The sequence below is a fragment of the Mesorhizobium sp. M0659 genome (assembly GCF_040320605.1).
Lineage (GTDB): Bacteria > Pseudomonadota > Alphaproteobacteria > Rhizobiales > Rhizobiaceae > Mesorhizobium.
Genome location: NZ_JAMYPY010000028.1, coordinates 1 through 55142, shown reverse-complemented (window position 1 = coordinate 55142; position 55142 = coordinate 1). Strand labels below are relative to the sequence as shown.

Here is a 55142-nt window from a genome sequence, read left to right as displayed (position 1 = left end):
CCCCCCCCCCCCCCCCCCCCCCCCCCCCCCCCCCCCCCCCCCCCCCCCCCCCCCCCCCCCCCCCCCCCCCCCCCCCCCCCCCCCCCCCCCCCCCCGCGCCCCCCCCCCCCCCCCCCCCCCCCCCCCCGCCCCCGCCCCGCGCCCCCCGCCCCCCCCCCCCCTTCTCCCATGAAATTACCGGCTAAGATTGCTGTATCAGACGGCCTCCCAGCCTTCCTTGCCACCGGCGCGGAAGATGGCGTCGATGACATTCTGGTTGAGCACGGACTCCTCCAGCGTGAAGACACGCTCCTTGCCGCCCTGTGCCGCCCTGGCAAACGTCTCTACCTCGCGCCGGTATTGCTGGGTGCCGGGAAAGCGGAACACCTGCGCCTCCGTATGGTTCTGGTTGTGCAGTTCGATGCGGTGATGGTCGTAGAGCCCGGCATTGAACGGCGAGAACACCTCGATGAAACCCTTCTCGCCGTGGAACACCATCACCTGCCGCGCCGCCATCTGCGTCGACAGATAGAAGGACAGTTCGAAATCGCCGAAATCGGCGCGGATCGAGGAATAGATGTCGGTGCCGAATTTCTTGTCGCGCTCGATCGTCGCCTGCACGCGCAGCGGCTCCTTGCCGCTCGAAAACCGCGTCGACACCGTCGGATAGACGCCGATATCAGGCAGCGCGCCGCCGCCGAGATCGAGCTGGTTGCGCATGTTGGTGGGATCGACATTGTAGTAGGAGAAGGCGCCCTGCACATGGCGCAGCCGGCCGATGGCGCCATCGGCGATGAGATCGCGCACCTTGATCCATTGCGGGTGGTAGATGACCATGAAGGCCTCGCAGACCAGCACCTTCTTCTGGTCGCGCAGCTTGATCAGCGGCGCGATGTCCTTGGCGTCGAGCGCCAGCGGCTTCTCCACCAGCACATGTTTTCCCGCTTCGATGGCCTTGGCCGTCCATTCGACATGCTGCGAGGTCGGCAGCGGGATGTAGACGCCGTCGACGTCTTTCGAAGCGAGCAGCTCCTCATACGAACCAAAGGCATGCCTGGCGCCGAACCGCTCGCCCAGGGCCTCGGCCTTCGACAGGTCGCGGCTGGCGATCGCGGACAAAACGCCATTCTCGGCCTCGACGATTGCCGGCAACAATTGCTCGCGGCCGATCTTGGCCGTCGACAAAACACCCCATCGGAACATCAGGCTTCTCCTATCGATTTACAGGCGAGGAGGTTTGCCCGAAATTGCGGGAAAAGCCAATGCGGATCGCTGGTCCTGCTAGCCTCGCTTGCCCGTCAGCGTCATGTCGAAATTGACGATATTCGAATAGATCGGCGTGCCGACATCCATGCCGTACCGGGAGCGCAGCACCTTGCCGGTGACGTGGAATTTAATGACGCCACCCTTCAGCCCGCCGAGCTCGGCAGTGAACTTTTCCGCAAACGTCTTGCCGCGCGCCGTCAGCCGGCCGCTGACCAGCGCCGTGGTGTCGCTGGTTCGGGTTACGCTGGTCGAGCGGAACTGGATTTCGGGGCTGTTGGCCACGTCGAACACCGCATCGGAGCGCAGGAAGGCGTCGATGCGGCCCTGGCCGGTGCCGACGCTTTCGGGATAGATGGTGAAGTTGACCGCGGAACGGCCGACATCGCTGTTGTCGATGCGGATGGAGCCCTTGAAGCGGCCAAAGGCGCCGTCGAGGCCGCCGCCACCGACCTTGCCGATGGAGAAGCGAATGCTGGAGCTGGCCGGGTTGACCGTGTAGCTGCCGGCAGCGTCGCCGAGGTCCACAGCGGCGGAGACAGGCGTGGCAAGGCAAGCGGCAACAGCCGCCAATCCGAAGATGCGCGCATACATGGGTTTTGTCCTTCTGGGGCAGGCGAAGTGTTGCGCCCTCACTCCAATGAACGAATGCGCGGCGCGCGCTATTCCATGTCCTGATCTGACGAAGGCGTGATCATGCGCGTGAGCACGCTGTCGCGCAGCCAGAAATGATGCCGCAGCGCCGCCAGCGCATGCAGCGCAACCAAGGCAATGCCGGCATAGGCGAGATACCAGTGTGCTGCCGCCCAGAAGTTTTCCGCCGCATCGGACACGCCGAGCGGCAGGTTCGGCATCACGAAAAGGTTGAACGGCATGCTGGGGATCTCCAGCATCGACACCGAAACCAGTGCCCAGCCGGACAGCGGCACCGCGAGCTGGAAGCCATAAAGTGCCAGATGCGCCAGCGGCGCCGTCCGACGCTCCAGGCCTCCGACCGAGGCCGGCAAGGCCGGGGCCGCATTGCCGAGCCGCCAGGCAATGCGCAGGATGAGGAGGCCGAGCAGCAGGAAGCCGAAGGATTTGTGCAGCTGGATCAGCTCGAAGGCGGTGCGCTGGCTGGTCAACCGCACCATGATGAAGCCAAGCATGAACTGGCCGATGAACAGGATGCCGATCAGCCAGTGGAGGACGATCGCCGCCCAGCCGTAGCGGGTTGAGTTGTTGGTGATGGACTGCATGGGAGAAGAACGAATGCCGGATGGGCTTTCTTCCGGCGCGCCCTTACCCTCCCCCTTGTGGGGAGGGTCGATCCGCGTAGCGGATCGGGGTGGGGGTCCTCGTAGGGCGCAGCCCCCGTCGCTTCGCGCCACCCTCCCCACAAGGGGGAGGGTGGCTAAGCACCGGCCTTGAAGAAATCCACAAACGCCCGCAGCGCCGGGCGCATCTGGCGGCGGCTGGGGTAGTAGGCGAAGAAACCGTCGAAGGGCGGACACCAGTCTTCCAGCACGCGGATCAAGCGGCCGTCGGCGAGCGGTGCGCGCACATAATCGTCGAAGACGAAGGCGAGCCCTGCGCCGTCGACCGCCGCCTGGGCGATCAGATGGTCTTCGTCGAGGATCAGCGGCCCTTGCGCCGCGATCTCGATCTCTTCGCCATCCTTCTCTAATTCCCAGCGGTAAAGAATGCCGCTGGAAAAACGGAAGCGGATGCAGCGGTGGTCGGCAAGATCGCGCGGATGACGGGGTCTTGGCATGGTCGCGAAATAGGATGGCGCGCCGACCACGGCGCCGCGAAGGTCCGGTCCGATGCGCACCGCGATCATGTCGCGCTGCAGGCTCTCACCGAGCCGCACGCCGGCATCGAAGCCGCCTTCGACGACGTCGGTGAAGCGATCCTCGATGACGATTTCCAGCACGATGTCGGGATAGGCCGCGGCAAAGCCGCCGAGCCTGGGCGTCAATGCCAGGTGGGCCGCGGTGCGCGGCACGGTCAGCCGCAGGTTGCCGGCCGGCCGGTCGCGCGCCTCGATCGCCGTTTCCAGCGCCAGATCGATCTCGGACAGCGCTGGTCGCAGCCGTTCGAGCAACTGCGCGCCCTCCTCCGTTGGCGCTACGCTGCGGGTGCTGCGCGCCAAAAGCCGCACGCCGAGCCGCGCCTCCAGGCTGGACACGGCATGGCTCACTGCCGAGGGCGCTATGGCCAGTTCGCGCGCCGCGCCACGAAAACTGCCGCATTGGGCGACTGTTGCCAGTACAGCGAGTTGAGAAAGATGCCCTCGGTTCATTGCTCTATTTTATAGAACAGCCCGTGCGAATGACAGCCAATTATCGAACGTAAAGCCAAGCGCTATCTCTCTTTCATCGCAACAAGGAGACGCGCCATGAAAACCCGCAAACTTGGTACTGAACTCGAAGTCTTCCCCGTCGGCCTCGGCTGCATGGGCATGAGCTTCGCCTATGGCGGTCAGGCCGAGGCGGACGCAATCGCCACGCTGCGCCGCGCTGTCGAAATCGGCGTGACGTTTTTCGACACCGCCGAAGTCTATGGTCCCTTTGAGAACGAGATCCTTCTCGGCAAGGCGTTGAAGCCGGTGCGCGACAGGGTGACGATCGCCACCAAATTCGGCTTCAAGATTTCCGAGGAAGGCTCAGGCCTCGAACGTATGGTTGGCGTCGATAGCCGCCCGGAGCACGTCAAGGCAGTGGCGGAAGCCTCGCTGAAACGGCTCGATACCGATGTCATCGACCTCTACTACCAGCACCGCGTCGATCCCGGCGTGCCGATAGAGGACACGGTCGGCGCCATGGCGGAACTGGTGCGCGACGGCAAGGTGCGGGCGCTGGGCCTGTCGGAGGTCAGTGCCACCACCATCCGCCGGGCGCACGCCGTGCATCCGATCGCTGCCGTGCAGAGTGAATATTCGCTCTGGAGCCGCGACCCCGAAGACGAAGTGTTCGATGTCTGCCGCGAACTCGGCATCGGCTTCGTCCCCTACAGCCCGCTCGGTCGCGGCCTGCTCACCGGCACCATCGCCAAGCCCGAGGCCCTCAGCGACGACGACTGGCGCCGGACCTTGCCGCGTTTCCAGGCCGACGCCATGGCCGCTAATGCCAAGGTCGTTGCGACGCTGGAAAAGCTGGCGGTGGAAAAAGGCGTCACCTCGGCCCAGCTGGCGCTGGCCTGGGTGCTGCACCAGGGCGACTTCATCGTGCCGATCCCCGGCGCAAGAAAGATACGCCATCTCGAGCAGAACACGGCGGCGGTCGGGATCGAGCTGAGCGCGGCTGAGGTCGCGGCGATCGGCGATGCGCTGTCGCCGGACAAGGTGGTTGGCAAGCGCTATACGGAGGAGCTGTTGGCGCTGGTGAATGGGTGAGTGCCTTTACCCTCCCCCTTGTGGGGAGGGTCGATCCGCGAAGCGGATCGGGGTGGGGGTCCTCGTGAGGCGCGGGCGCCCCCCCCCGCGGCGGGGGGACCCCCCGGGCGCCCCCGCGCCCCCCCGCCCCCCCCCCCCCGCGGGGGGGGGTGCGTCCCCCCCCCGGGTGGGGGGGGGGGCCTCCTCGTGAGGCGCACCCCCACCCCGTCTCTCTGTCTCCGCCTCGCTGCGACAGCGAGCCGACCCTCCCCACAACGGGGAGGGTAAGTCTCACCACGGCACCACCGTAATCTCCGGCCAGCACGCCTTCGCCCTCGCCCCCTTGGCCTCATGCGTGCGCCTGTTATCCATCAGCCGGTTGGGCGTGATGCGAAACGCGAAGAGGTCATCCAGCCCGAACGGCGCCACGACCTCAAGCTGCCCATCGGCATCGTATCGCACCCCGACCGCATGCGTCTTCGAAGCAAAATAGCTCACCGACTCGCTGGAACTCGTATAGCGCGGGCAGGGCTGGCCGAATTTCTGCGGATACCACAGATGCACCCGTGCCTGGTTGCGCACCTCGGCCGGCAGAGCCAGCCCCTCGAAATGCTGCGCGGCTCGACGGATGACCGCGTCCTCGGCCTCGTAGGACAGGTCGCTGTCATCGAAGTAGAAGAGATCGACATCCTTGATGCCGTAGCCCGGCGCCTTGCCGGTCAGGTGGTTCCAGACGCTGTTGTAGAGCGCGCCGGACACCACCAGCCAGTCCGGCAACGCCAGCGTGCGGGCCCGCTCCAGCGCGTCGCTGACGAGCGCATCCGCCAACACCATGGCGAGAAACGCTTCGCGCTGGGCTTCGAACGGCAGACCGGAATAGCGCAGATGGTCCATCGCCCTTTGGAGAGCGATTCGCAACTGCCGGCAATCCTCAGAAGCAATTCCAGGAAAAGTGTGTAGCGGTTTTACTGGGAAAGCGCGCCGCGCTTTCCCTAAGACGCGCTTTCCCTAAGAATTGCGTGAAGTCGAAATACGTAGGGCGGCGTTAGCCGCTCTACGTTCTCAGCATGCCGCCCGTTTGCTTGCCGACATTGTCGACGATGCGCTTGGCCAGCGCCTCGAAATCCTCGTCGGTGAGCGTCTTTTCAACCGGCTGGATAGATACTTCGATGGCAATCGACTTCTTGGCGGTCCCGAGAGATGCCCCCTCGAACACATCGAACACCGAAACGCCGGTGACCAGCTTCTTGTCGGCGGCGAGCGCCGCGCGCACCAGCGCGCCGGCCTCCACCGTCTTGTCGACGACGAAAGCAAAGTCGCGCTTCACCGCCTGGAAGGCGGACAGCTCCAGCTTTGGCTTGGTTTTCGTCGGCTTGGCCTTCGGCTCGGGCACGGCGTCGATATAGACCTCGAAACCGCAGATCGGTCCGGAAACGTCCAACCCCTCCAGCGTCTTCGGGTGGAACTCGCCGAAGGTGCCGAGCACTGTCTTCGGGCCGAGCTTGATCGTGCCGGAGCGGCCGGGATGATACCAGGCCGGACCGCCTGGCTCGATCTGCAGCCTGTCGACCGGCGCGCCGCAGGCTTCCAGCGCTGCAATCGCGTCGGCTTTGGCGTCGAACACGCCGACCGGACCGGAATTGCCGGCCCAACTGCGGCCGGAACCGTCGAGCTTGGCGGTGCCGCGGCGCACACCGGCGGCAACGCGCCGCTGCTGGTCGGGGCCGTCGCCCTCATAGGTACCGGAGACCTCGAACAGCGCGACATCGCCGATGCCCTTGTCGGCATTGCGCTGCGCGGCGACGATCAGGCCGGGCAACAACGAGGGCCGCATATCGGACATGTCGGCTGCAATCGGATTAGCGAGCTTCAGCGCCGTCTGGCCGCCGCCGAACAGTTCGGCGTGTTTGGCCGGGATGAACGACCAGGTGAGAACCTCCAGCATGCCCCGCACGGCGAGCGAGCGCTTGGCAGTGCGGGTGCGAACCTGCAGCGTCGTCAGTATCTTGGAGTTGACCGCGTCATGCGCGCCGAGCGGCTGCGGCGCGATGTTGTCGACGCCGTGGATGCGCATCACTTCCTCGACCAGGTCGGCCTTGCCGTCGACGTCAGGACGCCAGGACGGCACAGCGACATCGACGACGTCGCCCGAGCCTGACGGCTTGAAGCCGAGGCGGGTCAGGATGTCGAGGCTTTCCGCCTTCGGCACCTCGATGCCGGTCAGCCGCTTCACTTCCGAGATCGGGAAGGAAACGATCTTCGGCTTGTAGCCGGCATAGCCGACCACCTCCGTCTCGGTCGGCTCTCCGCCGCAGAACTCCAGCACCAGCTTTGTCGCCAGCTCGACGCCGGGCACAATGAATTCCGGGTCGACGCCACGCTCGAAACGGTAACGGGCATCGGTGATGATGCCGAGCGTACGGCCGGTGCGGGCCGTGGTGATCGGATCCCAAAGAGCGGATTCGATCAGCACGTCCGTGGTGTTCTCGTCGCAGCCGGAATGCTCGCCGCCCATGACACCGGCGATCGATTCGACGCCATTGTCGTCGGCGATCACGCACATCTGCGGCGTCAGCGTGTATTCGCGCCCGTCAAGCGCCAGCACCTTCTCGCCGTCGCGTGCGCGGCGCACGACGAGATTGCCGGCGACCTTCTTGGCATCGAACACATGCAGCGGCCGGCCACGGTCGAAGGTGACGTAGTTGGTGATGTCGACCAGCGCGCTGATCGGGCGCAAGCCGATGGCGATCAGCCTTTGCTGCAGCCATTTCGGCGACGGCCCGTTCTTCACGCCTTTCACCAGGCGCAGCGCGAAACCGGGGCAGAGCTCCGGCGCCTCGATGGTCACCTTGACCGGCGTTTCACCTTTGCCAAGGACCGCTTCGACCGGCGCGGTCTTGAGCCGGCCAAGCCCGCTTGCCGCCAGGTCCCGGGCGACGCCGTAAATGCTGGTCGCATCCGGCCGGTTCGGCGTCAGATTGATCTCGATCACCGGATCGTCGAGATGCGCGTAAGCCGCGAAGCTGGTGCCGACAGGCGCATCGGCCGGCAGGTCGATAATGCCATTGTGCTCATCCGACAGCTCCAGCTCGCGCTCGGAACACATCATGCCATGGCTCTCGACGCCCCGGATCTTGCCGACGGTCAGCGTCACGTCGATACCGGGCACATAGGCGCCGGGCGCGGCGAAGGCGCCGATCAAGCCGGCGCGGGCATTCGGCGCACCGCACACCACCTGGACAGGGGCTGCGCCATTGCCGGTGTCGACGGTCAGCACCCGCAGCCGGTCGGCGTCGGGATGCTGCACCGCCGTCAGCACCTTGGCGATGACGAACGGCTTCAGGCCGGCCTTGTCGTCGACATGCTCGACTTCGAGGCCGATCGAGGTCAGCCTCTCGACGATCTCGTCGAGCGTGGCGTCGGTGTCGAGATGATCCTTGAGCCAGGAAAGGGTGAGTTTCATCACTATGTTCCGTTTTGTCTGTACCCGCCCGGACCTTGTCCATCGGGTCTGGGTACGCTTGTCTTCAAATGGCGCGGCAAGTCGTCGGGCATATGCACGAAGGGCAGCTGCTCGCGCACATAGGCATGGTGCGTCGGCCGGAAATAGGCCGGCATGTCCATGGCGCCCAGCATGAAATAGATGTGGTCTTCCAGCCGCTCGTCGACATAGGCGATAGGCGAGCCGCAAATGCCGCAGAACGAGCGTGTAACCGGGCCGTTCTCGTACATCTTCAGTGCCTTGCCGGTGAAAGCCACCTGCTCGGTCAGAAAGCCGACAAAGGCCGACACCGGCGCACCGCTGGCGCGCCGGCAATCGCCGCAATGGCAATAGCTGATATGGTGCGGTTCGACTGATGCCTCGAACCGTACCGCGCCGCAGCGGCAGCCACCGGCGTGCGGCGCCGTCATGCGGAAAGACCTCCGAACAGCGTCGGCATGTCGAGCGGCCTGAAACCGTAATGCGACAGCCAGCGCACATCGGCGTCGAAGAAGGCGCGCAGGTCCGGCATGCCGTATTTCAGCATGGCGATGCGGTCGATGCCCATGCCCCAGGCAAAGCCCTGATATTCGTCGGGATCGAGCCCGCCGGCGCGCAGCACATTGGGGTGGACCATGCCGCAGCCGAGGATCTCCATCCAGTCGGAGCCTTCGCCGAATCGCACTTCGCCGGGCCGCGAGCGGTCGCACTGGATGTCGACCTCGAGGCTCGGCTCGGTGAACGGGAAGAAGGACGGCCGGAAGCGCATCTTGACCTGCGGCACCTCGAAGAAAGCCTTGCAGAATTCTTCCAGCACCCACTTCATGTTGGCGACATTGGCCGATTTGTCGATCACCAGCCCCTCGACCTGATGGAACATCGGCGAGTGGGTAGCGTCGGAATCCTGCCGGTAGGTCTTGCCGGGAATGACGATGCGGATCGGCGGCTTCTGCTTCTCCATGGTGCGGATCTGTACCGGCGAGGTGTGCGTGCGCAACAGCTTGCGCTCGCCCTTTTCGTCCGGCTGGAAAAAGAAGGTATCGTGCATCTCGCGCGCCGGATGCCCTTCGGGGAAATTCAGCGCGGTGAAATTGTAATAGTCGCTCTCGACATCGGGACCTTCTGCGATGGCAAAGCCGAGATCGCCGAAGATCGCCGCGATCTCGTCGATGACCTGGCTGATCGGATGGATGCGGCCGCGCTCGGCCGGCGATTGCCGCACCGGCAGCGTCACGTCGACCGTCTCGGCGGCAAGGCGCGCCGTGACCGCCACATCCTTCAGCTCGGCCTTGCGTGTCGTCAGCGCTTCGGTGACGCGGTTCTTCAGGCCGTTGATCGCGGGGCCCTTGACCTGGCGCTCCTCGGCGCTCATCGCGCCCAGTGTCTTCAGCAATTCCGAGATCGACCCCTTCTTGCCGAGAGCCGCGACGCGCACGGCTTCGATAGCAGCCTCATCGGCGGCCGACGCGACGTCGGCAAGCAGGGCGTTTTCGAGAGTATCCAAGCCGGTAGCTATGTCGTTCACGGTCAAACTCGCTGTGTTGGGAGTCAACTTTGAGGTGAAAGTCACTTTCAAGTTGAAAGTTCAGCCATAAGAAAAACCCGCGCCAGCCGTGCCAGCGCGGGTTCCCCAATCAGAATTGCGAATGCTGGGAAGCGCTGGGCTCGGAGCCCGATCCCGAAAAGTTGCAGACTTTTCGGAAAGATCGCGCTCCTCGCTAAATTTCCCTGAGCATGATGTTGTCCAAAAAGTCAGCAACTTTTTGGCATCATGCTCTAGGCGACAGCGCTTTCAAAAGCATTCGGGGTGGTGTTCTTCAGATATTCGAGCGCGACCTTGGCCTTGGCCACGAGTGCGGCGAACGCCTGCGGTTCATGGATGGCCATGTCGGACAGGATCTTGCGATCGATCTCGATACCGGACTTGTTGAGGCCGTCGATGAAGCGGCCATAGGTCAGGCCATGCTCGTGCGTCGCGGCGTTGATGCGCTGGATCCACAGCGCGCGGAACGAGCGCTTGCGGTTCTTGCGGTCGCGATACGCATACTGCATCGACTTTTCGACCGCCTGCTTGGCGATGCGAATGGTGTTCTTGCGGCGGCCGTAGAAGCCTTTCGCGGCTTTCAGGACCTTCTTGTGCTTGGCGTGCGAGGTGACGCCTCTTTTTACGCGTGCCATGTCATGATCTCCTTAAACGCTGTTCCTGAAACCGAATGCTCAGAGGCCGTTCGGCAGAAAATTCTTGATGACCTTCTTGCCATCCGGTTCAGCCAGAACCATCGTGCCGCGGGCATTTCGAATGAACTTGTTGGAACGCTTGATCATGCCGTGACGCTTGCCGGCCGCAGCCGACAGGACTTTACCCGTACCTGTGATCTTGAACCGCTTCTTGGCGGCCGATTTGGTCTTCATCTTGGGCATTTTGCTACTCCGTATTGGTGGCGCACAATCGCGCTTCTTGTTCGCTTCGGGCGGACCAAAGCCCGAAAAGCAAATGAAACCGCCACGGCATGCCCTGCCGGGCGGTTTTCTTGGAACGGCGGTCCTATACGTCAAAGCGGGCTGGCGCGCAACACCCGAGCGGCTGCGACGCTCTCTCCGCGATCAGGGCAGCCTAAACAGCACCGGCAGAATGCCCGATTGCTGGGCGCCATCGATGGTCTCGAACACCGGCAACGCCACCAGAAACACCAGCCCGTCGAGCAAGGTGGTCAGCAAGAGGCGCGGCTTGAAGCTGCCGGTGTCGCCTTCCTGGTAGAGCGACAGCTGGGGGAAGAAACGCGGCACCCGCGCCAGATAGGCTGTATAGGGCGCGCCGAGAACCTCCTTGAGATACCGTTCCTCGCGCAGGATGACGATGTGGAAGGCGCCGGCGCACAAAAGCGCAAACAGGACGATGCCGGAGAACGAGCCGATCTGCGCCCCGACGCCGGCGGCGGCAACGGTCGAGAACACGTAGAGAGGATTGCGGGTGATCGAATAGGGGCCGCCGGTGACCACTTCGGAGGATTTGCGCCCGCCGATATAGAGTGTCGACCACAAGCGGCCGACGACGCCAAGGAAGATCAGCAGCACGCCGACCATCTCGATCGTTTCATGCACCGGGGTATCGGGCGGGAAGGTCGACTGGCCGAACAGCAGTGCCGCAAACAGCACCACCACCAGCACCGCAAGCACCATGCGGCGCATGTGCTGGTAGCCGCCCAGCTCCTTGATGGGCGCAGGGTTGATTTCATTGGCCATGTCGGGAATCCGATCGTCGAGAAGCTTTGCCGGCGATCGCGGCGTCTGGACAGGAGAATCGGCGTCCCGCCGATCGCCGGGACGCCATGAGACAGGATTCAGGCGGATTTAGAGCGCAAAGCCCGAACTGATCTAGCGCGGGGCCAGCACCATCATCATCTGGCGGCCTTCCAGCTTCGGCTCGGCTTCGACCTTGGCGATGGTAGCCGTCTCCTCGCGCACCTTGTTCAGGAGCTGCATGCCGAGTTCCATATGCGCCATCTCGCGGCCGCGGAAGCGCAGCGTCAGCTTGACCTTGTCACCTTCCTCGAAGAAGCGCCGCACGGCCTTCATCTTGGTTTCGTAGTCATGGCTGTCGATGTTCGGGCGCATCTTGATCTCCTTGATCTCGATGACCTTCTGGTTCTTGCGCGCCTCGGCCGCCTTCTTCTGGTTGGCGTATTTCAATTTGCCGAGATCGAGAATTTTGACGACAGGCGGCACCGCATTGGGCGAGATCTCGACCAGATCGAGGCCTGCCTCTTCGGCGAGCAGCAATGCGTCGTTGATGGAAATATCGCCGCGGTTCTGGCCATCGGCGTCGATCAGCTGGACCCGGGGAACCCGGATATCACGGTTGGAGCGCGGGCCATCCTTGGTGGGCGCCGCTGCTTTGAAAGGTCTGCGAATGGTCGTGGTCTCCTTGGCCGTTTCGTTCAGGGTTTCAATCTAGACGTTCAGGGTTTCAATCTAGAAATGTTCAGGACGCGCCAATGTGGTGAGCGCGCGGGCGGAGTCAATAGCACAGCGCTGACAGAAAATCACCCTGATCGCAGGCCTGCACCAAACAAAGGATGTCGCGAGCACTTTCCGCCTCGCCTGTGCCTGTGTCAAAAGACCGGCGAGTAAAATCAGGCTCCCACAATCAGGCCCCCAGAACCAGGATTGATCCACAGCCATGACCGCGACCACCCCAACCCTGCTGGATGTCGACGGCATTGATATCGCTGTGCGCCATGCGGCGGGCGCAACGCCCGGCGTCGTCTGGCTCGGCGGCTACAAATCCGACATGCTCGGCACGAAGGCGCAGACGCTGTCGGATTGGGCGGCAAGGGAAGGCCGCGCATATCTCCGCCACGACTATTCCGGCCATGGCGAATCCGGCGGCGCCTTTGCCGACGGCACCATCTCGAAATGGCTTGGCGAGAGCCTCGCCGTCTTCCGGCATTTCACCGAGGGCAAGCAAATCCTGGTCGGCTCGTCGATGGGCGCCTGGATCGCGCTGCGCATGGTGCAGGAGCTGCGCAAGGCGGGCGACAGCAATGTGGTTGGCCTGGTGCTGCTCGCGCCGGCGCCGGATTTCACCGCCGAGCTGGTCGAGCCGGCTCTGACGGAGGCACAGAGGCGCGAACTTCGGGAGAAAGGCTTTTTCGAAGAACCTTCGGACTATTCCGCCGAGCCTTACATCTACACAAGCGCGCTGATCGAGGACGGCAGGGCGAACCGGGTCATGACCGGGCCGATCGATACCCATTGCCCCGTCCACATCCTGCAGGGCCTGGCCGATGCCGATGTGCCGGCAAGCCATGCGCTGAAGCTGGTCTCGCTGCTGCCGGCCGACGACGTCACCTTGTCGCTCATTCCCGACGGCGACCACCGGCTGTCGCGGCCGCAGGATCTCGACCTGCTGCTGAGGGCGGTGGGCGACATGGTTCAGCGGGCGGGGTAGGCAAGAATGCGCATTTCCATCCCGATATCCGCCTTTGTCGCGGCAATCGTCGGCTTCGGCGGCACGCTGGCCGTCGTCATTGCCGCCGCCAAGGCGGTTGGCGCCACGCAAGCCGAAACCGCGAGCTGGGTGACGGCAGTGTGCGTGGCGATGGCGATCGAATGCTTGTGGCTGTCCTGGCGCACGAAAATGCCCATCATCACCGCCTGGTCGACACCAGGCCTGGCGCTGATGGCGGCATCGAGCGGCTTTACCATGGCCGATGCGGTCGGCGCCTTCATCGTCACCGGCCTAATGTTGATCGCCACCGGCCTGTTCAAGCCGCTGACCCAGCTTATATCAAGGATACCGACGTCGGTCGCGTCCGGCATGCTGGCCGGCATCGTCGTCACCTTCGCGCTCAATGCCGTCAAGACCATTCCGGTCGACCCCTGGTTGATCCTGCCGCTGATCGCGGCCTTCTTCGTCATTCGCCTGTTCAACCCGGCGCTGTCGGTGCTGGCGGTGCTGATCGGCGGCGGCATCGCCGCCTTCCTGACAGGCCGCGTCGGCGGACTGCCGGCGCCGGAACTGTCGACGCTGACGCTGATTGCCCCGCATTTCAGCGCCGCAGCTGTCATCGGCCTGGCGCTGCCGCTCTACCTCGTCACCATGGCGTCGCAGAACCTGTCGGGTCTCGCCGTCTTGCGCGCCGCCGGCTATCACCCCGAACCCGGCCCGCTGATCGGCGTCACCGGCCTGTTCTCGCTGCTGTCGGCGCCGTTTGGCGGCTCGACCACCAATCTGGCCGCGATCTCTGCGGCGATCTGCACCGGGCCGGACGTCCATCCCGACCCGGCCGAGCGCTGGAAGACCGGACCCTTCTATGCACTTGCCTATCTGATCTTCGCGGTTTTCGGCGCCTCGCTGGTGGCGATCTTCGCAGTGCTGCCGCAAAGCCTGATCGTGCTGGTGGCCGGCCTGGCGTTGATGGGGTCGCTGGCCAACGCGCTGGCGATCGCGCTCAAGGACGAGGACCAGCGCATGGCGGCTACTGTCACCTTCGTTGTCACCGCGTCGGGGCTGACTTTGTTCGGCGTTGGCGCCGCCTTCTGGGGCTTGGTCGCCGGCCTGGTCGTGCTTTTCCTCGAAGCGGTCAAAAAGCGATAATCAATTCAGGACCTTGTCCGGTTTTGGCGGACGTTGTCTTGAATCGCCGTTTTTCTCATCCCATTTCGAATCCACGCAGCCGCTCTTGGCTGTCTCCAACCGAAGGAATGGGAGAAAATGAACACATCCGCATTGATCCGCCCGGCCTGGACGCCGGCGACCATCGCGCTGATGGTGATCGGCTTCATGGTGTTCTGGCCGCTTGGCTTCGCCATGCTCGCCTACATCATCTGGGGCGACCGGCTTGACGGCTTCAAGCGCGACGTCAACCGGGCCACCGACGGCATCTTCGCCGGCTGCCGTCGCGGTTCCGACAAGGCCGCGCGCTGGGGCCACGGTTCGGCCCGCACCGGCAATGTCGCTTTCGACGACTGGCGCGAGAAGGAACTCGAACGCCTCGCCGAAGAGCGTCGCAAGCTCGATGAGATGCTGAGCGAGTTCGACGAGTACGCCCGCGAATTGCGCCGCGCCAAGGACCAGGACGAGTTCGACCGCTTCATGGCCAACCGCAACAAGTCGACAGCGCCTGCGAAGACAGGCTCGGCCGAAACGGCCAAGCCCGCGACGCCCAAGCGCAAGGGCCCGAACCTGCTTGACGACTGAGGCTGCGCGCATGACCCCGAAAATCGAAACCGATTTTCGGAAAGGTTCATGCGTTGAATTAGAGTGCTACAGCGTCCTTTGCGCGTCAGAGACGCGCGGCGCTCTAAGACAGGCCTTGGCATGATGGACGGCGTCGCGCGAGCGGCGCCGTTTCTTTTTTGTTCTGGTCGTTTTCCTCGAATCGCGTATCGTTCAGCCATGTCCTTCGGCTTTTTCCGCAACCTGACCAAACCAAAACCCTCGCCTGTCGAAGAGCGAGAGCACGTCGTTGCCGGCCGCACACTGCCGCTCAGGATCGTCGAGAGCGCCCGCGCACGGCGGCTGACGCTGCGCATCGATTCGGGCGGCCAGGGGCTGCGCATCACCGTGCCGCCGGGCCTGCGCCGCGGCGAGGTGGAGAAATTCCTTCACCGCCATCAGGGCTGGCTGGAGCAGCGTCTGGCCAAGGTACCGACACGGCCGCAAGTGCGCCCCGGCATCAAGATCCCGATACGCGGCGTCGCGCATCGCATCGTCCACGAACCGTCGAAACGCGGCACCGTCACCGTGTCGCGCGACGAGCGCGGTCCGCTGCTGATCGTCCATGGCGAGCGCATACATTTGCCGCGCCGCATCGCCGATTTCCTCAGGCGCGAGGCCAAGAAGGACATCGAGAAGCTGGTGGTCAAGCATACCGAGGCCATCGGCAAGCGCGCCAAGGCTATCCGCTTCAAGGACACGTCGAGCCGCTGGGGCTCCTGCACTTCCGACGGCAATTTGTCCTTCTCATGGCGCATCATGATGGCGCCGACGCCGGTGATAAACTACTTGGTCGCGCATGAAGTGGCGCATCTCAAGGAGATGAACCACGGCCCGAAATTCTGGAAACTGTGCGAGCAGCTCTGCCCCGACACCGACCGCTGCAAGGACTGGCTGAAGAGGAATGGTGGGGCGTTGCAGGCGATCGTGTTCGATTAGCCTTCGCCGGCGCCGCGCTTAGTCATCATTGGCCGCATTAAGCTCTTCAGGCCGCAGCCCTTCGTCGCCATGGCGCGGCCATGGCAGGAAATTCTGCTCGAACGCATCGCTGCCGAAATAATCCAGGACCCGGTGCGCTTCCGCCCCGTCGAAGGCGGCCTTTTGCATCAGATGGGCGATGACGTCGCGCGCTTGCGCGATCTTCTGCCTGAGTTCGGCTATGCTCTGGTCGGCCATTCGTCTGCTCCGCCTTGCTTCTCCCATCAATAGGTAGCGCCTTTGGCGTTGCCGGCAAACAGCATGCTTTTTCTCGACTCTTGGCCGGTTTCGTGCCAAGCCCCGCGCCATGGCGCTCGATATCAAGATCTGTGGATTGAAGACCGATGAGGCAATGGCCGCGGCCCTGGCCGGCGGCGCCAGCCATGTCGGCTTCATCTTCTTTGCTAAAAGCCCGCGCTATGTCGAGCCTGCGGCAGCCGGCCGCCTGCGCGAGGCGGCAATCGGCAAGGCCAGGGCGGTCGCCGTGACGGTCGATGCCGATGACGCGTTCCTGGATGAGATCGTCGCAAAGATGCGCCCCGACATGCTGCAGTTGCACGGCACGGAGACGCCCGAGCGGGTGGCCGAGGTGAAAGCTCGCTACGGCCTGCCTGTCATGAAGGTGTTCTCCGTCAGTGAGGTAGCCGATCTCGAGCGGCTAAAGCCGTTCATCGGCGTTGCCGATCGCTTCATGTTCGATGCCAAGCCACCAAAGGGCTCGCAACTTCCGGGCGGCAATGGCGTCGCCTTTGACTGGCGCATCCTGGCCGGCCTTGACGCCGGGCTCGATTACATGCTTTCCGGTGGGCTCAACGCCGCCAATATCGGCGACGCCCTGATATCAGCCAATCCGCCCGCGATAGACATTTCGTCGGGGGTGGAAAGCGGCCCGGGCGTCAAGGATCCGGCGCTGATCGAGCAGTTCTTCCGGGCCGTCAGGGCCGCGCGCGACGATCGCGCTGCCTGAGGCACTTCTTTCGAACCCGAGCATGTTCCGGAGAAGTGGGAACCGGTTTTCCGATAAGACATGCTCAGAACCAAGACCAGGAGATCGGCGATGAACAAGCCGGCGACACCCAATTCCTTCCGCACGGGACCCGACGAACAGGGCATGTTCGGCATCTTCGGGGGCCGCTTCGTGGCCGAGACGCTGATGCCGCTGATCCTCGACCTCGAACGGCACTGGAACGAGGTCAAGAACGATCCGGACTTCAAGGCCGAACTGACCGACCTGTCGACCCATTATGCCGGTCGGCCATCAAAGCTGTATTTCGCCGAAGGGCTCACAAAACACCTTCGTGAGGTTTCCTCGGCGAAGGGCCTCGGGGGCGGCGCCAAAGTCTACTTCAAGCGCGAGGATTTGAACCACACCGGTTCGCACAAGATCAACAACTGCCTCGGCCAGATCCTGCTGGCCAAGCGCATGGGCAAGAAGCGCATCATCGCCGAGACGGGCGCTGGTCAGCACGGCGTTGCCGCGGCCACGGTCGCGGCGCGCTTCGGCTTTCCCTGCGTCGTTTATATGGGCGCCACCGATGTCGCCCGCCAAAGCCCCAACGTCTTCCGCATGAAGCTGCTCGGCGCCGAAGTGCGGCCGGTGACCGCCGGTCACGGCACGCTGAAGGACGCCATGAACGAAGCGTTGCGCGACTGGGTCACCAATGTCGAGGACACTTATTACCTGATCGGCACTGCCGCCGGCCCGCATCCCTATCCGGAGCTGGTGCGCGACTTCCAGTCGGTGATCGGCATCGAGGCGCGCGCCCAGATCCTCGAACAGGAAGGCCGGCTACCCGACACCATCATCGCGGCTGTCGGCGGCGGCTCGAACGCCATCGGCCTGTTCCATCCGTTCCTGGATGACAAAGAAGTCCGCATCATCGGCATCGAAGCCGGCGGCCGCGGCCTTGACGGCATCGAGCATTGCGCCTCGATGAATGCCGGCGCGCCCGGCGTGCTGCACGGCAACCGCACCTATCTCTTGCAGAACGCCGACGGCCAGATCCTCGACGGCCATTCGATCTCAGCCGGCCTCGACTATCCCGGCGTCGGCCCCGAACATTCCTGGCTGCGCGATTCCGGCCGCGTCGAATATGTGCCGATCCTCGACGACGAGGCGCTGGAAGCCTTCAAGCTGACGACGCGCGTCGAAGGCATCATCCCGGCGCTGGAATCCGCCCACGCCATCGCGCATGCGGTGAAGATCGTGCCTGATATGGACAAGGACCAGATCGTCATCGTCAACCTGTCGGGACGCGGCGACAAGGATGTGCACACAGTGGCCTCGATGCTGGGCATGGAGATCTGATCATGGTGACCCGCATCGACCGCCGCATGGCAAAACTGAAAGCCGAGGGCCGCCCGGCGCTCGTCACCTATTTCATGAGCGGCGACCCCGACTATGACACCGCTTTGTCGATCATGAAGGCGCTGCCCAAGGCCGGCGCCGACATCATTGAAATGGGCATGCCGTTTTCCGATCCGATGGCCGATGGACCGGCGATCCAGGCCGCTGGCCTGCGGGCGCTGAAAGGTGGCCAGACCCTGGTCAAGACGCTGAAGACGGCGGCTGATTTCCGCGCCACCGACAATGAAACGCCGATCGTGCTGATGGGCTACTACAACCCGATCTACATCTACGGTGTCGATCGCTTCCTCAAGGACGCCATCGCCAGCGGCATTGACGGGCTGATCGTCGTCGACCTGCCACCGGAGATGGACGAAGAACTCTGCATTCCGGCGCTGAAGGCCGGCATCAACTTCATCCGCTTGGCAACGCCGACCACCGACGACAAGCGCCTGCCCAAGGTGCTGCAGAATACGTCGGGCTTCGTCTATTACGTGTCGATGACCGGCATCACCGGCTCGGCTTTGGCCGACACCGGCAAGGTTGCCGCCGCGGTCAAGCGCATCAAGGGCCACACCAATCTGCCGGTCTGCGTCGGCTTCGGCGTCAAGACCGCCGAGCAGGCGCGCATTATCGGCGCCAATGCCGATGGCGTCGTCGTCGGCACCGCGATCGTCAACGCGGTCGCCAATGTGTTGGGACCGAAGGGCGAGAAGACCGCCGACCCGGCCGAGGCGGTCGCCACCCTGGTCAGCGGACTGTCTCAGGGCGTGCGTTCGGCCCGCCTTGCTGCTGCCGAATAGTTTCCCTACTTAGGCCTTGTGCAAGTCGTTATCCCAAAACCGGTTCCCACTTTTGGGCGACATGCACGAGCCAACTCTTCGTCAGGACAGGAGCCGAAGCGATGAACTGGATCACCAATTACGTTCGCCCGAGGATCAATTCGATGCTCGGTCGGCGCACCGACATGCCCGAGAATCTCTGGATCAAGGATCCCGAGACCGGCGAGATGGTGTTTCACAAGGACCTGGAATCCAACCAGTTCGTCATCCCGTCATCGGGCCATCACATGAAGATTTCGGCCAAGGAACGGCTGAAATTCTTCCTCGACGACGGCAAATACGAGCAGCTTGAGAACCCCAAGGTCATGCAGGACCCGCTCAAGTTCCGCGACGAGAAGCGCTACACCGACCGCTTGAAGGACGCCAAGGCCAAGACCGGCCTGGAAGACGCCATCATCAATGCGCTGGGCACGGTCGAGGGCCTGCCGGTTGTAGTGACGGTGCAGGATTTCGCCTTCATGGGCGGCTCGCTCGGCATGGCCGCGGGTGACGCCATTGTGCACGGTTTCGAGGTCGCCTTGCAGCGCAAGCGGCCGCTGATCCTGTTTGCCGCCTCCGGCGGCGCGCGTATGCAGGAAGGCATCTTGTCGCTGATGCAGTTGCCGCGCACCACGATCGGCGTCGATCGGCTGAAGGAAGCCGGCCTGCCATACATCGTCGTCTTGACCAACCCGACCACCGGCGGCGTCACCGCCTCCTACGCCATGCTGGGCGACGTGCATATCGCCGAGCCCGGCGCGCTGATCGGCTTCGCCGGCCCGCGCGTCATCGAGCAGACTATCCGGGAGAAACTGCCGGACGGTTTCCAGCGCTCCGAATATCTGATGGAGCACGGCATGGTCGACATGGTGGTGTCGCGGCTGGAACTGCGCGAGACGATTTCACGGCTGTTGAAAATCCTGCTCAAACTGCCGCAGGAGCAAAAGCCGCTGGAGCCGGAAATCCTGCCGCCGTCGGTCATCCCGACGGAAGCCCGCCCGCAGGCCTGACGCGACATTTCTGGCCGCAAACCGCGATTGCGTGCACCTGCGCGCATGCGTAGGATTCGCTCATGACAACGCTTGCCGCAGATCGTGAAATCGAAGCCCTGATGGCGCTGCATCCGAAAGGCTTCGACCTTTCGCTCGACCGCATCACAAGGCTGCTCGAACGCCTCGGCAATCCGCAGGAGCGGCTGCCGCCGGTCATCCATATCGCCGGCACCAACGGTAAGGGCTCGTGCGCGGCCTTTTCGCGCGCGCTGCTCGAAGCCGGCGGCCACCTTGTCCATGTCCACACTTCGCCGCATCTGGTGAACTGGGCCGAGCGCTACCGACTGGCGGCCGAGGGCGGCGGCCGGCTGGTCGACGACGAGACCTTCGCCGAGGCTATTGCCCGCGTCGCCCGGGCCAATGCCGGCCAGAAGATCACCGTCTTCGAGATCCTCACCGCTGTCACCTTCGTGCTGTTTTCCGAGCATCCGGCCGCCGCTGCCATCATCGAGGTCGGCCTTGGCGGCCGCTTCGACGCCACCAATGTCGTTGCCCGGCCGGCGGTGTCGGTGATCATGCCGGTGTCGATGGATCACGAAGCCTATCTCGGCGACCGGGTCGAACTGATCGCCGCCGAAAAGGCCGGCATCATGAAGCGCGGCTGCCCGGTGGTCATCGGCGCGCAGGAGAGCGAGACGGCGCTGCAAGTGCTGATCGAAACCGCCGAGCGGCTGGATTGCCCGACCTTCGTCTACGGCCAGGATTTTCTCGCCTTCGAGGAGAACGGCCGCATGGTCTATCAGGACGAGGACGGCCTGATGGACCTGCCGCCGCCGCGCCTGCCCGGGCGCCACCAGTTCGCCAATGCGGCGGCGGCGATTGCCGCGGTCAAGGCCGCCGGCTTCGAGATCAGCTATCGCGCCGCTGAAAAGGCGATGGCAAAAGTCGCATGGCCGGGCCGCATGCAGAAATTGGCACAGGGCCGGCTGGCGGACCTCGCTCCCAAGGGCGCCGACATCTGGCTCGATGGCGGTCACAATCCGGGCGCCGGCGTGGTGGTGGCGGAAGCCTTGGCCGAGCAGGAGGAAAAGAACCCGCGGCCGCTGTTTTTGATTGCCGGCATGATCAACACCAAGGACCAGAGCGGCTACTTCCACGCCTTCAAGGGCCTGGCACGGCATGTCTACACCGTGCCGGTGAGCATGAGCGATGCCGGCGTGCCGAATGACGAGCTGGCGGTGCGGGCGACCGAAGCCGGCCTCACGGCCGAACCGGTCAGTTCCGTCGCCAGTGCGCTGATGCTGCTGCGCGACACCTGGGACGGGCCGGCGCCACGCATCCTGATCGGCGGGTCGTTATATCTCGCCGGCGCGGTGCTGGCCGAAAACGGCACGCCGCCAACCTGAAGCCATTTCACTGCGAGGAGCCCATCATGATCAAGGTCAAGCAACTCGCCCATGTCTGCATCTTCGCGCATAGGCGACGCGAAGCTTCTACCGCGACGTGCTTGGCCTCGACACGCAGTTCAATTTCCTGCGCGACGACAAGGTCTTCGGCTTCTACCTCAATTGCGGCGGCCGCAGCCATGTCGAGGTGTTCCAGAAGGACGGCACTGCATACAGCGAGCAGAACCAGATCAACCATTTCTGCCTGGAAGTCGAAGATCTCGACGCGGCGATCGCCCATATCAAATCGAAGAGCATCGATGTTACCGCCAAGAAGCATGCCTGCGAAGACACTTTTCAGGCCTGGATCCGAGATCCCAACGGCGTGAAGATCGAGCTGTTCGAATACACCGCCAAAAGCGCGCAATTCGCCGGCGGCGACCGCATCGCCGACTGGTGAGCTGTGTTGGTGTCGACGAGGATCAAAGCTCCGGCCCTGTATGGACCTTGCGGCTCTTCCGGATGATTTCTTCCAGATCGATATCCGCGCCACTGCTTGCCGTCAGGCGGGAGTAGAAGGTGGACGCGGTTCTCGCCCCGCCTCCCGAATCTCATAGGATTCAAGCGCGCGTTCGACGATATCCGCTATCGAGCGGTTTTCGCGATGAGCAAGACGATGCGCAAGATCTCGTGCTTTTGCGCGCGGACGGAAAGCCGGGGTTCGGCCATTTCAAAATACCTTCGAGAAAATATATCCCCCATTTAGGACGAGCCATCAAGATGGCAGAGGATGGCAAGCCATCACCTTAGCTCGATCTCGATGAAGGCGTATTCGCCGTCATTGGCGCTGACGACGTCGTGTTCGACGCCCTCCTTTCGGAAATAGGGCGCACCCTTCTTCATCTCGGCAAAACTCTCGCCCTCCTTGGTCACCAGCTTCACCTTGCCGTCCATCAGCGGCACCACGACATAGTCGTGGCCGTGGCGATGCCAGCCGGTGTTGTCGCCGGGCTGGAACCGATACTCGGTGACGATGACGCGCTCATTGTCGATGAAGACGGTGGCCTTGGCGGATCCGGTCATTCTGTCTCTCCTGTCCTGCAACAAGCAGATGACATGGAGTGCGCCGATGCGAGGGCCAGAGGCGGTCGGGCGATGACGCCAAAGAAAAAGCCCGGCGCGAGGGCCGGGCTTAACTTCAGAAACTCCTACAGGATCAGGCGAGGCTGCCATTGATCCAATGCGACAGCGCGGTCTTCGGCGCGGCGCCGACCTTCATGTCGGCGACTTCGCCGCCCTTGAAGATCATCAGCGTCGGGATCGAGCGCACGCCGAATTGGGCGGCAAGCTCGGGGTTCTCGTCGATGTTCAGCTTGGCGATCTTGATCTTGTCGCCGAGTTCGTTGGCGATCTCTTCCAGCGACGGACCGATCATCTTGCAGGGGCCGCACCATTCGGCCCAGAAATCCACGACGACGGGCTGCGAGGCGTTGAGCACATCGGCCTGGAAATTGCTCTTGTCGACCTTGACGGTGGCCATACGAAAATCCTTTCGAAATTTATCTCGCACCAAATGTGGTGGTTCAGCAGCCCTTCTTCAAGCAGAACTTGTGTCACGCTCCCGTGAGTCGGGCAAGGGCGTCATCCATCGCCTGCGCCGGCAGTTCGATAAGCCTCGGTGCCTCGGTGAACAGCAGTGCTGCCGTCACCGCGCGGCCGGGGTAAAGCGGCTGGAGCAGCGCGCGGTAGAGCGCCAGCTGTAGTATATAGGCCGGCGGCACCTGGGCCAGGCCTGCGGGCGCCGGCCGGTTGGTCTTGTAGTCGACGATCGATACGCGCCCGGGCGTCACCGCCAGCCGGTCGATCTTGCCGGAGATCGAGCGCAGTCTGCCCTTGACCTCAAGGCTGCCCATCACAGCAACTTCGGCGCGGGACGACGGCGAAAACAGCCCGGCAAAACGCGAATCTCTGAGGATCGCCATCACCGAAGCCAGCGCCTTGTTGCGCTCGGCCTCCGGCCAGTCGGCGCCGGCTCGAATGAGATACTGCGCCGCCGCGCCTTGCCGTTCGTCTTCGGCAAAACCGGGCAGCATCTGCAGCAGCTTGTGCAGCGCCAGCCCGCGCATCACGGCAAAACCGGGCTCCGCTTCGCTGTCCAGCACCGGCGAACGCGTATCGACGACCGCCTCCTTGCCCTCGTCGATCAGCGCCGAAGCGCCAGAGGGCGATAGCGGGCGCGGCAGTTCTTCATAAGGCGGCAAAGGGCGAAACAGGTTTGCCGGCAAGAACGGCAAAAGCGGTTGCGGCAGCCGCGCCTCGTCGGCGGCTGCCAGCGCCACCGGCGGCAGCTTGGTGATGACGAAGCGATGCACCGGCTCGCCGCTGGCGGGATGATGGCGCTCCGTGCTTTCCGGCGCGGCAAGCAGCGCGCGGCTGACAATCGAATGCCAGGTGCCGGTGCTCGGCGAACGCTTGCCGTGATAGCCGCAGACGATCAGCCGGTCCTCGGCGCGCGTCATGCCGACATAGAGCAGCCGGCGGTATTCGTCGTCGGCAAGCTCCCGCGCCCTGGCCGAGGCCGCCTTGGAGAAGCCGTTCGCGACATCGGCGGCCGAGCGCCAGAGATAGCCCTTGCCGTCGAAATTGCGGCCCGAAGCGTCGAACGGCATCAGCCGCGGCAGATGCTGGTCGCTGAACGGCGCCGACCCGCCATCGACCAGGAAGACAACAGGCGCTTCCAGGCCCTTGGCGGCGTGCACGGTCATGACGCGGACCTCGTCGCGCGTCTGGTCCATCTCGCGCTTGATCTCCGGGCCGGTGTTTTCCAGCGTCGCCAGGAAGGCCTCCAGCCCCGGCAGTCCGGTGCGTTCCTCGGCCAGGCAGAAACTCAGGAATTCGTCGAGGATGTCGCCGGCTTCCGGTCCAAGCCGGGCGATCATCTTCTTGCGCAGGCCGTCGCGCGCCAGCACCCCGGCGTAGGATTCGAACACCGGCCGGAACGCCGCCTCGTTGGCCCAGCCGTCGAGCCGGGCAACGACATCGGTCAGCGCGGTATTGTCGCCAGCATGCTGGCGTAGTGAGGCGATCAGCGATGTTCCGGCTGGCCGTCCGGCGCCAAGCGTAAAAAGCGTCTCCTCCGACACGTCGAAAACCGGGCTGCGCAGCACGGCGGCGAGCGACAGGTCATCCTGCGGCTGGATGAGGAAATGGCCGAGTGCGATCAGGTCCTTGACCGCGATGTGGCCGGGCAGGCTCAGCCGGTCGGCGCCGGCGACGGGAATATCGCGGTCCTTCAGCGCGCGCGACAGCGCATGGACGAAGCGGTCGCGCTTGCGCACCAGCACAAGAATGTCGCCGGCCCTCAGCCTGCGTCCCTTGCCCTCGATGATCTCGCGGTCCTTGAGCCAGGTCTGGATGGTCGCAGCCACGTGCTCGGCCACCCGCACAGCCGGCGCGCTGGCATGATTGACCGGCAACGTCCAGTCGTCGGGCTCCTCGACGGCGTCAGCGCCGAGCGACGGCCAGACCTCGACATAGCCAGGCGCGTCGTTGCGGATCGCCTTGTGGTCGAGCGGATCGGGGTCATGGCTGATGCCGCGCCGCACGCCCGGATCGGCAAAGACGCGGTCGACGGCGGCAAGCACGTCGTCGGTCGACCGGAACGACCAGGTCAGTTTCAGGTCGGCAAACGAAGCATTGGCGGCGTTCACGCGTCCGGAAAACAAGAGCCGGCTGTCGGCGAAGGAATCCGGCGCGGCACCCTGGAAGGAATAGATCGACTGCTTTTCGTCGCCGACGGCGAACACCGTGCGATTGGTCGTGCCGCGCTGGCCGTGGCCGGCAAAGAACTCCTCCGCCAGCCGCTTCACCACCTCCCATTGGTCGGGGCTGGTGTCCTGCGCCTCGTCCAGCAGGATGTGGTCGATACCCTGGTCGAGCTTGTACTGCACCCAGGGGCCGGCATCGGGCCGCGCCAGAAGGTTGACGGTGCGGGTGATGAGGTCGTTGAAATCGAGAAAGCCGCGGCTGCGCTTCAGGCGCTCGTACCGCACGATCAGCCAGTCGGCTATGGTCAACGCCGCGACCGTGCCTTCCAGCATCCGGAACAGCGCCAGCCGGTCGGAGACGTCTGTTATCGACTTGACGGCCGCCAGATAGCGCTCGGGAAGGTCGGGCAGCCGGCCGAGCAGCGCCTTCTTGAACAACTTTGAGGGATCATAGGGGTCGCCATCGGCCTTGAGAAAGGCTTTGCCGAGCATCTGCAGCCGGCGGGTCGGGTCCGTCTCGGCAAAGGCCAAGCGGGCATAGGGCAAGAGATTGTTGAGCACGGTGCGGGCGTCGGCGGCCTCGGCGGCACTGGCGAACACTGCAAAGAAGTCCGGCAGGAAACCCGGCAGCGGCCATACCGATGCCGCTATGTCTTCGGCGCTCCGCCCGGGGCGAAAATGGAATTCGTCGAACAGGGCCTGAAAGCCGCCGCCGTCGCGCCGGACCGCACCGATGAAGCCGCGTAAGCCGTCGCGCTTGCGCACGATTTCGGCGAGCAGCGCATCGAGTCCGTGTTCGCCGCCGCGCTCCAGCACGGTGGCAAAGGCCTCGGCCAGTCCGGTGTCTCCGGCTGACGTGCCCGAAATCATGTCCCGGCGGGCGCCAGCAAACAGCGAGGCCTCCATCTGCGGATCGAGCATTTCGAAATGCGCCGGGATGTTGGCCTCCAGCGGAAACTGGTGCAGCACCGATTCGCAGAAGGCGTGGATGGTCTGGATCTTCAGCCCGCCCGGCGTTTCCAGCGCTTCGGCAAACAGCCGGCGCGCCCGCCGCATCGTGTCGCGGTCGGGTCGGCGGCCGTCCACCGCCTCAATCTTTGTGGCAAGCTCGGCATCGCCGAGCGCCGTCCATTCCGACAGGGTCGAGAACACGCGGTTCGACATGTTGGCGGCGGCCGCCCGCGTATAGGTCAGGCACAGGATCTTCGACGGATCGGTGCCGTTGAGCAGCAGCCGGATGACGCGCTGGGCCAGCACATGCGTCTTGCCCGAGCCGGCATTGGCGGACACCCAGGCCGAGTTCTTCGGGTCGGAGGCGCGCGCCTGGCTGGCGGCGGTTTCGCTGGGGATGGGATAGGCTTTTTTCATGCCTCCCCCGCCTCGTCATCGCTGTCGCCGCCGGCCGACCATTCGAGCACGCGCGCCAGATGGTCGTAATCGCCATCGCTCTCGCCCTCGCGAAAAGGCAGCGCCCGCGACAGATAGCCGGTCGTCGGATCGGCATAGTGGACCAGCAGCTTTTCCAACCGCGCCCAAGCCTCCTCGGCGAGGTCTTCGGCGGTCCGAGGCTGGCGGTTGTAGTCGAGGATGGATTCCTCGAACACTTCGCCATTCGGCTTCAGCCGCACGAATGCGAGCTGGGAGGGCTCGCGCGCGCCAAGCCCCTTGAAGGCGCCGCGCCGGAGCAGCGCCCCTTCGAGCGCCAGCTGTGGCGCCAGCAGCGTGTGGGCCTGCGCCTTGGACGGGGACGAGCCGGTCTTGTAGTCGAGAATGTCGGCCATGCCACCGGCCAAAAGGTCGACGCGGTCGGCATAGCCGGACAGCGTCACGCCGGTGCGGCCGACAGCGGTCTTTTCGGCGCGCTCCTCGGCATGCCGCCGGGCGACGGCGGGAGCGCGGCCGCGCTCCCATTCGATGATGTTGGCGGCAAGCTTTTCGAAGCGCGGCCACCACACAGCCTCGACATCGGCGGGCAGGGCGATCTCGGCAAAGCAGGTCCGGCCGGCGGCGATAAGGCGCTCCAGGGCTTCCGGCGCGCGCGGGTCCGCAACCTCTGTCGAGAACAGATGCAGGATGTCATGAAACAGCGTGCCGCGCTCGGCCGCGCCGGGATCGCGGATCACCGGCTCGAGCGGCAGAAGGCTCAGAATACGCCTTGCATAGACCGCATAGGGGTCGCGTCGCAACGTCTCGATCTCGGTCACCGAGAAGTGGGTGGGCCGCATGCTCAGCGGCGGTTTCGGCTGCGGTCGCGGCGCGAAATGCTGCCGCTCGCCGGCATCGAGCGCGCGCGCCCAGGCAAGCAATTCGTCGCCGCGTCCGCGCAGTGCGGCTGCAGGATCCTTGCCGATGAAGGTGAGGATGCGCTGCAGCCAGCGCGAAGGCACCGCCGGTGCGTCGCCGGCGCGGGCGGAGCGCGTCAGCACCACCTTTTTCGCCCCCATCGCCATCTGGAAGTCGTGAGCGGCAAGGCCGATACGGCGCTCTGGCGGCTCGAGATCGATGCCGGTCTTCATCAACCGCGACATGAAGCGATCGCTTTCCGGCTTGCGTGGCCACACGCCTTCGTTCAGCCCGCCAATGACAAGCGTGTCGACATTCTGCAGCCGTGCCTCCAGCGCGCCCCATATCGCGATGTTGCGGTCTGTGCCTTGCCCCGGCTTGACCGTTTCCGGTGCTACCAGCGCGTCCATCACATCAGGCCATTCGTCGGCCGGGAAGTCGAACGATGCAGACGCGGCGACCACACCGCGCAGCAGCTCGGCGAGTTTCTCGCCGGCGTCGCCGGCATAAAATTCAGCCAGGCTGCCCTCCGCCGTGCGGCCGAGATTTTCCAGCGCGGCGACGCTCGCTCTGGTCAACGCGACGAGATCGGCATTCTCTTCACCGCGAAAGGCGGTCAGCGGCGCCAGCGCCGCCACAAGCCGGCTCAGCAGCTCGCGGGCATCGTCGATGCCGCGCACGCTCAGGCGCGAAAACCAGAAGGGCTGGCGCTTGTCCCCGCTCAGCCCGGCGAGACGCTCCTCGAACAGTGCTGGCAAGGCGGCGATGTCGGGGCGTCCGGTGCCGCCGCGCAGCGCCACGAGTTCGATGAGCTCGGCGGCATGGCGCACGCCGGTGCGCTCAAGTCCGAGCCCGAGCAGCGGATGCTTGAGCAGCGACAAAAGGCCGACGGGATCGCCCGGCCGGAATACCGCGTGAAGTGTGAGCCGCAGCAGGCTGGCTGCAGGCGTGTTGGCGAGCGGCGTGCCGCCGGAATCGTCGGCGATCACGCCGAAGCGCAACAGCTCGGCCGAGACGCGCCGCGCCAGCCCGCGGTCGCCGGTAACGAGCGCTGCCCTGTGCCCCGGCTGTTCCACGGCGGTTTTCAGCGCGATGGCGATCGCCGCCGCCTCGTCGCGTTCGCTGGCGGCTTCGACCAGCGTCACGTCGGCGAAGGCCTCGGCGATGTCTACGGCGTTGAAGCATATGCGGGTCTCGGCCCATAATTCCGTGGTCTCGGCCGGCCGCAGCGCCTCGCCGACAAGGGCCGCGCGGAGCGCCAGTGCGGGCTCGGCGGAGACCACTTCCTCGACATCGCCACGCAGCACGCCAATCTTGCCGATCAGCTTGGCCATGCCGTATTGCGGGTGGCCAAGCAGTGCCGGCCGCGCACCGGGCGCCCCAATCGCGGCAAAAGACGGTTCGTCCAGCATCCCATCGAGCCCGGGCAGCACCACGGCGCCGTTGGGCAGGCTGGCGACCGTGGCAAGCAGTTCGGCCGTGGCGGGAATAGAGCCCGTCGAGCCGGCGGCGATCACCGGGCCTTTGGGCGGGTTGCGTTCCAGCCGCTTCGCCTCGCGCCGGATCAGCGCATTGCGGTGCGCGGCCGGGTTGGAGCGGTCGCGCTCCTCCAGCAATTTCGGCCAGGCCTCGGTGACGATACGGAGGAAATCGAGCGTCACAAGCCACCATCCGGCAAGATTGCCGGTGACCAGATCGGCAAGCCTGGTCCAGTCCGTGCCTTCGGTTTCGATCTCGTCCATCAGCCGGGCGAGGTCGCGCGCCAGCCAGATCGCATCGGCGGCGGAGGCCGGCACGACGATCTCTTCGTTGAACATATCAAGGACATGCGCCGGCAAGGTGCGCTTCCAGGCCCGCACCAGCGGCGCCAGTAGCAGCAGGCGTTCGATGGCTGCGATCGGCGGCGCCATTTCAAGCTCGGTCGGCGTGCCGGCGTCGAAGGCGGCTTCGTCCTCGTCGAACTCTCCGAGCGGGCGGATGACCGGCAGGATCGCCGAACGGCGGCTCCCCCCCGGTCCCGAAAGCGCGTCGACAAAAGCGCCGCGCAGCGCACGGGCCGCGCGCCGTGTCGGCACATAGATGGTGACATCAGCCAGCGCCAGCGGATCGCCGTCGAACCGGAAGCCGGGCACCAGCCGTCCGGCCAGCAAGGCCTCGGCCAGAGTCGGCAGGAATGGCGCTCCGGGCGGGATCGAAAGAACGCGGCGCGCGCCGCTCATACCACCTTCGCGAGAGCTTCGGCGGCGGCCGCTTCCGCCTGCGGAATGGCGTCGGGAGTGCCGACGGTGATCCAGCTTCCGCGCATCTGCATGCCGAACAGACGGCCAGAGGCGATTGCCTTGTCGAAATGGGTGTTGAGCGAATGCGCCCCGGCCGGCGCATCCCTGAAGATGGCGGGATTGACGATTGCCGCTCCGGCATAGATCAACCCGGCCGGATCGCCTTTCGAGCGCCGCAGGCCGCCATCCGGCGCCATCAGGAAATCCGTGCCGACACCGTGTCCGGTGGCCGAGTCGAGATCGGTAAGCATCAGCAGAATATCCATTTTCGCGCCGTCCCATGCAAGGGCAAGGCGCTCGAGGCTGGGCTGGCCGCTGTCGATCCAGAACGTATCGGCGTTGATGATGTAGAAGGGGTCGCTGCCCAGCAGCGGCAATGCCTTGACGATGCCACCCGCCGAATTCAGCAGTGCGTCGCGCTCGTCGGAAATGACGATCTTTGGCGCCCGCCTGTGGGCGATATGGGCGACGATCTGGTCCGGCAGATAGTGCACGTTGACGATGGCTTTCTCGACGCCGGCCGCTTCGAGACTGTCCAGCCCCCAGTCGAGCAAGGTCCTGCCGGCGATCCGCACCAGCGGCTTCGGCATGGTGTCGGTGATCGGCCGCATGCGCTTGCCAAGACCAGCCGCCAGCACCATCGCTGTGGTCAAGGTCACGGGAGCCGTTCCTCCAGCAGGCCATGTGCCATGTAAAACTCCTTCAACTGAGCCAGCGCCGGGTGCGCCAGCGCCCGCCTGAGATAATCGCGGATGCGCGGCAGGTGTCGGAGATAATAGGGCTTGCCGTCGCGCTTTTCGAGCCGCACGAAAATGCCGAGGATCTTCGAATTGCGCTGCGCCGCCATGATCGCATAGGCCGCGCGGAAGGCGTCCTCATCGAAGCCGCCGGCGGCGTGGCGCGCAGCGACATAGGCGTCCACGGTCCGCTGCTCGATATCGGGCGAAACGGTGACGCGGGCATCCATGGCCAGCGACGCAACGTCATAGGCCGCCGGACCCATCAGCGCGTCCTGGACATCGACGATGCCCAGCCGGTCGTGGCCTTTGCGGTCACCGCGCCAGATGATGTTGGGCGAATGGAAGTCGCGCAGCATCAGCGTGTATTCCTGTGTGTCCAGCCGATCGAGAACCGCGTTCCATTCCCTGTGATAGCCGGCGCGTAAAGCCTCGCTTGCCGGGCTGCCGGTCACCATCGGCACATACCAATCGACCAAGAGATCGGCTTCGATCAGCATGGCGGCGCGATCGAAGGGCGGCACCTCGTGGAAGACGCCCGGCACGGCCTCCATGCGCTGCGGCCAGGTCTTCCCATGCATCATCGCCAGCAATTCGGCCGCTGCCGCGTAGCGCTCGGCCACCGGCTCATCATTGCCGTCGAGAAAACCTTCCGAGCCCAGATGCTCCAGCAGCAGAAAGCCCCGTTCGAGATCCTCGGCATGGATTTTTGGGACACTGACACCTTGCGCCAGCAGCGCCTTGTCGATGGCGACGAAAGCGGTGACCGACTGCGCCGTGTGGGCGATCACGGCATAGGGCTTGCCGTCGCGCACCGGCGGCCCCAGCACCAGCCTTGGCGAATTCATCAGCACGCGCGGCGCAAGGCCGGCGAGCGAAACAATCTCGTAAGAGCGCGCCGAGGCGTCGCCGACGAAATGGCGCCGCGCGGCGTCGCCCCAACCGGCCGTTTTGAGGAAATCGCGCATCGCCAGCGATCGGGCCACGCGTTCGAAGGCAACGCCTTGGCCCGATAGTTTCGCCAATCGTCCTTCGTCCTGATGGACGAGTTCGATCCAGATCGACGTTCTCGGAAGAGCGGCCTCCGCCCGTTCCGGCCACTCGACAAGGGCAGCGCCCTGCAGCAGCGCCTCGTCGAAACCCAGCTCGTCCATCTCGCCGGCCGAGGACAGGCGATAGAGATCGAAATGGTGCACGGGGATGCGCGTGTCGTAGCTTTGCACCAAGGTGAAGGTAGGGCTCGGCACATCGAGGCCGGCATCATCGGCCAGCGCCCTGATCAGGGCCCGCGCCAGCGTCGACTTGCCGGCGCCGAGATCGCCCTTGAGCGCCAGCACGTCGCCCGGCCGCAGCGCCATGGCCAGGTCTTCGCCGAGCCTTGCGGTCGCAGCCTCGTCGGCGAGAAAACGCTCCAGCACAACAACGGTCATCGAGCGCGCTACTCGGCCGCGGCGCGGATGCCCGACGGTGCATCGGGGAAGGTGCAGATGACGGTGGTGCCCTTGTCCTTGCCGGTCTCGATGCGCACGCTGCCGCCGTGCAGCTCGACAAAGCTCTTGACGATCGACAGGCCTAAGCCCGCACCGCGCCGGCGCCCGCCATTGGTGCGCGGCTCGAAGCGGCGGAACACCGAATCGAGCAGGTCCGGCGGCATGCCGGGGCCGTTGTCATGGACGGAGAATTCCACACCTTGCTCCAAATGCCGGCAGGCAAGCGTGATAGTGCTCGCCTCCGGCGCGTAATTGGCGGCGTTGCTGAGCAGATTGTAGAGGATCTGGCGAACCCGGGTCTCGTCGCCGTGAAAACTCTTCGGCGCCGCAGCGGCGTCGATCCGGAGCTTGATCGAATGCTCTTGCAGCCGGTCGGCGACCAGTTCGGCCGCGGCCTCGATGGTGCGCTCGACGCTTACTTCCGAAATGTCGAGCTGCATGATGCCGGCGTCGACGGTGGCGAGGTCGAGTATGTCGTTGACGATGGTGAGCAGCACCGAGGATGACGAGCCGACATGCTCGACATATTCGCGCTGCTTTGGGCTGAGCGGCCCGGTCGCCGGCAGCGACAGAAGCTCGGTGAAGCCGATGATGTTGGTCAGCGGCGAGCGCAGCTCGTAGGAGACATGCTGCACGAACTCGTTCTTCAGCTGGTCGGATTTCTGCAGCGCTTCGTTCTTGTCCTTCAGCGCGCGCTCGACATTGACGCTGTCGGTGACGTCCACAAAGGTCATCATCACCTGGCCGTTGGGCAGCGGGATGACGGCGTAGCTGAGCACTGTGCCGTTCTTCAGTTCGGTCTGGCCATGGCGGTCGCGGCGCTCGTCGTCGAAACCGGTGATGGCGGCGACGAACCCGCCCCACGGGCTGTCGACGGCGCGCTGGTCGCTGAGATCGCGGATCGCCGAGACATGGACGTTGGGCTTGATCACATCCTGGCTCAGTCCCCACAGCGCGACAAAGGCCGGGTTCGACAGGCGCAGCCGCCCATCGGGACCGAACACGGCGACGCCTTCGGCCAAATTGTCGAGCGTTTCGCCCTGGACCCGCACCGCCGTCTGGTAGCGGCTTTCGAGGTCCATCTTCTCGGTCAGGTTCTCGAACACCCAGGTCACGCCGCCCTTCGGCTGCGGGTTGGCCACCACGCGGATGGTCTTGCCGTCGGGCAGATGCCACCAATGCTCTTGCGATTCCACCGCGCGGTAGGCGCCAAGCAGGCCTTCTTTCCAGCGCCGCCATTCCGGCTGCTCGGCGATCTTGCCTTCGCTGCGCAGCCGGTCGAGCAGCAGCGCATTGTCGGGCGCGCTGTGCAGGAAGCCCGGGTCCAGCCCCCACAGTTTCTGGAACGCCTGGTTGAAGAAGCGCAACTTCTCGTTGGCATCGAAGATCGCCACCGCCGTGTTGAGCTGGTCGAGCGTGTCGGCATGGCTGCGCACCGTGCGCTCATATTCGCCGCGAATGGTTTCGGTGGCGCTGGTGTCGCAGGCAAGACCGGCCGAGCCGTCGGCACCGGCGAAGTCGGTGACGGCGAACACCCGGCGGTCGCCCTCGATCACCGTCGACAGCGTCTGTTCGAAGATCGGGCGCGATTTGTGCTGCGCGGCGATCTGTTCGCGCGCCTGGGCGCCGAGGAATTCCTTGGCTTCGCGCACCGCGGTCTCGGCGTTCGGTGCCTCGACCGCTCCGGCATAGGCACGGTTGACCCATTTCAGCCGCCCGTCGGTGGCGCGCAGCCAGGCCGGCATCGGCAAGGCGTCGAGCAGGCCGATCATGGTCTCGTAGTCGGCGGCCAGCCGCTGGTTCTCGATCTTCAGCCTGGCTTGGCTCCTCTGAGTTTCCGACAGCGAGACGAAGCGCACCAGCACATGCGCGGCGCTCTTGCGGCCATGCACTTCAAGCGGCGCCCCGGCCTGCGATTCGATCACGAGATCAAAGGGTTTCGCTTTCTCGCGCAGACCAGCGACGGCATTTTCGAGCGCCGCCGCCGAGCGCGGCATCAGCCAGCGGCCGAAGGCGAGGAAGGCTGCACGGTCGTCCGGCGCACCGCTTTCCAGCGGCAGCGTGCCGATCAGCTCCGGCTTCTTGTTCTCCGACGCCCAGACGATGACGCGCTGGTCACGCAGATTGAGCAGCGCCTCGGAGCGCTGCAGCGCCGCATTGATGTCGGCAATGCGGGCTCTGAGTTCGACATTCTGCGCCGAGGTGCGGGCTCTTTCGCGGATCAGGAAGATGGCCGAGACCAGTGCCGCGCCCATGACGCCGACGAACATGGCGAGCTGGATGACTTCGACCGCGCTGACCGACAGTCCGGCCTTCTGCGCAATGGCCGGCTCGGCATGGGCGGCAAACGAGGTGAGCGGGCCGGCAAGAGCTGAGGTGGCAAGAAAGCCGGCGGTGCGGGCGCCAACGCGCCTCTTCAGGCCACCGCCTGTCGTGACGGAGCCATTGCTATCGGAATCGTCATGGCCGCCGGAAACGGCCGATCCCGCGCGAGGCGGGTTTTCCCCCGGCATGCCTTGGTCCTCTTCGCCGCCTGAATGCAAGACCGCCTAGATCAGGATCACGTTTGATGGAAACGCCCTTCTGACCTAACTCTTTTCTAAAGGGCATGATCTTTTCCGAAAACCGCTTCCCACTTTTCGCTGACGCGGTCCTTCGGTTCGAATCATGCTCTCGATGCGTACGCCGGCCTCGTCCCCGGCCCACGAATCAGCACAATAGCGCGTGCTGGAATCGGCGTGAAGAATCATCCGCGCAAAAAAGAAGCCGGGCGAAAAGTCAATCGCCCGGCTTCAATATCTAGTGGTAAACGCCGCTTTGGCTAATAGCGGTAGTGTTCCGGCTTGAACGGACCCTGCGGGGTCACGCCGATATAGGCGGCCTGTTCGCCGGAAAGTTCGGTCAAGCGGGCTCCAAGCTTGTCGAGATGCAGACGCGCCACCTTCTCGTCGAGGTGCTTGGGCAGCACATAGACCTGGTTCTGGTACTGGCCGGGCTTGGTGTAGAGCTCGATCTGCGCCAGCACCTGATTGGTGAACGAAGCCGACATCACGAAGCTCGGATGACCGGTCGCGTTGCCGAGGTTGAGCAGGCGCCCCTCGGACAGCAGGATCATCCGCTTGCCGTCCGGGAAGGTTATCATGTCGACCTGCGGCTTGACGTTGGTCCATTGCAGGTTGCGCAGGGACGCGACCTGGATCTCATTGTCGAAGTGGCCGATATTGCCGACGATCACCATGTCCTTCATCGAGCGCATGTGGTCGAGGGTGACGACATCCTTGTTGCCGGTGGTGGTGATGACGATGTCGGCGGTCGGTGCGGCATCTTCCAGCGTGACGACTTCAAAGCCGTCCATCGCCGCTTGCAGCGCGCAGATCGGATCGACTTCGGTGACCTTGACGCGGGCGCCGGCGCCCTTGAGCGAAGCCGACGAGCCCTTGCCGACGTCGCCATAGCCGCAGACGACCGCAACCTTGCCGGCCATCATGGTGTCGGTGCCGCGGCGGATGCCGTCGACCAGCGATTCCTTGCAGCCATATTTGTTGTCGAACTTCGACTTGGTGACCGAGTCGTTGACGTTGATCGCGGGGAACGGCAGCAGGCCCTTCTTCTGCAGCTGGTAGAGCCGGTTGACGCCCGTCGTCGTCTCTTCGGTGACGCCGCGAATGGCTTCCTTCTGCTTGGTGAAGAAGCCGGGCGAGGCCTTCAGGCGCTTCTTGACCTGGGCGTAGAAGTATTCCTCTTCCTCGCTCTGCGGGTTGGACAGCACGTCCTCGCCGGCCTCGGCGCGGGCGCCGATCAGTATGTACATCGTGGCGTCGCCGCCATCGTCGAGGATCATGTTGGAGAGGCCGCCATCGGCCCACTGGAAGATCCTGTCGGTGTAGTCCCAATACTCCTCGAGCGACTCGCCCTTGACGGCGAACACCGGGATGCCGGCCTCGGCGATGGCTGCGGCCGCATGGTCCTGGGTCGAGAAGATGTTGCACGAGGCCCAGCGGATATCGGCGCCAAGCGCCTTCAGCGTCTCGATCAGCACCGCAGTCTGGATGGTCATGTGCAGCGAGCCGGTGATGCGCGCACCTTTCAACGGCTTCTTGTCGCCGAATTCCTCGCGGCAGGCCATCAGGCCCGGCATTTCGGTTTCGGCGATATCGAGTTCCTTGCGGCCCCAGCCGGCAAGCGAGATGTCGGCGACCACATAGTCCTTGCTACCTGTCATGGCAGTGCTCCGGTGTGATTTGTCTTCAGAATGCGCCTGCGCCACACGGCGCGTCGAAGGGCGCGGAATGCCGGCCTGACTAGCAGATCGCCGCCAAGACGACAATGGGATATAAAGAAATCTTTATGCGCGTATGTGTTTTACGGGGATGCATGCCGCCCAAAAGTATCCCGCGGTTTTGGGACAACGGCGTTCAAAGCAAAAACTTCAGCACTCTTCGCCGAAGCGCGAGGCGACCAGCTGCTCCAGCGCGTCCATCGCCGCTGCGGCTTCAGCGCCGCTGGCGGTGACGCGGATCGAATAACCGGGGCTCGCCGCCAGCATCATCAGCCCCATGATCGAGGTGCCGCCGACCTTGAGACCATCCTTCTCGACATGGACGGTGGCGTCGAAGCCGCTGGCGACCTGGACGAACTTCGCCGAGGCGCGCGCATGCAGGCCGCGCTGGTTGACGATCGGGAACTCGCGCACGATCTCACCGGGCGACAGCGCGTTCATTTGCTGCTCAGCAGCTGACTTGCGACATTGATGTATTTGCGCCCCGCGGCCTGCGCCTCGTCGAGCGCGGTCGCCATGTTGTCGCCCTTGCGGATCGACGACAGCTTGATCAGCATCGGCAGGTTCATGCCGGCGATGACCTCGGTGCGACCGGATTCCATCACCGAAATGGCGAGGTTGGAAGGCGTGCCGCCGAACATATCGGTCAGAACGATGACCCCGGTCCCGGTGTCGACGCGGCCGACGGCGTCGACGATATCGCGCCGACGCTGCTCCATATCGTCATCGGCGCCGATTGCCACGGTTTCGAAATTGTCTTGTGGCCCCACGACATGTTCCACGGCATGGCGGAACTCGGCGGCCAGTTGACCGTGCGTTACAAGCACGAGTCCGATCATTCTATGGTGGCTCCCGTCATCGCCGCTTCACAGGCGCTTTTTATGCTCGCCGGCCATCCCAGGCGGCGGGAGCGCTATCTTGTCGACGCGCGGCGCGTTGACAAGCCCAAAATTGCGTCGGCCATGGCCAATTTGACGCATTGCAGCAAAAAACCGGCGGCGGATCATACGAAAGGCGCAATCGCCAGCCGCGCCATTACCGCCGGCAAAGCCGCAGTGACGTTGCGCTGAACGAGGTCGATGCGCGGCACCACACAGCCGGCAATGGTCGCGCTCGACTCTTCCTGGAAACGCTCCACAGCGTTAGCGGCAACCAGCTGGATCGTAAGGTCGATGACTCCCACAGGTTGGAACAAAAGCGGCTTCGGACCAAGTCCGGGCACCTCTGCGAGGCCGGCAATGCTGGCGGGCGCATGGCAGACCAGCCGCCCGAAACGCGCCGCGACAAACAGCTGGTCGTCGCCGATCAGCCGCGCAAACAGCCCGAGCCGGCTGAAATGGTCGATGAGCGCCAGCGCCAGCGTTGTCTTGCCCGAGCCGGACGGCCCGGTGATCAGGACGCCCCGCTCGCCAATCAGGACTGCGGTGGCATGGATGTTCTCGGGTTCCGCGGTGGGATCGGGCATGCGCAGCCGCGATCAGCCTTCGGCCGGCAGCGTAACGACGAAGCGCGCGCCCTTGATGTCGCCGGGCTTGGTGCCGGGGATGTTCTCGGCGGTCAGCGTGCCGCCATGGGCTTCGACGATCTGCCTGGATATCGACAGGCCAAGCCCCGAATTCTGGCCGAACGCCTCGCCCGCCGGGCGGTCGGTGTAGAAGCGCTCGAAGATGCGGTCGATGGCGTCGGCGCGGATTCCGGGGCCGTTGTCGTCGACGGTGACGATGTTGACCTTGCCCGAGCGTGCCAGGGAAATGGCGATATGGCCGTGGTCCTCCGGCACGAAGGAGCGGGCATTCTCGATCAGATTGGTGATGACCTGGCCGATCCTCAGATCATGGCCGGTGACGAAATAGCCTTTGACGCCTTGCGGCAGCTTGGCGGCCTTGAATTCGATCTCGACAGCCTTTTTGTTGCGCGTCGCTTCGCGCGACACGGCGACGAGATCGGTAATGAATTTCTTCAAATCGACCGTGGCGGCATCCTCACGCGCCAGTTCGGCGTCGAGGCGCGAGGCATCGGAAATGTCGGTGATCAGCCGGTCGAGACGCCGGACATCGTGCTGGATGATCTCCATCAGCCTGCCGCGTGAATTGTCGTTCTTGGCCAGCGGCAAGGTCTCCACCGCGCTGCGCAGCGAGGTCAGCGGGTTCTTCAGCTCGTGCGAGACATCGGCGGCGAAGCTTTCGATCGCCTCGATGCGGGCATAGAGCGCATTGGTCATGTCGCGCACCGCGACCGACAAATTGCCGATCTCGTCCTGGCGGTCGGAAAAGTCGGGGATCTCCTCGCGGCTCTTGACGCCGCGCCGCACCCGCACTGCCGCCGCCGATAGCCGGCGCAGCGGATTGGCGATGGTGGATGCGAGCAGCATCGACAGGATGGCGGTGACCAGGGCGGCGATGCCGAACACGCGCAAAATAGCCTTGCGCTCGGCGGCGACGATCTTGTCGATGTCGCCGCCTTCCGTCGACAGCATCAGCACGCCGAGAACGGCGCGGAAGCGCTGGATCGGCACCGCCACCGAAACGATCTGCTCGCCTTGTTCGCTCACCCGCACGATCGTCGATGGACTGCCGGTCAGCGCCTTGACCACTTCCGGGAAGGCCGCACCGTTGCCGCCGGGCTGCTCATGGTAGACGGGCAGGTCCTTGTTGCGGAAGAAGTCGAAGACGAATTTCTGCACGCGCTCCAGCATATCCGGCTGCTCGTCCTCGACCGGCGGCAGGTCGTAGCGCAGGATCTGGCCGCGCGAATAGAGATGGCGCGAATCGAGCAGCAGATTGGCGTCGCGGTCATAGATGCGGGCCCGGGTGCGCGTCGGCGAAATCAGCCGCCGCAGCACCGGCGCGACGCGCTCGGGATTGATCGGGAAATCCAGATTGTCGAGCTGGTCTGAGCCCGGCCCCAGGCTTTCACCGGCCTGCAGTTCGAGCAGTTTTTCCGGATCGATGCTGATCGAATCGGTCTCGACCGTTGCCGACGCGGCAATGGCGCCGGCGATGATCTCGCCCTGCGTCATCAGGCTTTCGACGCGGGCGTCGATCAGCCCGTCGCGGAAGGTGTTGAGATAGAGGATGCCGGTGACCAGCACGGCGAGGCCGGCCAGGTTGAGGAACAGGATGCGCCGGGTCAGGCTGGAAAAGATGTGGTGGCCGAGGAAGCGGCGCATCGGCACCGTCAACCTCGACAGGAATGCGGGCAGAATCCGCGACCGCCTGACAGCGCTCGTTCGTCTGCTCCGCTGTACATCCACTGCCATCGAATAGCAGCTCCCGCCTAGTCTTTGGTTTTATGCATGTCGTCGTCCCAAAAACGCGACCACTTTTGGGCGACATGCATCAACTCAAGCTTCGCGGAACCGGTATCCGACTCCGTAAAGGGTTTCGATCATTTCGAAGTCGTCATCGACGGCCTTGAACTTCTTGCGCAGCCGCTTGATGTGGCTATCGATGGTGCGGTCGTCGACATAGACCTGCTCATCATAGGCCGAATCCATCAGCGCATCACGGCTTTTTACCACGCCGGGGCGCTGCGCCAGCGAGTGCAGGATGAGAAATTCGGTGACCGTCAGCGTCACCGGCTCGCCCTTCCAGGTGCAGGTATGGCGTTCCTGGTCCATGACCAGCTGGCCGCGTTCCAGCGAACGGGCCTGCTGGCTGGGCGCCTTTGCCGCAGCTTCGCGGGCGCTGGCGCGGCGCAGCACGGCGCGCACCCGCTCGACCAGCAGGCGCTGCGAGAACGGTTTGCGGATGAAATCGTCGGCGCCCATCTTGAGGCCGAAAAGCTCATCGATCTCATCGTCCTTCGAGGTCAGGAAGATCACCGGTAGGTCGGACTTCTGCCGCATCCGGCGCAACAGCTCCATGCCGTCCATGCGCGGCATCTTGATGTCGAGGATGGCGAGATTCGGCGGCCGCGCCGCCAGGCCTTCCAGCGCCGACGCACCATCCGTGTAGGTCTCGACGCGATACCCCTCGGACTCGAGGGCGATCGACACCGATGTCAGAATGTTGCGGTCGTCATCGACAAGCGCGATTGTTGCCATTTCAAGCGGCTCCCTCATGAGCTGTCCCTTCTGTCTTAGAGAAGGGGCTTTTGCAGGACAAATTAGGTACAAAATGTGGCACAGGCTCCACCCGCTGTCGCGGACGGCTTGCCGGCGGCCCCATCGGAACCTCTACACGGGTTGGACGAACACTGTGTGCCAATCCTTTGGGCAACCACCGTGATTTTTTGCACATATAAACGATTTAAACAACTTTCAAAATTTTTAAATCGATTAATGATTTGATATCATTCGAGTTTTCTGGTTCTCACCGTCTCAGCCCCTAACGCGGGCTCGCCGGAAACGCGCCGGCAAAGTGCGGCGAATCCAGAAGAAGGGACCCTTGATGTCGGAAGTCGGCAAACGCAATTCTGCTTGCGCGATCGATCGTATCGGCCTGAAAACCACCGGCACGGTGCATTATAATTTTGGTGCGGCCGCCCTTTATGAGGCAGCGATCCGTCGTGGCGAGGCCCGGTTGACCGCCGGCGGCGCGCTGCTTGCCGAGACCGGCCAGCACACTGGCCGCTCGCCCAAGGACAAGTTTGTCGTCCGCGATGGCGCCACCGAGCCCCATGTCTGGTGGGACAACAACAAGGCGATTTCGGCGGGCCAGTTCGAAATGCTGCTCGCCGATTTCCTTGTCCACGCCGCGAATAGCGATCTCTATGTGCAGGACCTCGTCGGCGGCGCCGATGCCGAGCTGAAGCTGCCGACGCGGGTCATCACCGAATTCGCCTGGCACTCGCTGTTCATCCGCAATCTTTTGATCCGCCCGCAGGCCGCCGAGCTCGAGGATTTCGTGCCGGAGATGACGATCATCGACCTGCCGTCCTTCCGCGCCGATCCGGCCCGCCACGGCAGCCGCACCGAAACGGTGATTGCGGTCGATCTCACCCGCAAGATCGTGCTCATCGGCGGCACTTCCTATGCCGGCGAGATGAAGAAATCGGTGTTCACCATGCTCAACTATCTGCTGCCGGAAAAGGGCGTCATGCCGATGCACTGCTCGGCCAATGAGGGCCCGGGCGGCGACGCAGCGATCTTCTTCGGGCTTTCCGGGACGGGCAAGACGACGCTGTCGGCCGATCCGTCACGTACGCTCATCGGCGACGACGAGCACGGCTGGGGACCGCACGGCATCTTCAACTTCGAAGGCGGCTGCTACGCCAAGACGATCCGGCTGTCGGCCGAGGCCGAGCCGGAGATTTTCGCCACCACGCAGCGTTTCGGCACGGTGCTGGAAAATGTCGTGCTCGACGCCGACCGCGTGCCGGACTTCAACGACGGCCGGCTCACCGAAAACACGCGCTGCGCCTATCCGCTGGATTTCATCCCCAATGCCTCGAAGAGCGGACGGGCCAGCCACCCGAAAAACATCATCATGCTGACCGCCGATGCCTTCGGCATCATGCCGCCGATCGCCCGGCTGACCCCGGCGCAGGCGATGTACCACTTCCTCTCCGGCTACACCGCCAAGGTGGCCGGCACCGAGAAGGGCGTTACCGAGCCGGAAGCGACTTTCTCGACCTGCTTCGGTGCCCCGTTCATGCCGCGCCACCCCAAGGAATACGGCAATCTGCTGCGCGAGCTGATCGCCCGCCACGGCGCCGATTGCTGGCTGGTCAACACCGGCTGGACCGGCGGCGCCTACGGCACCGGCAAGCGCATGCCGATCAAGGCGACGCGCGCCTTGCTGGCCGCAGCGCTTGACGGTTCGTTGAAGGCGTCCGGTTTCCGCACCGACGCCAATTTCGGCTTCGAGGTGCCGGTTGCTGTGCCTGGCGTCGACAGCGCCATTCTCGACCCGCGTTCGACCTGGGCCGACAAGGCAGCCTATGACCGGCAGGCAGCGCGATTGGTCGGCATGTTCGCCGTCAACTTCGAGAAATTCGAGAGCCATGTCGATGCCGTCGTGCTCGGCGCAGCACCCCGCCTGCAGGAAGCTGCGGAATAGGCGAGGCGTCTTCACCGAAGCATCCTTGAAAGGCGCGATCTCGATCGGGCCTTTTCTTTTTTGGTCCGCCGCGCCATGACTGCGGCATGCCTATCGACGACATCATCATATCAGACGAAGCCGTAATCCATCCGGGCGACCTGCACGAGGATTTCATCCGCTCGTCGGGTCCCGGCGGCCAGAACGTCAACAAGGTGGCGACCGCCGTCCAATTGCGCTTCGACGCCGCCAATGCGGCTGGCCTGTCCGAACGCGTGCGCGCGCGCACGATCAAGCTCGCCGGCCAGCGCGCCACTAAGGACGGCGTCATCGTCATCGAGGCCGGCCGCTTCCGCACCCAGGAGCAGAACCGGGCCGATGCCCGGGCAAGGCTGACGGCGCTGGTCGCCAAGGCCGCGGAACCGCCGCCGCCGCCGCGCAAGAAGACCAGGCCGTCGAAAGGCTCGGTAGAGCGGCGGCTGCAAAGCAAGGCAGGGCGCGGCACGATCAAAAAGCTGCGCGGCCGGGTAGAGAACGACTAAGGACCGCGCCGACTGCGTGCATAAAGCGGCCTCCCCTGCCGCAGCCGCAAGGTTTCACCATTGCCACAGCAAGGGAGGCCGACAACGGTGGCTTTCGGGTCGCCGTTTCTGATTGGCGGTGGCATGGTTTCAGTATCAACCGGAGGCGAAGTCATGCTCGTTCTGCCCAAAGGCGTCCGCCACATGCCTGGTTATCTGTCCCGCGCGGCGCAGGAAGCGCTGGTCGAAGAGGTGAGGACCATAGTACAGCGGGCGCCGCTGTACGTGCCGGCGATGCCGCGGACCGGCAAGGAGATGAGCGTGCGCATGACCAATTGCGGCACGCTGGGCTGGGTCACCGACAAGGAGCTGGGCTATCGCTACCAGCCAACGCACCCACTCACCGGAGAGCCATGGCCGCCGATCCCGGACGCGCTGCTGCAATTGTGGCGGGAGGTCGCCGCCTATCCGAATCCGCCGGAGGCCTGCCTGGTCAATTTCTATACGCAGGACGCCAAAATGGGTCTGCACCAGGATCGCGACGAAGCCGATTTCTCGGCCCCAGTGGTCTCGGTGTCACTTGGCGACGATTGCCTGTTCCGGGTCGGCCAAGTGACGGGCAGGGGGGCCACACGCGACGGCGGTACCAAATCGTTCCGCCTGAAAAGCGGCGACGTCGTCGTGCTCGGCGGCGAAGGCCGGCTCTGCTTCCACGGCGTCGACCGCATCTATCCGTCGACCTCGGCGCTGCTGAAAAATGGCGGCAGGATCAATCTGACGCTGCGGCGGGTGACCTTGCCTTGAAGAGGTGAGAGTGCATTCTTGCACTTACTGAACCACTGACCTTGCGAATGAAAAGTCCCTAACGGAATTTAAGGTTTCGGCCGCTAGTCTGCGCCAAAACGTCATCATTCCCGGTGTGGATACCATGCTCGAAATCGAATCCGAAGTGATTTGGCGCTACATTCGAAATGCCGCATGGCGCACGGTTTCGATCGCCCGCTCGGATGCATCGCTCTACCTGTTCATTGGCATCTACACTGCAACGGGGCTGGGGTTTCTGGCTTGGGTCGGCGCGCTCCATCGCACCGCATACCAGACCTACGTGCCGATATGGCTTATGGTTTTCGGTTTCGTGCTGCCGGCGGTATCGCTTCTCCTGGAAACCGGCTGGCTTTTGCATCGATTTGAGCGTCGGCGGAAATTTGCTGCGGGCAAGATGTTCTCAGCCGAGCGGATGGCGGTTCTCTTTTCCGGCATATGTCTGTTGATGGGCATCATGATTTTCCAAAGCACCTTCACCTCGGTCAAGAACGGCATGTCCGTCCTGTGGCAAGGTTTCCCCTATGATCGCGCCTTGGCGGATATCGATGCCTATCTGCATTTCGGCACTGATCCGTGGCGATGGCTCTACGTTATCGGCAAGCATGACTGGGTACGGGAATCCGTCGGATGGAACTACGACATGCTGTGGTTCATCATTTGCTACAGCATGCTGTTTTTCATGGTCACGTCACCACGCACCACGCATCTGAAGAGACGCTATGTGCTGTCCTTCATGGTGGTGTGGGTGGTCGTCGGAAACATCCTGGCCGGGCTGTTCATGTCGGCCGGACCGGCGTTCTACGGCTATGTCACCGGCGATGTGCCACGCTTCGGTGAACAGCTTTCGTTTCTTGCGCAAAGCCCGTCGCCGAGTTCCGCCGCCGTGTACCAGCAGTATCTGTGGACGCTCCAGACCGAGGGTGTGACTGGACTCGCGTCGGGAATATCGGCATTTCCAAGCGTTCATGTCGCCTTGATCACCCTGAATGCGGTGTATACCTGGGAGTACGACCAGCGGTTGGGCGCCATCGCATTTCTGTATGTCGCCTTCATAGTCGCGAGTTCGGTCTATCTTGGTTGGCACTATGCGATCGATGGTTATGCGGCGGTCGCGCTCACGATCGCCCTATGTGCGGCCGTCCGCAAGCTGGTACCCGACGGCGAAATCCTGATGCCAGGCCCGGCCCGGCAATCGGCGGCTGGCGGCAGCCGCCCGGAGGCGGCCGTCACAGTTTCCTGAGCGCCACTTCCTCGACCAGATGATTGGCGCCCTTGCGCAGGATGAGGTCGGCCCGCGCCCGTGTCGGCACGATGTTCTCGCGCAGGTTTTTCAGGTTGATGTTGGCCCACAAGCCTTCCGCAATGGCGCGCGCGGCGTCTTCCGAAAGTTGCGAATAGCGGTGGAAGAAGGAGTCCGGATTGCGGAACGCCGTCTCGCGCAGGCGCATGAAGCGGGCGATGTACCATTGGTGGATCAGCTTCTCGTCGGCATCTATATAAATGGCGAAATCGAAGAAATCCGACAGGAACGGCACGATCTTGCCGTCCTTCGGCAATTTGCCGGGTTGCAGAACGTTGATGCCTTCGAAGATCAGAATGTCGGGCCGGTCGATGGTGACGAACTCGCCGGGAATGACGTCATAGGTCAAATGCGAATAGACGGGCGCGCGGACATTGCGCTGCGCCGACTTGATGCCCGAGAGGAAACGCAGCAGCGCACCGACATCGTAGCTGTCGGGAAAGCCCTTGCGCTCCATCAGATTGTCGCGTCGCAACACCTTGTTGGGCAGCAGGAACCCGTCGGTAGTGATGAGATCGACCTTGGGGCTCGACGGCCAGCGCGCCAGAAGCTCCTTCAGCACGCGCGCCGTGGTCGATTTGCCGACCGCAACCGAACCGGCAATGCCGATGATGAACGGTGTCTTGACCACATCCAGCGCGTTGAAGAAGGCCTGGCGCTGGCGAAACAGCAGCTGGCTGGCCTCGACATGCGCCGAAAGCAGCCGCGAGAGCGACAGATAGATGCGCTTGACTTCTTCCAGGTCGACCGGATCGTTCAACGAGCGCAGACGGTTGATCTCGTCTTCGCCCAGCGTCATCGGCGTGTCGGCGCGGAAGTTCGACCATTGCTCGGCCGAGAAGAAACGATAGGGGGAATATTTCTCGGTCGGAGCGAGCTGGTCCATCGAGTTTCCTGCCCTCTAGAGCATGATGCCGAAAAGTGTGAAGCGGTTTTCGGGCGACATCATGCTCCCTCTATCAATTTAGAGACGGATTCAGATTTCAGGCCTCGGCCCGAAATCATCCGGCTCTAGCGGTCAGCCTTTCGGCCGGGATGCCTTTTCAGTGACGCCCGAACGGCCGGTGCGGCCCTCAAGCTCCTTCAGCACCTCGCCCAGCGAAACGCCGGCGATGCCAAGCACGACGAGCCAATGATATATGAGATCGGCACTTTCGGAAACGAGGGCTTTCTCGTCGCCCTTGACGGCGGCAATGACGGTCTCGACTGCCTCTTCACCAAGCTTCTGCGCCGCCTTGTCGATGCCTTTGGCGAACAGTTTTGCCGTCCACGAGTCCGGGTCGCCGGAACGGGCGCGTTCGCCAATGATCGTTTCCAGATCGGACAGCGAAAATTCAGCCATGGCGCAGTCTACAGCCTTTGTGGAGTGGATTGAACCGGATAGTCCAGCCGCATCGGCAGCCCGGCCTCGGCCATATGCGCCTTGGCTTCCGTAATCGTGTAAGTGCCGAAATGGAAGATCGAGGCGGCGAGCACGGCGCCGGCATGGCCGTCGCGAATGCCCTCGACCAGATGATCGAGCGTGCCGACGCCGCCCGACGCGATCACCGGCGCGCGCACCGCATCCGCTATCGCGCGGGTCAGCGCAATGTCGTAACCGGCCTTGGTGCCGTCACGGTCCATCGAGGTCAAAAGAATCTCGCCGGCGCCGCGATCGACCATCTTTCGCGCAAACTCGACCGCATCGATGCCGGTCTTTTCACGGCCGCCATGGGTGAAGATCTCCCAGCGGTCGGCTTCATTGGGTGCCGACACCTTCTTGGCGTCGATGGCGACGACAATGCACTGGTTGCCGAACTTGTCGGCGGCTTCCGCGACGAAATCGGGGTTCTTCACCGCCGCAGTGTTGATCGACACCTTGTCGGCGCCGGCCAGCAACAGTTTGCGAATATCGGCCACCTGGCGCACGCCGCCGCCGACGGTCAGCGGCATGAAGCATTGTTCGGCGGTGCGGGCGACGACGTCGAAGATGGTTTCACGGTTGTCGGACGACGCGGTGATATCGAGAAAGCAAAGCTCGTCAGCGCCGGCCGCGTCATAGGCTTTGGCCGCCTCGACCGGATCACCGGCATCGATGAGGTCGACGAAATTGACGCCCTTGACGACGCGGCCGTTCTTGACGTCGAGGCAAGGGATGACTCGGGCCTTCAGCATCAGCCCTTCTCCATCGTCGCCAGCAACTCGCTGAGCAGTTCGCCGACCAGCGGCGGAACCTCGGCCTGCGCATCGAACGCCGGATCGTAGGCGGAAATGGTGATGCCGGAAATCGGCAGCAGGCCGGCCATGCCGCAGACAGCCTGGCGCAGCTGTTTCGGCTCCGGGCCGCCGGGCGTGGTGTAGCGGTTGACCTGCAGCGCCCCGGGGTCGTGCACGTCGAGATCGAGATGCAGGTGCACCCGCTTCGCATCCGGCGCCTTCAGCCTGCCGCTCGCCGTCGCCCAGTCCGGGCATTCGGTGCGGATGACCGGCAACGTCTTCAACAGCTCCGTTTCGGCCGGATCGAGATCGCGCGCGTTGACCAGCACGCAGCGCGCCGGATCGATCGGCCTGAAGCCGGGGATGGCCGAGGCCATCGGCTTCCAGCACAGGCCGAGAACCGTGGCCAGCGCCATGCCGTCGAGAAAGCCGAAGATGGACGTCTCCGGCGTGTTGAGATCGCCATGCTGGTCGGCCCAGATGATCGCATCGGCATCCTCGCCGGCAACCGCACCGGCCGATGTCAGGCAATTGCCGGCCAGCACGATGGGAAACCGGCCGCGGTCTATGGCGATGCGGACCTCGCCGGAGACGGCACCGCACACGGCAAAGCCGGTGGCGATCTCGCGCTGTTGTTCGTCGCCAACCCTGCCGATATCGGTGACGACGACGTCATGCCCGGAGAGCGTCAGCGCGTCGACAAGCCCGCCGGCGACGAGTGCATCCGGGCCTCGGCCCATGCCGCCGTGATAGTGGCCGCTGTCATAGGAGGCCAGGATGATGGAGATTTTCACGGCCGGGTCTCCATCGCCTTGCCCTGCAGCACCGCCAGCGCCTCGGCCGGGTCGATGCGCCCGTCATAGAGCGCGCGACCGGAGATGGCGCCTTCGAGTTTCTTTGCGTCGGGCATGGTCATGCGCACGATGTCGGCGATCGAGGCCAGCCCGCCCGAGGCGATGACCGGGATCGACACCGCATTGGCAAGGTCGATGGTGGCATCCCAGTTGATGCCGGTCAGAACGCCGTCGCGGTCGATGTCGGTGTAGATGATGGCGGCAACGCCGGCGCCTTCGAATTTCTGCGCCAGTTCGATGACGCCGAGGCTGGAGGCCTCGGCCCAGCCTTCGACTGCCACCTTGCCGCCCTTGGCGTCGATGCCCACGGCGATTTTTCCAGGAAATTCCTTGCAGGCTTCCCGGACCAGGTCGGGATCGCGCACCGCCACTGTGCCGAGGATGACGCGGGCCAGCCCGCGGTCGAGCCAGTCCTCGATCTGCGCCAGCGTGCGGATGCCGCCGCCGAGCTGCACCGGGTTTTTCGTCGCCTTGAGGATGGCGCCGACCGCCGCGCTGTTGACGCTCTGGCCCTTGAAGGCGCCGTTGAGGTCGACGACATGCAGCCATTCAAACCCTTGCTCTTCGAAGGCCTTGGCCTGGGCCGCAGGGTCGTCATTGTAGATGGTCGCGGTCGCCATATCGCCGTGCTTCAGCCGCACGCACTTGCCGTCCTTGAGGTCGATGGCCGGAAACAGGATCACCGTTCAGACCCCTTCCACAATGGCGAAATGCGAGGTCGAATAAGCGCGCCGGAATTTCAGCGCTGCCTGGTATTCGGGGGAATGGAAGCAAGCCAGCGCGACCTCGTAGCTTTCGAACTCGACGATCACATGGCGATTGCCGGATGGCCCTTCCGGGCTTGACGACTGACCGCCTCGCGTCAGGAATTTCGCGCCGTATTTGTCGAACGCCGCTTTGTTGGCGGTGATGTATTTCGGATAGTTTTCCGGATCGGTCACATCGACCATCGCCATCCAGTAGCCCTTCTTGCTCATCTCAAGGCCTCCAGCGCAGGAAGTTGGTGATCAGTGCCAGGCCGAGCGCCTGGCTCTTTTCCGGATGGAATTGCGTGCCGGCAAGGTTACCGTGCGCGACCGCCGCCGTTACCGGGCCGCCATAATCGGCGACGGCCAGCACTTCGTCCGGCCTTGTCGCGTCGAGATGGTAGGAATGAACGAAATAGGCGTGCAGACCCTTGGGCCCGGTCGCAATACCCGAAAACAGCGGGTGCTTGCGCTCCAGATCGATGGTGTTCCAGCCGATTTGCGGGATCTTCAGCGCCGGATCGGCGGGCGTGATCTCCTTGACGTCGCCGGCAATCCAGCCGAAGCCCTTGGTCACGGTCTTTTCCAGGCCGCGCTCCGACATCAGCTGCATGCCGACGCAGATGCCGAGGAACGGCCGCGCCTTGGCGATCGCTACCTCTTCCACCGCTTCCCACATGCCGGCGACGCCGCGCAGGCCCGCCGCGCAATCGGCATAGGCGCCGACGCCGGGCAAAACGATGCGGTCGGCGCTGCGCACACGCTCGGCATCGGCGGTCAGCTCGATGGCAGCGGCAATGCCGGCTTCATGCGCGGCGCGCTCGAAGGCCTTGGTGGCCGAGCGCAGATTGCCCGACCCGTAATCGATGATGGCGACCCGCATCTCAGGCTTTTCCCGGCGTATGGCTCAGGCCCAGCGTCAGCCCGATCTGAGCCGGCCGGGCAAGGCTGGCGTCCGGCACGATGCGCGGCAGCGGCGCCGGCTCATCGGCAAGCGCCTCGGCATCCAGCGTCAGGCGAATGTCGGCATCGTCAGGATTGTCGGCTTCGATGACGCCCCATTCATGCCAGCCGCGGCGGCGAAGGGCTGCGAGCCGCAACCCTTGGCCTTCCAGCCCGATATAGAGCGAGACCAGTAAAGACAGTGCGGAGCCGGCCCAGTCCAGTCCCAGCCATTGGCCGAGCACCGAGATAAGCCCCATGGCGACGAAGGCGAGCGCGGCCTCGATCCAAAGCCGGTGCCAGGCGAGCCACAGCGGCGCCACCAGGAAAGCCAGCCAGGAAAAACCGTCGCGGACAAAAATGGGTGCGTCGGCCGCCTCGGTGCGGCCTGGCGGTTCCATCACGACATAGATGGCCATCAGCCTACCCTTTCAGAGATCCCTTGGTGGAGGGAACCGCTTCCGGCTGGCGCGGGTCGCGCTCCAGTGCGAAACGCAGCGCGCGCGCCACCGCCTTGAAGCAGGTCTCGGCAATATGGTGATTGTTGGCGCCGTAATGGTTGGTGACATGCAGCGTGATGCCGGCATTCTGCGCCAGCGCCTGGAAGAATTCACGCACCAGTTCGGTGTCGAACGTGCCGATCTTGGGCGACGAGAAGGCGACATTCCAGACCAGGAACGGACGGCCCGACACGTCGATCGCGGCCCGCGTCAGCGTCTCGTCCATGGCAAGGTCGACAGAGGCGTAGCGCATAATGCCGCGCCGCTCGCCCAGCGCCTTGGCCAGCGCCTGGCCGATCGCAATGCCGGTGTCCTCGACCGTGTGGTGGTCGTCAATGTGCAGGTCGCCCTTGGCCTTCACCGTGATGTCGATCAGCGAGTGGCGCGACAGCTGGTCCAGCATATGGTCGAAGAAGCCGACGCCGCTCGACATGTCGGATTTTCCGGTGCCGTCGACATGGACCGAGACACTGATCTCGGTTTCCTTGGTCTTGCGGCTGACTTCGGCGGAACGGGACGCCATGACCTTGTCCTTGGCTGAGGGGTTCGAAACTCAAGACGGGGTTCCAAGCTGTCATTTGCTTGAAAACGAAAGCCTTCTAGCAGCATGATCCGGCGATTGCCAGTTGCGATGCGGACAGCCACCGGCCATGGCGGACGCCGTTTGCATTCACCCGCCCCATGCATACATATGGCCGATCGAAATCACTCGTACCGCGCGCCAATCGCCTTATCGGGATCGCGCGAATCGGAGCTAAAAATGTCGAATGAACTGAGCATGCACGCCACGACCATCGTGACGGTGCGCAAGGGCAACAAGGTGGTGATCGCCGGCGACGGCCAGGTCAGCCTTGGCCAGACCATCATGAAAGGCAACGCCAAAAAGGTGCGCCGCATCGGCAAGGGCGGCAATGTCATTGCCGGTTTCGCCGGCGCCACGGCGGATGCTTTCACCCTTCTGGAGCGGCTCGAAGCCAAGCTCGAACAATATCCCGACCAGTTGACGCGCGCCTGCGTCGAGCTCGCCAAGGACTGGCGCACCGACCGTTATCTGCGCCGGCTGGAAGCGATGATGCTGGTGGCCGACAAGTCGGTTTCGCTGGCGCTCACCGGCACCGGCGACGTGCTGGAGCCCGAATTCGGCGTCATGGCCATCGGTTCCGGCGGCAACTATGCGCTGGCCGCTGCCCGCGCGCTGATGGACAGCGACAAGGATGCCGAGGAGATCGCCCGCAAGGCGATGCAGATCGCCTCCGACATTTGCGTCTACACCAACAACAACTTTGTTGTCGAAACGCTCGATGCCGGCTAACCCTCCGGTGCTCTATGATTTTCGACCGGTTACCGAAAAAGACCTGCCGATGATCGCCGGCTGGCTGGCCGAGCCGCATGTCGCCGAATGGTGGGACGATCCGGAGACGGAAATCGCCGAAATCCGGGAGCATATTGACTCAATTTCTGTAGAGCCGCTGATCGTCGAGCTCGACGGCAGGCCGATCGCCTATCTGCAGAGCTACGATCCGCATCTGGAAGATGGCCATCCCTATGCCGACCAGCCGTTCGGCACGCTCGGCATCGACCTGTCGATCGGCGTGCCGGACCTGGTTGGCAAAGGTCATGGCTCGGCTATCGTCAGGCAATTCGTCGAGCAACTGTTCGAGGAAGGTGCGCCGCGCGTCATCATCGATCCGCATCCCGACAATGGCCGCGCCATCCGCGCCTATGAAAAAGCGGGCTTCAGGGCTATCGATCGCAGACACTCTAGATATGGGGAAGTCGTGCTGATGGCCGTCGATGCCGAAGAGAGCGACCAGCGACGCGGAAGAAGGGGAATGAGTTGATGGCGACACCGGGCACTGCCAAAAATTACTCGGCCTACGAAGACAGCTGGCGGATGGGGCTTCTGCTCGTGCTCGCTCTGCTCATCTTCCAGGCCGGCGCGCTTTACGGCATGGGCCGCACGCCGATCTGCACCTGCGGTTACGTCAAACTCTGGCACGGTGTGGTGAACAGTTCGGAGAATTCCCAGCATATTTCCGACTGGTACACGTTCTCGCACATCATCCACGGCTTCCTGTTCTACGCCTCGGCCTGGTTCCTGTTCCCACGCTCGCCAATCGGTCTGCGCCTGGCATTCGCCGTCGTCATCGAGGGCGGCTGGGAACTCCTGGAAAACAGCCCGTTCATCATCGAGCGCTACCGCGCCGGCACCATTTCGCTGGATTACTATGGCGACTCGATCATCAATTCGGTGTCCGACACACTGGCCATGGTGCTGGGATTTGTGATGGCGCGAGAGCTACCTATATGGAGCATCGTCGGCCTCGCCCTCATCTTCGAACTGGGTGTCGGCTATCTCATCCGGGACAATCTGACGCTCAACGTGATCATGCTGCTGCATCCGTTCGAGTCCATCAAGCAGTGGCAAAGTGGAATCTAGTGATATGACCACCTTCTCTCCCCGTGAAATCGTTTCGGAACTCGACCGCTTCATCATCGGCCAGAAGGACGCCAAGCGCGCCGTGGCCATTGCCTTGCGCAACCGCTGGCGCCGCCAGCAGCTGGAAGGCCAGATGCGCGAAGAGGTGATGCCGAAGAACATCCTGATGATCGGCCCGACCGGCGTCGGCAAGACCGAGATCTCGCGCCGCCTGGCGCGGCTCGCCGGTGCGCCTTTCGTCAAGGTCGAGGCCACCAAGTTCACCGAAGTCGGCTATGTCGGCCGCGATGTCGAGCAGATCATCCGCGACCTGGTCGAGATCGCCATCGGCCTGGTGCGCGAGAAGATGCGCGAGGACGTGAAGGCGCGCGCGCACCTCAATGCCGAGGAGCGCGTGCTGGAAGCCCTGGTCGGCAAGACGGCGAGCCCGGCGACCCGCGATTCCTTCCGCAAGAAGCTGCGCGACGGCGAGCTCGACGACAAGGAGATCGAGATCGAGGTTGCCGACACCGGCACCGGCGGCATGCCCGGCTTCGAGATCCCCGGCATGCCGGGCGCCAATATCGGCGTGCTCAACATCAACGACATGCTGTCGAAAGCGATGGGTGGCAAGAAGACCAAGGCGCGCAAGACGACGGTCAAGGAATCCTACGCGCTGCTGGTCAACGACGAGTCCGACAAGCTGCTCGACCAGGACGAGGTGGTGCGCCGGGCGCTCGACGCGACCGAAAATGACGGCATCGTCTTCCTCGACGAGATCGACAAGATCGCCTCGCGCGAAGGCGGCATGGGCGCCGGCGTCTCGCGCGAAGGCGTGCAGCGCGACCTGCTGCCGCTGATCGAGGGCACGACGGTGGCGACCAAATACGGACCGTTGAAGACCGACCACATACTGTTCATCGCCTCGGGCGCATTCCATGTCTCGAAGCCCTCCGACCTGTTGCCGGAATTGCAGGGCCGCCTGCCGATCCGTGTCGAGTTGCGGGCGCTGGAGAAGGACGATTTCATTCGCATCCTCACCGAGACCGAGGCGAGCCTGATCAAGCAGTATATCGCACTGATGAAGACCGAAGGCGTCGACCTCACCTTCACCGACGATGCCATCGATTCGCTGGCCGGCATCGCTGTCGACCTCAACGCCAGTGTCGAGAACATCGGCGCGAGACGCCTGCAGACGGTGATGGAGCGCGTGCTGGACGAGATCTCCTACGACGCGCCGGACCGCAACGGCACCAGCGTCGCCATCGATGCCGCCTATGTGGAAAAGCATGTCGGCGACCTCTCGCGAAACACAGATTTGTCGCGATTTATCCTTTAAACGAGGGCGCCGGTTCATCCGGCGCCGGTATTAGAGCGCCGCGCGTCCTTTGGACACGCAAAGGTCGCTCTAGGGCCGATGCTTAGGCAACAATCCGGCTAACAGGTTGATGTGTGGCCGGATGGTATCATCGGGCCACCTTTCGTCTTGCCGGGTGCAAGGGCGCTCTCGACTCGACCGGGAGCACTCCCTAGTTTGCGCGGCAATTCTCTAGACGCAATTCCGGACGGAAAACCGTTTCACACTTTTCCTGGAATTGCTTGGGCGGCGGCGCATGAAAAAACTGATCCTTGTCATTCTCGGCTTGACGCTGGCGGCAACGCTGTTCGCGGCCGACGCGGCGACATTGGTGCCGGCGGGCAACCGCAATGCCGTGCAACCTGACATACCGGGCGCCTCGAGCCGCCGCACCCAGGCGACCAACACCACCTTCCAGGCCAAATACCGCAAGGTCTACGCCTTGCTTCAGAACGACGCCGAACTGCGCGCCAAGATCAGGAAGGCCGCCGCTGCCTACGGCATCAATCCTTTGCACATCGTCGGCGCCATCGTCGGCGAGCACACCTACAATGTCGACGCCTACGACCGGCTGCAGACCTACTACGTCAAGGCGATTTCCTACCTCTCCAGCAAGCTGTCCTTCGCCTATGACGGAGAGGACATCACCGATTTCGTGCAGCGGCCGGAATTCAAGAAGTGCACGATGTCGGACAGCTACGACCTGTGGGAATGCCGCGAGCAGGTGTGGAACCGCTCCTTCCGCGGCAAGACCGTCGGCGGCACAAGCTTTCCCAACGACCGCTTCGGCGCCACCTTCTTCCAGCCCTACTATGCCGGCCAGACCTTTGGCCTCGGCCAGCTCAACCCGCTGACCGCGCTGCAGATGAGCGATCTCGTGCACAAGGTGTCGGGGCTGCCCGAGCTCGATGTCGCCGATCCCAATGGGGTCTACAAGACCATCATGGATCCGGATCTGACATTGCCCTACGTCGCAGCGACGATAAGGAAGTCGATCGACGCCTACAATAACATTGCCGGCTTCGACATCTCAGGCAATCCGGGGCTGACCGCCACGCTCTACAATGTCGGCAATCCCGAGCAGCGCGCCTATGCGCTGAAGGCCGAGAACGACAAGCGCCGCGCGGCGGGTGAGGCGGTCAAACTGCCCGAGGAGAATTATTACGGCTGGCTGGTCAACGACAAGCTGGACGAGCTGAAGGCGCTGTTTTAGGTGGTTTGAAGCTCAAGGCCCCTACCTCCCCCTTGTGGGCATAGGCGCTAAGATAGCTTTGGCATGGACTGAAACTTGCGCTTTCGTGGTGGTTCGCGCCAGCGATATCGCAAGGCATGGAGTTTTTGGCG

General features: G+C 63.8%; 55 protein-coding genes and 1 pseudogene. 20 read left to right on the top strand and 36 right to left on the bottom strand.

Annotated elements, in window-relative coordinates:
- Positions 1 to 195: 195 nt before the first annotated feature.
- The 4 genes from NKI31_RS28485 to NKI31_RS28470 form a co-directional block, all read right to left on the bottom strand.
- Positions 196 to 1182, bottom strand: coding sequence for a Gfo/Idh/MocA family protein (locus NKI31_RS28485; RefSeq protein WP_352463435.1), 987 nt, complete (start codon positions 1180 to 1182; stop codon positions 196 to 198).
- Positions 1183 to 1260: 78 nt separating this feature from the next.
- Positions 1261 to 1836, bottom strand: coding sequence for a YceI family protein (locus NKI31_RS28480; RefSeq protein WP_027049073.1), 576 nt, complete (start codon positions 1834 to 1836; stop codon positions 1261 to 1263).
- 68 nt (positions 1837 to 1904) lie between these two features.
- Positions 1905 to 2480 (bottom strand): cytochrome b, encoded by a 576-nt coding sequence (locus NKI31_RS28475; protein ID WP_352653156.1) that lies wholly within the window; start codon positions 2478 to 2480, stop codon positions 1905 to 1907.
- 155 nt (positions 2481 to 2635) lie between these two features.
- Positions 2636 to 3526 carry a LysR family transcriptional regulator gene (locus tag NKI31_RS28470; RefSeq protein ID WP_352653155.1) on the bottom strand — a complete coding sequence of 297 codons (891 nt, stop codon included), beginning with the start codon at positions 3524 to 3526 and terminating at the stop codon, positions 2636 to 2638.
- Between the two features lie 96 nt (positions 3527 to 3622).
- Here NKI31_RS28470 and NKI31_RS28465 point away from each other — a divergent pair, with 96 nt between their 5' ends.
- Positions 3623 to 4618 carry an aldo/keto reductase gene (locus NKI31_RS28465; RefSeq protein ID WP_023703777.1) on the top strand — a complete coding sequence of 332 codons (996 nt, stop codon included), beginning with the start codon at positions 3623 to 3625 and terminating at the stop codon, positions 4616 to 4618.
- A gap of 270 nt (positions 4619 to 4888) precedes the next feature.
- Here the strand turns inward: NKI31_RS28465 and NKI31_RS28460 are convergent, their stop codons facing one another.
- The 8 genes from NKI31_RS28460 to infC form a co-directional block, all read right to left on the bottom strand.
- Positions 4889 to 5491, bottom strand: coding sequence for a nucleotidyltransferase family protein (locus NKI31_RS28460; RefSeq protein WP_023672277.1), 603 nt, complete (start codon positions 5489 to 5491; stop codon positions 4889 to 4891).
- 160 nt (positions 5492 to 5651) lie between these two features.
- The gene (pheT, locus tag NKI31_RS28455; protein WP_023703775.1) at positions 5652 to 8060 is read right to left on the bottom strand and encodes a phenylalanine--tRNA ligase subunit beta; all 2409 of its coding nucleotides are present in this window, start codon (positions 8058 to 8060) and stop codon (positions 5652 to 5654) included.
- Between the two features lie 2 nt (positions 8061 to 8062).
- Positions 8063 to 8509, bottom strand: coding sequence for a GFA family protein (locus NKI31_RS28450; protein WP_023714491.1), 447 nt, complete (start codon positions 8507 to 8509; stop codon positions 8063 to 8065).
- Positions 8506 to 9603, bottom strand: coding sequence for a phenylalanine--tRNA ligase subunit alpha (pheS, locus tag NKI31_RS28445; RefSeq protein WP_352653154.1), 1098 nt, complete (start codon positions 9601 to 9603; stop codon positions 8506 to 8508). Before pheS ends, NKI31_RS28450 begins: the two co-directional genes overlap by 4 nt.
- A gap of 251 nt (positions 9604 to 9854) precedes the next feature.
- Positions 9855 to 10256: a 50S ribosomal protein L20 gene (gene rplT / locus NKI31_RS28440; RefSeq protein WP_023672281.1), complete on the bottom strand. Its 402-nt coding sequence runs from the start codon at positions 10254 to 10256 to the stop codon at positions 9855 to 9857.
- A gap of 39 nt (positions 10257 to 10295) precedes the next feature.
- The gene (rpmI, locus tag NKI31_RS28435; protein ID WP_006201248.1) at positions 10296 to 10499 is read right to left on the bottom strand and encodes a 50S ribosomal protein L35; all 204 of its coding nucleotides are present in this window, start codon (positions 10497 to 10499) and stop codon (positions 10296 to 10298) included.
- 183 nt (positions 10500 to 10682) lie between these two features.
- Entirely contained in the window at positions 10683 to 11321 is a 639-nt protein-coding gene (locus NKI31_RS28430) for a methyltransferase family protein (RefSeq protein ID WP_023681388.1), read from the bottom strand.
- A 132-nt stretch (positions 11322 to 11453) separates the two neighbouring features.
- Complete coding sequence (gene infC, locus NKI31_RS28425) at positions 11454 to 11990, bottom strand: translation initiation factor IF-3 (RefSeq protein ID WP_023744911.1); 537 nt, start codon at positions 11988 to 11990, stop codon at positions 11454 to 11456.
- Between the two features lie 268 nt (positions 11991 to 12258).
- Here infC and NKI31_RS28420 point away from each other — a divergent pair, with 268 nt between their 5' ends.
- The 4 genes from NKI31_RS28420 (at position 12259) to NKI31_RS28405 (ending at position 15738) form a co-directional block, all read left to right on the top strand.
- On the top strand, positions 12259 to 13029 hold the full coding sequence (locus NKI31_RS28420; RefSeq protein WP_352653153.1) for an alpha/beta hydrolase: 771 nt from the start codon (positions 12259 to 12261) through the stop codon (positions 13027 to 13029).
- A 6-nt stretch (positions 13030 to 13035) separates the two neighbouring features.
- Positions 13036 to 14178, top strand: coding sequence for a benzoate/H(+) symporter BenE family transporter (locus tag NKI31_RS28415; RefSeq protein WP_023672285.1), 1143 nt, complete (start codon positions 13036 to 13038; stop codon positions 14176 to 14178).
- Between the two features lie 117 nt (positions 14179 to 14295).
- Positions 14296 to 14781, top strand: coding sequence for a DUF2852 domain-containing protein (locus NKI31_RS28410; RefSeq protein WP_023672286.1), 486 nt, complete (start codon positions 14296 to 14298; stop codon positions 14779 to 14781).
- A 198-nt stretch (positions 14782 to 14979) separates the two neighbouring features.
- Positions 14980 to 15738, top strand: a complete 759-nt coding sequence (locus tag NKI31_RS28405; RefSeq protein ID WP_023681391.1) for a M48 family metallopeptidase — start codon at positions 14980 to 14982, stop codon at positions 15736 to 15738.
- An 18-nt stretch (positions 15739 to 15756) separates the two neighbouring features.
- On the opposite strand, the gene NKI31_RS28400 is transcribed toward NKI31_RS28405, so the two are convergent.
- Positions 15757 to 15975, bottom strand: a complete 219-nt coding sequence (locus tag NKI31_RS28400; RefSeq protein WP_023672288.1) for a hypothetical protein — start codon at positions 15973 to 15975, stop codon at positions 15757 to 15759.
- Between the two features lie 109 nt (positions 15976 to 16084).
- On the opposite strand from NKI31_RS28400, the gene NKI31_RS28395 reads away from it, so the two are divergent.
- The 6 genes from NKI31_RS28395 to NKI31_RS28370 all read left to right on the top strand — a co-directional run bounded on the left by NKI31_RS28395 (position 16085) and on the right by NKI31_RS28370 (position 21782).
- Positions 16085 to 16744: a phosphoribosylanthranilate isomerase gene (locus tag NKI31_RS28395; protein WP_023681392.1), complete on the top strand. Its 660-nt coding sequence runs from the start codon at positions 16085 to 16087 to the stop codon at positions 16742 to 16744.
- Between the two features lie 90 nt (positions 16745 to 16834).
- On the top strand, positions 16835 to 18085 hold the full coding sequence (gene trpB, locus NKI31_RS28390; protein WP_023681393.1) for a tryptophan synthase subunit beta: 1251 nt from the start codon (positions 16835 to 16837) through the stop codon (positions 18083 to 18085).
- Between the two features lie 2 nt (positions 18086 to 18087).
- A complete protein-coding gene (trpA, locus tag NKI31_RS28385) occupies positions 18088 to 18927 on the top strand; it encodes a tryptophan synthase subunit alpha (RefSeq protein ID WP_023693067.1) in 840 nt (279 codons plus the stop codon).
- A gap of 101 nt (positions 18928 to 19028) precedes the next feature.
- Positions 19029 to 19955: an acetyl-CoA carboxylase, carboxyltransferase subunit beta gene (gene accD, locus NKI31_RS28380; RefSeq protein ID WP_023687437.1), complete on the top strand. Its 927-nt coding sequence runs from the start codon at positions 19029 to 19031 to the stop codon at positions 19953 to 19955.
- Between the two features lie 62 nt (positions 19956 to 20017).
- Complete coding sequence (locus NKI31_RS28375) at positions 20018 to 21343, top strand: bifunctional folylpolyglutamate synthase/dihydrofolate synthase (protein WP_352653152.1); 1326 nt, start codon at positions 20018 to 20020, stop codon at positions 21341 to 21343.
- A gap of 97 nt (positions 21344 to 21440) precedes the next feature.
- Complete coding sequence (locus tag NKI31_RS28370; protein ID WP_245274514.1) at positions 21441 to 21782, top strand: VOC family protein; 342 nt, start codon at positions 21441 to 21443, stop codon at positions 21780 to 21782.
- Between the two features lie 22 nt (positions 21783 to 21804).
- On the opposite strand, the pseudogene NKI31_RS28365 reads toward NKI31_RS28370, so the two are convergent.
- The 14 genes and pseudogenes from NKI31_RS28365 to NKI31_RS28300 all read right to left on the bottom strand — a co-directional run bounded on the left by NKI31_RS28365 (position 21805) and on the right by NKI31_RS28300 (position 40202).
- A pseudogene (locus NKI31_RS28365) lies at positions 21805 to 22051 on the bottom strand (plasmid stabilization protein).
- A gap of 72 nt (positions 22052 to 22123) precedes the next feature.
- Positions 22124 to 22405: a cupin domain-containing protein gene (locus NKI31_RS28360; protein ID WP_023819897.1), complete on the bottom strand. Its 282-nt coding sequence runs from the start codon at positions 22403 to 22405 to the stop codon at positions 22124 to 22126.
- Positions 22406 to 22538: 133 nt separating this feature from the next.
- On the bottom strand, positions 22539 to 22862 hold the full coding sequence (trxA, locus tag NKI31_RS28355) for a thioredoxin (protein WP_023672297.1): 324 nt from the start codon (positions 22860 to 22862) through the stop codon (positions 22539 to 22541).
- 73 nt (positions 22863 to 22935) lie between these two features.
- A complete protein-coding gene (addA, locus tag NKI31_RS28350; protein WP_352653151.1) occupies positions 22936 to 26457 on the bottom strand; it encodes a double-strand break repair helicase AddA in 3522 nt (1173 codons plus the stop codon).
- Entirely contained in the window at positions 26454 to 29591 is a 3138-nt protein-coding gene (gene addB, locus NKI31_RS28345) for a double-strand break repair protein AddB (RefSeq protein ID WP_352543728.1), read from the bottom strand. Before addB ends, addA begins: the two co-directional genes overlap by 4 nt.
- Positions 29588 to 30292 (bottom strand): nucleotidyltransferase family protein, encoded by a 705-nt coding sequence (locus NKI31_RS28340; RefSeq protein ID WP_027049083.1) that lies wholly within the window; start codon positions 30290 to 30292, stop codon positions 29588 to 29590. Before NKI31_RS28340 ends, addB begins: the two co-directional genes overlap by 4 nt.
- A gap of 14 nt (positions 30293 to 30306) precedes the next feature.
- On the bottom strand, positions 30307 to 31818 hold the full coding sequence (gene tsaE / locus NKI31_RS28335; RefSeq protein ID WP_023672299.1) for a tRNA (adenosine(37)-N6)-threonylcarbamoyltransferase complex ATPase subunit type 1 TsaE: 1512 nt from the start codon (positions 31816 to 31818) through the stop codon (positions 30307 to 30309).
- Positions 31819 to 31826: 8 nt separating this feature from the next.
- Entirely contained in the window at positions 31827 to 34391 is a 2565-nt protein-coding gene (locus NKI31_RS28330; protein WP_023672300.1) for a sensor histidine kinase, read from the bottom strand.
- A gap of 308 nt (positions 34392 to 34699) precedes the next feature.
- Positions 34700 to 36100: an adenosylhomocysteinase gene (gene ahcY, locus NKI31_RS28325; protein ID WP_023681401.1), complete on the bottom strand. Its 1401-nt coding sequence runs from the start codon at positions 36098 to 36100 to the stop codon at positions 34700 to 34702.
- A gap of 207 nt (positions 36101 to 36307) precedes the next feature.
- Positions 36308 to 36598: an HPr family phosphocarrier protein gene (locus tag NKI31_RS28320; RefSeq protein WP_023672303.1), complete on the bottom strand. Its 291-nt coding sequence runs from the start codon at positions 36596 to 36598 to the stop codon at positions 36308 to 36310.
- Positions 36595 to 36996, bottom strand: a complete 402-nt coding sequence (locus NKI31_RS28315) for a PTS sugar transporter subunit IIA (protein WP_023672304.1) — start codon at positions 36994 to 36996, stop codon at positions 36595 to 36597. The genes NKI31_RS28320 and NKI31_RS28315 overlap by 4 nt, the downstream gene beginning before the upstream one ends.
- A gap of 164 nt (positions 36997 to 37160) precedes the next feature.
- Positions 37161 to 37622: an HPr kinase/phosphorylase gene (locus NKI31_RS28310; protein WP_023672306.1), complete on the bottom strand. Its 462-nt coding sequence runs from the start codon at positions 37620 to 37622 to the stop codon at positions 37161 to 37163.
- Positions 37623 to 37634: 12 nt separating this feature from the next.
- Positions 37635 to 39416: a sensor histidine kinase gene (locus tag NKI31_RS28305; RefSeq protein ID WP_023672307.1), complete on the bottom strand. Its 1782-nt coding sequence runs from the start codon at positions 39414 to 39416 to the stop codon at positions 37635 to 37637.
- A gap of 84 nt (positions 39417 to 39500) precedes the next feature.
- Entirely contained in the window at positions 39501 to 40202 is a 702-nt protein-coding gene (locus NKI31_RS28300) for a response regulator transcription factor (RefSeq protein WP_010912942.1), read from the bottom strand.
- Between the two features lie 346 nt (positions 40203 to 40548).
- On the opposite strand from NKI31_RS28300, the gene NKI31_RS28295 reads away from it, so the two are divergent.
- The 4 genes from NKI31_RS28295 to NKI31_RS28280 all read left to right on the top strand — a co-directional run bounded on the left by NKI31_RS28295 (position 40549) and on the right by NKI31_RS28280 (position 44724).
- Complete coding sequence (locus tag NKI31_RS28295; protein WP_023672308.1) at positions 40549 to 42159, top strand: phosphoenolpyruvate carboxykinase; 1611 nt, start codon at positions 40549 to 40551, stop codon at positions 42157 to 42159.
- An 86-nt stretch (positions 42160 to 42245) separates the two neighbouring features.
- Positions 42246 to 42680, top strand: coding sequence for an alternative ribosome rescue aminoacyl-tRNA hydrolase ArfB (arfB, locus tag NKI31_RS28290; RefSeq protein WP_023672309.1), 435 nt, complete (start codon positions 42246 to 42248; stop codon positions 42678 to 42680).
- A gap of 153 nt (positions 42681 to 42833) precedes the next feature.
- Entirely contained in the window at positions 42834 to 43463 is a 630-nt protein-coding gene (locus NKI31_RS28285) for an alpha-ketoglutarate-dependent dioxygenase AlkB family protein (protein WP_023681406.1), read from the top strand.
- A gap of 124 nt (positions 43464 to 43587) precedes the next feature.
- Complete coding sequence (locus NKI31_RS28280) at positions 43588 to 44724, top strand: phosphatase PAP2 family protein (protein ID WP_352653150.1); 1137 nt, start codon at positions 43588 to 43590, stop codon at positions 44722 to 44724.
- On the opposite strand, the gene coaA is transcribed toward NKI31_RS28280, so the two are convergent.
- The 9 genes from coaA to hisB all read right to left on the bottom strand — a co-directional run bounded on the left by coaA (position 44711) and on the right by hisB (position 50545).
- The gene (coaA, locus tag NKI31_RS28275) at positions 44711 to 45670 is read right to left on the bottom strand and encodes a type I pantothenate kinase (protein WP_023672313.1); all 960 of its coding nucleotides are present in this window, start codon (positions 45668 to 45670) and stop codon (positions 44711 to 44713) included. The two genes, NKI31_RS28280 and coaA, sit on opposite strands and share 14 nt — an antisense overlap.
- 132 nt (positions 45671 to 45802) lie before the next feature.
- Entirely contained in the window at positions 45803 to 46126 is a 324-nt protein-coding gene (locus NKI31_RS28270) for a phosphoribosyl-ATP diphosphatase (protein ID WP_352653149.1), read from the bottom strand.
- An 8-nt stretch (positions 46127 to 46134) separates the two neighbouring features.
- A complete protein-coding gene (gene hisF / locus NKI31_RS28265) occupies positions 46135 to 46941 on the bottom strand; it encodes an imidazole glycerol phosphate synthase subunit HisF (RefSeq protein ID WP_023687423.1) in 807 nt (268 codons plus the stop codon).
- On the bottom strand, positions 46938 to 47774 hold the full coding sequence (locus NKI31_RS28260; protein ID WP_352653147.1) for an arginase family protein: 837 nt from the start codon (positions 47772 to 47774) through the stop codon (positions 46938 to 46940). Before NKI31_RS28260 ends, hisF begins: the two co-directional genes overlap by 4 nt.
- Positions 47771 to 48517 carry a 1-(5-phosphoribosyl)-5-[(5-phosphoribosylamino)methylideneamino]imidazole-4-carboxamide isomerase gene (hisA, locus tag NKI31_RS28255; RefSeq protein ID WP_352653146.1) on the bottom strand — a complete coding sequence of 249 codons (747 nt, stop codon included), beginning with the start codon at positions 48515 to 48517 and terminating at the stop codon, positions 47771 to 47773. The genes NKI31_RS28260 and hisA overlap by 4 nt, the downstream gene beginning before the upstream one ends.
- A 3-nt stretch (positions 48518 to 48520) precedes the next feature.
- The gene (locus tag NKI31_RS28250) at positions 48521 to 48811 is read right to left on the bottom strand and encodes a DUF1330 domain-containing protein (protein WP_027049089.1); all 291 of its coding nucleotides are present in this window, start codon (positions 48809 to 48811) and stop codon (positions 48521 to 48523) included.
- 1 nt (position 48812) lies between these two features.
- Positions 48813 to 49463, bottom strand: a complete 651-nt coding sequence (gene hisH, locus NKI31_RS28245) for an imidazole glycerol phosphate synthase subunit HisH (protein WP_023739748.1) — start codon at positions 49461 to 49463, stop codon at positions 48813 to 48815.
- Position 49464: 1 nt separating this feature from the next.
- Complete coding sequence (locus NKI31_RS28240; RefSeq protein ID WP_023681414.1) at positions 49465 to 49941, bottom strand: DUF2628 domain-containing protein; 477 nt, start codon at positions 49939 to 49941, stop codon at positions 49465 to 49467.
- A 4-nt stretch (positions 49942 to 49945) separates the two neighbouring features.
- Positions 49946 to 50545 carry an imidazoleglycerol-phosphate dehydratase HisB gene (gene hisB / locus NKI31_RS28235; RefSeq protein ID WP_023672321.1) on the bottom strand — a complete coding sequence of 200 codons (600 nt, stop codon included), beginning with the start codon at positions 50543 to 50545 and terminating at the stop codon, positions 49946 to 49948.
- A gap of 237 nt (positions 50546 to 50782) precedes the next feature.
- Between hisB and hslV the strand changes: the two genes are divergently transcribed.
- The 5 genes from hslV to NKI31_RS28210 all read left to right on the top strand — a co-directional run bounded on the left by hslV (position 50783) and on the right by NKI31_RS28210 (position 55011).
- The gene (gene hslV / locus NKI31_RS28230) at positions 50783 to 51334 is read left to right on the top strand and encodes an ATP-dependent protease subunit HslV (RefSeq protein WP_023672322.1); all 552 of its coding nucleotides are present in this window, start codon (positions 50783 to 50785) and stop codon (positions 51332 to 51334) included.
- A complete protein-coding gene (locus NKI31_RS28225; protein WP_352653145.1) occupies positions 51324 to 51863 on the top strand; it encodes a GNAT family N-acetyltransferase in 540 nt (179 codons plus the stop codon). Before hslV ends, NKI31_RS28225 begins: the two co-directional genes overlap by 11 nt.
- Complete coding sequence (locus NKI31_RS28220; protein ID WP_352653143.1) at positions 51863 to 52462, top strand: DUF2585 domain-containing protein; 600 nt, start codon at positions 51863 to 51865, stop codon at positions 52460 to 52462. The genes NKI31_RS28225 and NKI31_RS28220 overlap by 1 nt, the downstream gene beginning before the upstream one ends.
- A 4-nt stretch (positions 52463 to 52466) precedes the next feature.
- Positions 52467 to 53780, top strand: a complete 1314-nt coding sequence (hslU, locus tag NKI31_RS28215; RefSeq protein WP_023672325.1) for an ATP-dependent protease ATPase subunit HslU — start codon at positions 52467 to 52469, stop codon at positions 53778 to 53780.
- A gap of 274 nt (positions 53781 to 54054) precedes the next feature.
- Positions 54055 to 55011: a DUF1402 family protein gene (locus NKI31_RS28210; RefSeq protein ID WP_352653142.1), complete on the top strand. Its 957-nt coding sequence runs from the start codon at positions 54055 to 54057 to the stop codon at positions 55009 to 55011.
- Positions 55012 to 55142: the final 131 nt, after the last annotated feature.

What these genes read in the sequence shown, in the direction of transcription:
- NKI31_RS28485 (WP_352463435.1), bottom strand. Translation starts at nt 1,182, where the DNA reads ATGTTCCGATGGGGTGTTTTGTCGACGGCCAAGATCGGCCGCGAGCAA.
- NKI31_RS28480 (WP_027049073.1), bottom strand. Translation starts at nt 1,836, where the DNA reads ATGTATGCGCGCATCTTCGGATTGGCGGCTGTTGCCGCTTGCCTTGCC.
- NKI31_RS28475 (WP_352653156.1), bottom strand. Translation starts at nt 2,480, where the DNA reads ATGCAGTCCATCACCAACAACTCAACCCGCTACGGCTGGGCGGCGATC.
- NKI31_RS28470 (WP_352653155.1), bottom strand. Translation starts at nt 3,526, where the DNA reads ATGAACCGAGGGCATCTTTCTCAACTCGCTGTACTGGCAACAGTCGCC.
- NKI31_RS28465 (WP_023703777.1), top strand. Translation starts at nt 3,623, where the DNA reads ATGAAAACCCGCAAACTTGGTACTGAACTCGAAGTCTTCCCCGTCGGC.
- NKI31_RS28460 (WP_023672277.1), bottom strand. Translation starts at nt 5,491, where the DNA reads ATGGACCATCTGCGCTATTCCGGTCTGCCGTTCGAAGCCCAGCGCGAA.
- pheT (WP_023703775.1), bottom strand. Translation starts at nt 8,060, where the DNA reads ATGAAACTCACCCTTTCCTGGCTCAAGGATCATCTCGACACCGACGCC.
- NKI31_RS28450 (WP_023714491.1), bottom strand. Translation starts at nt 8,509, where the DNA reads ATGACGGCGCCGCACGCCGGTGGCTGCCGCTGCGGCGCGGTACGGTTC.
- rplT (WP_023672281.1), bottom strand. Translation starts at nt 10,256, where the DNA reads ATGGCACGCGTAAAAAGAGGCGTCACCTCGCACGCCAAGCACAAGAAG.
- rpmI (WP_006201248.1), bottom strand. Translation starts at nt 10,499, where the DNA reads ATGCCCAAGATGAAGACCAAATCGGCCGCCAAGAAGCGGTTCAAGATC.
- NKI31_RS28430 (WP_023681388.1), bottom strand. Translation starts at nt 11,321, where the DNA reads ATGGCCAATGAAATCAACCCTGCGCCCATCAAGGAGCTGGGCGGCTAC.
- NKI31_RS28420 (WP_352653153.1), top strand. Translation starts at nt 12,259, where the DNA reads ATGACCGCGACCACCCCAACCCTGCTGGATGTCGACGGCATTGATATC.
- NKI31_RS28415 (WP_023672285.1), top strand. Translation starts at nt 13,036, where the DNA reads ATGCGCATTTCCATCCCGATATCCGCCTTTGTCGCGGCAATCGTCGGC.
- NKI31_RS28410 (WP_023672286.1), top strand. Translation starts at nt 14,296, where the DNA reads ATGAACACATCCGCATTGATCCGCCCGGCCTGGACGCCGGCGACCATC.
- NKI31_RS28405 (WP_023681391.1), top strand. Translation starts at nt 14,980, where the DNA reads ATGTCCTTCGGCTTTTTCCGCAACCTGACCAAACCAAAACCCTCGCCT.
- NKI31_RS28400 (WP_023672288.1), bottom strand. Translation starts at nt 15,975, where the DNA reads ATGGCCGACCAGAGCATAGCCGAACTCAGGCAGAAGATCGCGCAAGCG.
- NKI31_RS28395 (WP_023681392.1), top strand. Translation starts at nt 16,085, where the DNA reads ATGGCGCTCGATATCAAGATCTGTGGATTGAAGACCGATGAGGCAATG.
- trpB (WP_023681393.1), top strand. Translation starts at nt 16,835, where the DNA reads ATGAACAAGCCGGCGACACCCAATTCCTTCCGCACGGGACCCGACGAA.
- trpA (WP_023693067.1), top strand. Translation starts at nt 18,088, where the DNA reads ATGGTGACCCGCATCGACCGCCGCATGGCAAAACTGAAAGCCGAGGGC.
- accD (WP_023687437.1), top strand. Translation starts at nt 19,029, where the DNA reads ATGAACTGGATCACCAATTACGTTCGCCCGAGGATCAATTCGATGCTC.
- NKI31_RS28375 (WP_352653152.1), top strand. Translation starts at nt 20,018, where the DNA reads ATGACAACGCTTGCCGCAGATCGTGAAATCGAAGCCCTGATGGCGCTG.
- NKI31_RS28360 (WP_023819897.1), bottom strand. Translation starts at nt 22,405, where the DNA reads ATGACCGGATCCGCCAAGGCCACCGTCTTCATCGACAATGAGCGCGTC.
- trxA (WP_023672297.1), bottom strand. Translation starts at nt 22,862, where the DNA reads ATGGCCACCGTCAAGGTCGACAAGAGCAATTTCCAGGCCGATGTGCTC.
- addA (WP_352653151.1), bottom strand. Translation starts at nt 26,457, where the DNA reads ATGAAAAAAGCCTATCCCATCCCCAGCGAAACCGCCGCCAGCCAGGCG.
- addB (WP_352543728.1), bottom strand. Translation starts at nt 29,591, where the DNA reads ATGAGCGGCGCGCGCCGCGTTCTTTCGATCCCGCCCGGAGCGCCATTC.
- NKI31_RS28340 (WP_027049083.1), bottom strand. Translation starts at nt 30,292, where the DNA reads ATGGTGCTGGCGGCTGGTCTTGGCAAGCGCATGCGGCCGATCACCGAC.
- tsaE (WP_023672299.1), bottom strand. Translation starts at nt 31,818, where the DNA reads ATGACCGTTGTTGTGCTGGAGCGTTTTCTCGCCGACGAGGCTGCGACC.
- NKI31_RS28330 (WP_023672300.1), bottom strand. Translation starts at nt 34,391, where the DNA reads ATGCCGGGGGAAAACCCGCCTCGCGCGGGATCGGCCGTTTCCGGCGGC.
- ahcY (WP_023681401.1), bottom strand. Translation starts at nt 36,100, where the DNA reads ATGACAGGTAGCAAGGACTATGTGGTCGCCGACATCTCGCTTGCCGGC.
- NKI31_RS28320 (WP_023672303.1), bottom strand. Translation starts at nt 36,598, where the DNA reads ATGAACGCGCTGTCGCCCGGTGAGATCGTGCGCGAGTTCCCGATCGTC.
- NKI31_RS28315 (WP_023672304.1), bottom strand. Translation starts at nt 36,996, where the DNA reads ATGATCGGACTCGTGCTTGTAACGCACGGTCAACTGGCCGCCGAGTTC.
- NKI31_RS28310 (WP_023672306.1), bottom strand. Translation starts at nt 37,622, where the DNA reads ATGCCCGATCCCACCGCGGAACCCGAGAACATCCATGCCACCGCAGTC.
- NKI31_RS28305 (WP_023672307.1), bottom strand. Translation starts at nt 39,416, where the DNA reads ATGGCAGTGGATGTACAGCGGAGCAGACGAACGAGCGCTGTCAGGCGG.
- NKI31_RS28300 (WP_010912942.1), bottom strand. Translation starts at nt 40,202, where the DNA reads ATGGCAACAATCGCGCTTGTCGATGACGACCGCAACATTCTGACATCG.
- NKI31_RS28295 (WP_023672308.1), top strand. Translation starts at nt 40,549, where the DNA reads ATGTCGGAAGTCGGCAAACGCAATTCTGCTTGCGCGATCGATCGTATC.
- arfB (WP_023672309.1), top strand. Translation starts at nt 42,246, where the DNA reads ATGCCTATCGACGACATCATCATATCAGACGAAGCCGTAATCCATCCG.
- NKI31_RS28285 (WP_023681406.1), top strand. Translation starts at nt 42,834, where the DNA reads ATGCTCGTTCTGCCCAAAGGCGTCCGCCACATGCCTGGTTATCTGTCC.
- NKI31_RS28280 (WP_352653150.1), top strand. Translation starts at nt 43,588, where the DNA reads ATGCTCGAAATCGAATCCGAAGTGATTTGGCGCTACATTCGAAATGCC.
- coaA (WP_023672313.1), bottom strand. Translation starts at nt 45,670, where the DNA reads ATGGACCAGCTCGCTCCGACCGAGAAATATTCCCCCTATCGTTTCTTC.
- NKI31_RS28270 (WP_352653149.1), bottom strand. Translation starts at nt 46,126, where the DNA reads ATGGCTGAATTTTCGCTGTCCGATCTGGAAACGATCATTGGCGAACGC.
- NKI31_RS28250 (WP_027049089.1), bottom strand. Translation starts at nt 48,811, where the DNA reads ATGAGCAAGAAGGGCTACTGGATGGCGATGGTCGATGTGACCGATCCG.
- hisH (WP_023739748.1), bottom strand. Translation starts at nt 49,463, where the DNA reads ATGCGGGTCGCCATCATCGATTACGGGTCGGGCAATCTGCGCTCGGCC.
- NKI31_RS28240 (WP_023681414.1), bottom strand. Translation starts at nt 49,941, where the DNA reads ATGGCCATCTATGTCGTGATGGAACCGCCAGGCCGCACCGAGGCGGCC.
- hisB (WP_023672321.1), bottom strand. Translation starts at nt 50,545, where the DNA reads ATGGCGTCCCGTTCCGCCGAAGTCAGCCGCAAGACCAAGGAAACCGAG.
- hslV (WP_023672322.1), top strand. Translation starts at nt 50,783, where the DNA reads ATGTCGAATGAACTGAGCATGCACGCCACGACCATCGTGACGGTGCGC.
- NKI31_RS28225 (WP_352653145.1), top strand. Translation starts at nt 51,324, where the DNA reads ATGCCGGCTAACCCTCCGGTGCTCTATGATTTTCGACCGGTTACCGAA.
- NKI31_RS28220 (WP_352653143.1), top strand. Translation starts at nt 51,863, where the DNA reads ATGGCGACACCGGGCACTGCCAAAAATTACTCGGCCTACGAAGACAGC.
- hslU (WP_023672325.1), top strand. Translation starts at nt 52,467, where the DNA reads ATGACCACCTTCTCTCCCCGTGAAATCGTTTCGGAACTCGACCGCTTC.
- NKI31_RS28210 (WP_352653142.1), top strand. Translation starts at nt 54,055, where the DNA reads ATGAAAAAACTGATCCTTGTCATTCTCGGCTTGACGCTGGCGGCAACG.